Annotated in this window: 39 protein-coding genes and 2 tRNA genes (1 of these 41 running past the window's edge); 17 read left to right on the forward strand and 24 right to left on the reverse strand. The window is 45.2% G+C overall.

Features of this window, described 5'->3' with window-relative positions:
• Positions 1–269 precede the first annotated feature (269 nt).
• Together FHS86_RS14550 and FHS86_RS14555 are read left to right on the forward strand one after the other, a co-directional pair.
• Positions 270–1,739 carry a T9SS type A sorting domain-containing protein gene (locus tag FHS86_RS14550; RefSeq protein WP_429415162.1) on the forward strand — a complete coding sequence of 490 codons (1,470 nt, stop codon included), beginning with the start codon at positions 270–272 and terminating at the stop codon, positions 1,737–1,739.
• Between the two features lie 327 nt (positions 1,740–2,066).
• Complete coding sequence (locus FHS86_RS14555) at positions 2,067–2,972, forward strand: alpha/beta hydrolase (protein WP_429415164.1); 906 nt, start codon at positions 2,067–2,069, stop codon at positions 2,970–2,972.
• Positions 2,973–3,052: 80 nt separating this feature from the next.
• Here FHS86_RS14555 and FHS86_RS14560 read toward each other — a convergent pair whose 3' ends face one another.
• Entirely contained in the window at positions 3,053–3,991 is a 939-nt protein-coding gene (locus FHS86_RS14560) for a LamG-like jellyroll fold domain-containing protein (protein WP_429415167.1), read from the reverse strand.
• Between the two features lie 251 nt (positions 3,992–4,242).
• Here FHS86_RS14560 and FHS86_RS14565 point away from each other — a divergent pair, with 251 nt between their 5' ends.
• Positions 4,243–5,448 (forward strand): outer membrane protein assembly factor BamB family protein, encoded by a 1,206-nt coding sequence (locus FHS86_RS14565; RefSeq protein WP_429415170.1) that lies wholly within the window; start codon positions 4,243–4,245, stop codon positions 5,446–5,448.
• A gap of 52 nt (positions 5,449–5,500) precedes the next feature.
• Here FHS86_RS14565 and FHS86_RS14570 read toward each other — a convergent pair whose 3' ends face one another.
• Positions 5,501–7,657, reverse strand: coding sequence for a glycoside hydrolase family 3 C-terminal domain-containing protein (locus tag FHS86_RS14570; protein WP_429415173.1), 2,157 nt, complete (start codon positions 7,655–7,657; stop codon positions 5,501–5,503).
• A gap of 250 nt (positions 7,658–7,907) precedes the next feature.
• On the opposite strand from FHS86_RS14570, the gene FHS86_RS14575 reads away from it, so the two are divergent.
• Positions 7,908–10,187 (forward strand): glycoside hydrolase family 9 protein, encoded by a 2,280-nt coding sequence (locus tag FHS86_RS14575; protein WP_429415176.1) that lies wholly within the window; start codon positions 7,908–7,910, stop codon positions 10,185–10,187.
• Positions 10,188–10,198: 11 nt separating this feature from the next.
• Positions 10,199–11,155, forward strand: coding sequence for a DUF4380 domain-containing protein (locus tag FHS86_RS14580; RefSeq protein ID WP_429415179.1), 957 nt, complete (start codon positions 10,199–10,201; stop codon positions 11,153–11,155).
• A gap of 43 nt (positions 11,156–11,198) precedes the next feature.
• On the opposite strand, the gene FHS86_RS14585 is transcribed toward FHS86_RS14580, so the two are convergent.
• Complete coding sequence (locus tag FHS86_RS14585; RefSeq protein ID WP_429415182.1) at positions 11,199–15,548, reverse strand: hybrid sensor histidine kinase/response regulator transcription factor; 4,350 nt, start codon at positions 15,546–15,548, stop codon at positions 11,199–11,201.
• 365 nt (positions 15,549–15,913) lie between these two features.
• On the opposite strand from FHS86_RS14585, the gene FHS86_RS14590 reads away from it, so the two are divergent.
• The 3 genes from FHS86_RS14590 to FHS86_RS14600 all read left to right on the forward strand — a co-directional run bounded on the left by FHS86_RS14590 (position 15,914) and on the right by FHS86_RS14600 (position 22,927).
• A complete protein-coding gene (locus tag FHS86_RS14590; protein WP_429415185.1) occupies positions 15,914–17,503 on the forward strand; it encodes an alpha-N-arabinofuranosidase in 1,590 nt (529 codons plus the stop codon).
• Between the two features lie 19 nt (positions 17,504–17,522).
• Positions 17,523–18,521: an arabinan endo-1,5-alpha-L-arabinosidase gene (locus FHS86_RS14595; protein ID WP_429415188.1), complete on the forward strand. Its 999-nt coding sequence runs from the start codon at positions 17,523–17,525 to the stop codon at positions 18,519–18,521.
• A gap of 188 nt (positions 18,522–18,709) precedes the next feature.
• Complete coding sequence (locus tag FHS86_RS14600) at positions 18,710–22,927, forward strand: hybrid sensor histidine kinase/response regulator transcription factor (protein WP_429415191.1); 4,218 nt, start codon at positions 18,710–18,712, stop codon at positions 22,925–22,927.
• A 172-nt stretch (positions 22,928–23,099) separates the two neighbouring features.
• Here FHS86_RS14600 and FHS86_RS14605 read toward each other — a convergent pair whose 3' ends face one another.
• Both FHS86_RS14605 and FHS86_RS14610 read right to left on the reverse strand, forming a co-directional pair.
• The gene (locus tag FHS86_RS14605) at positions 23,100–23,267 is read right to left on the reverse strand and encodes a hypothetical protein (protein WP_429415193.1); all 168 of its coding nucleotides are present in this window, start codon (positions 23,265–23,267) and stop codon (positions 23,100–23,102) included.
• A gap of 256 nt (positions 23,268–23,523) precedes the next feature.
• On the reverse strand, positions 23,524–24,054 hold the full coding sequence (locus tag FHS86_RS14610) for a GtrA family protein (RefSeq protein ID WP_429415196.1): 531 nt from the start codon (positions 24,052–24,054) through the stop codon (positions 23,524–23,526).
• Between the two features lie 172 nt (positions 24,055–24,226).
• Between FHS86_RS14610 and FHS86_RS14615 the strand changes: the two genes are divergently transcribed.
• Positions 24,227–24,847, forward strand: coding sequence for a hypothetical protein (locus FHS86_RS14615; protein WP_429415199.1), 621 nt, complete (start codon positions 24,227–24,229; stop codon positions 24,845–24,847).
• Positions 24,844–26,250 carry a DUF5723 family protein gene (locus tag FHS86_RS14620; RefSeq protein ID WP_429415202.1) on the forward strand — a complete coding sequence of 469 codons (1,407 nt, stop codon included), beginning with the start codon at positions 24,844–24,846 and terminating at the stop codon, positions 26,248–26,250. Before FHS86_RS14615 ends, FHS86_RS14620 begins: the two co-directional genes overlap by 4 nt.
• Positions 26,251–26,259: 9 nt before the next feature.
• Here FHS86_RS14620 and dacB read toward each other — a convergent pair whose 3' ends face one another.
• Both dacB and FHS86_RS14630 read right to left on the reverse strand, forming a co-directional pair.
• Positions 26,260–27,702 (reverse strand): D-alanyl-D-alanine carboxypeptidase/D-alanyl-D-alanine endopeptidase, encoded by a 1,443-nt coding sequence (dacB, locus tag FHS86_RS14625; protein WP_429415204.1) that lies wholly within the window; start codon positions 27,700–27,702, stop codon positions 26,260–26,262.
• Positions 27,703–27,704: 2 nt separating this feature from the next.
• A complete protein-coding gene (locus FHS86_RS14630; protein WP_429415207.1) occupies positions 27,705–28,988 on the reverse strand; it encodes a voltage-gated chloride channel family protein in 1,284 nt (427 codons plus the stop codon).
• Positions 28,989–29,258: 270 nt separating this feature from the next.
• On the opposite strand from FHS86_RS14630, the gene FHS86_RS14635 reads away from it, so the two are divergent.
• Complete coding sequence (locus FHS86_RS14635; RefSeq protein WP_429415209.1) at positions 29,259–31,247, forward strand: cation:proton antiporter domain-containing protein; 1,989 nt, start codon at positions 29,259–29,261, stop codon at positions 31,245–31,247.
• Positions 31,248–31,524: 277 nt separating this feature from the next.
• Here the strand turns inward: FHS86_RS14635 and FHS86_RS14640 are convergent, their stop codons facing one another.
• The 3 genes from FHS86_RS14640 to FHS86_RS14650 all read right to left on the reverse strand — a co-directional run bounded on the left by FHS86_RS14640 (position 31,525) and on the right by FHS86_RS14650 (position 34,786).
• The gene (locus tag FHS86_RS14640; protein ID WP_429415212.1) at positions 31,525–31,923 is read right to left on the reverse strand and encodes a hypothetical protein; all 399 of its coding nucleotides are present in this window, start codon (positions 31,921–31,923) and stop codon (positions 31,525–31,527) included.
• Between the two features lie 235 nt (positions 31,924–32,158).
• Entirely contained in the window at positions 32,159–33,205 is a 1,047-nt protein-coding gene (locus FHS86_RS14645; RefSeq protein WP_429415215.1) for a glycoside hydrolase family 43 protein, read from the reverse strand.
• An 87-nt stretch (positions 33,206–33,292) separates the two neighbouring features.
• Complete coding sequence (locus FHS86_RS14650; protein WP_429415218.1) at positions 33,293–34,786, reverse strand: potassium/proton antiporter; 1,494 nt, start codon at positions 34,784–34,786, stop codon at positions 33,293–33,295.
• Positions 34,787–35,333: 547 nt separating this feature from the next.
• Here FHS86_RS14650 and eno point away from each other — a divergent pair.
• Positions 35,334–36,620 (forward strand): phosphopyruvate hydratase, encoded by a 1,287-nt coding sequence (gene eno / locus FHS86_RS14655; protein WP_429415221.1) that lies wholly within the window; start codon positions 35,334–35,336, stop codon positions 36,618–36,620.
• 165 nt (positions 36,621–36,785) lie between these two features.
• Here the strand turns inward: eno and cysN are convergent, their stop codons facing one another.
• The 7 genes from cysN to FHS86_RS14690 all read right to left on the reverse strand — a co-directional run bounded on the left by cysN (position 36,786) and on the right by FHS86_RS14690 (position 44,889).
• Positions 36,786–38,759: a sulfate adenylyltransferase subunit CysN gene (cysN, locus tag FHS86_RS14660; protein ID WP_429415224.1), complete on the reverse strand. Its 1,974-nt coding sequence runs from the start codon at positions 38,757–38,759 to the stop codon at positions 36,786–36,788.
• A gap of 64 nt (positions 38,760–38,823) precedes the next feature.
• Positions 38,824–39,186: a four helix bundle protein gene (locus FHS86_RS14665; protein ID WP_429415227.1), complete on the reverse strand. Its 363-nt coding sequence runs from the start codon at positions 39,184–39,186 to the stop codon at positions 38,824–38,826.
• 59 nt (positions 39,187–39,245) lie between these two features.
• A complete protein-coding gene (cysD, locus tag FHS86_RS14670; RefSeq protein ID WP_429415230.1) occupies positions 39,246–40,154 on the reverse strand; it encodes a sulfate adenylyltransferase subunit CysD in 909 nt (302 codons plus the stop codon).
• A gap of 563 nt (positions 40,155–40,717) precedes the next feature.
• The gene (gene cysC, locus FHS86_RS14675; protein ID WP_429415233.1) at positions 40,718–41,320 is read right to left on the reverse strand and encodes an adenylyl-sulfate kinase; all 603 of its coding nucleotides are present in this window, start codon (positions 41,318–41,320) and stop codon (positions 40,718–40,720) included.
• Between the two features lie 61 nt (positions 41,321–41,381).
• Complete coding sequence (locus FHS86_RS14680) at positions 41,382–43,190, reverse strand: SLC13 family permease (RefSeq protein ID WP_429415236.1); 1,809 nt, start codon at positions 43,188–43,190, stop codon at positions 41,382–41,384.
• Between the two features lie 226 nt (positions 43,191–43,416).
• Positions 43,417–44,196 carry a 3'(2'),5'-bisphosphate nucleotidase CysQ gene (gene cysQ / locus FHS86_RS14685; RefSeq protein WP_429415239.1) on the reverse strand — a complete coding sequence of 260 codons (780 nt, stop codon included), beginning with the start codon at positions 44,194–44,196 and terminating at the stop codon, positions 43,417–43,419.
• A gap of 345 nt (positions 44,197–44,541) precedes the next feature.
• Positions 44,542–44,889, reverse strand: coding sequence for a PadR family transcriptional regulator (locus FHS86_RS14690; RefSeq protein WP_429415241.1), 348 nt, complete (start codon positions 44,887–44,889; stop codon positions 44,542–44,544).
• Between the two features lie 87 nt (positions 44,890–44,976).
• Here FHS86_RS14690 and FHS86_RS14695 point away from each other — a divergent pair, with 87 nt between their 5' ends.
• A complete protein-coding gene (locus tag FHS86_RS14695) occupies positions 44,977–45,333 on the forward strand; it encodes a hypothetical protein (RefSeq protein WP_429415244.1) in 357 nt (118 codons plus the stop codon).
• On the opposite strand, the gene FHS86_RS14700 is transcribed toward FHS86_RS14695, so the two are convergent.
• Entirely contained in the window at positions 45,330–47,471 is a 2,142-nt protein-coding gene (locus FHS86_RS14700; RefSeq protein WP_429415247.1) for a Tex family protein, read from the reverse strand. The genes FHS86_RS14695 and FHS86_RS14700 overlap by 4 nt on opposite strands.
• Positions 47,472–47,936: 465 nt before the next feature.
• On the opposite strand from FHS86_RS14700, the gene FHS86_RS14705 reads away from it, so the two are divergent.
• The 3 genes from FHS86_RS14705 (at position 47,937) to FHS86_RS14715 (ending at position 51,824) form a co-directional block, all read left to right on the forward strand.
• The gene (locus FHS86_RS14705; RefSeq protein WP_429415249.1) at positions 47,937–48,728 is read left to right on the forward strand and encodes a polysaccharide biosynthesis/export family protein; all 792 of its coding nucleotides are present in this window, start codon (positions 47,937–47,939) and stop codon (positions 48,726–48,728) included.
• Positions 48,729–48,737: 9 nt separating this feature from the next.
• Entirely contained in the window at positions 48,738–51,203 is a 2,466-nt protein-coding gene (locus tag FHS86_RS14710) for a GumC family protein (RefSeq protein WP_429415252.1), read from the forward strand.
• A gap of 102 nt (positions 51,204–51,305) precedes the next feature.
• Positions 51,306–51,824, forward strand: coding sequence for a UpxY family transcription antiterminator (locus FHS86_RS14715; RefSeq protein WP_429415255.1), 519 nt, complete (start codon positions 51,306–51,308; stop codon positions 51,822–51,824).
• A 161-nt stretch (positions 51,825–51,985) separates the two neighbouring features.
• Here FHS86_RS14715 and msrA read toward each other — a convergent pair whose 3' ends face one another.
• The 3 genes from msrA to FHS86_RS14730 form a co-directional block, all read right to left on the reverse strand.
• The gene (gene msrA, locus FHS86_RS14720) at positions 51,986–52,576 is read right to left on the reverse strand and encodes a peptide-methionine (S)-S-oxide reductase MsrA (RefSeq protein ID WP_429415258.1); all 591 of its coding nucleotides are present in this window, start codon (positions 52,574–52,576) and stop codon (positions 51,986–51,988) included.
• A 69-nt stretch (positions 52,577–52,645) separates the two neighbouring features.
• On the reverse strand, positions 52,646–53,197 hold the full coding sequence (amrA, locus tag FHS86_RS14725; RefSeq protein WP_429415261.1) for an AmmeMemoRadiSam system protein A: 552 nt from the start codon (positions 53,195–53,197) through the stop codon (positions 52,646–52,648).
• Positions 53,198–53,246: 49 nt separating this feature from the next.
• Positions 53,247–53,933, reverse strand: a complete 687-nt coding sequence (locus tag FHS86_RS14730) for a cytidylate kinase-like family protein (RefSeq protein ID WP_429415263.1) — start codon at positions 53,931–53,933, stop codon at positions 53,247–53,249.
• 741 nt (positions 53,934–54,674) lie between these two features.
• Between FHS86_RS14730 and FHS86_RS14735 the strand changes: the two genes are divergently transcribed.
• Positions 54,675–56,354 (forward strand): DEAD/DEAH box helicase, encoded by a 1,680-nt coding sequence (locus FHS86_RS14735; RefSeq protein ID WP_429415265.1) that lies wholly within the window; start codon positions 54,675–54,677, stop codon positions 56,352–56,354.
• A 152-nt stretch (positions 56,355–56,506) separates the two neighbouring features.
• Here FHS86_RS14735 and FHS86_RS14740 read toward each other — a convergent pair.
• The 3 genes from FHS86_RS14740 to FHS86_RS14750 form a co-directional block, all read right to left on the reverse strand.
• Positions 56,507–56,580, reverse strand: a tRNA-Pro gene (locus FHS86_RS14740).
• 19 nt (positions 56,581–56,599) lie between these two features.
• Positions 56,600–56,686: transfer RNA gene (locus FHS86_RS14745), tRNA-Ser, on the reverse strand.
• Positions 56,687–57,321: 635 nt separating this feature from the next.
• Positions 57,322–57,671, reverse strand: partial view of a two-component regulator propeller domain-containing protein gene (locus tag FHS86_RS14750; RefSeq protein WP_429415267.1) — the 3' end only. The gene runs 2,911 nt beyond the window's last position; only the last 350 of its 3,261 coding nucleotides appear in the window; the start codon falls outside the window, past its right edge; it ends in the stop codon at positions 57,322–57,324.

The following is a 57,671-nucleotide window of genomic DNA, read 5'->3' on the forward strand; positions in this document are numbered from 1 at the left end:
AGCTTCTCTTCTTTTGTAAAACTTCGCTTTTTCATCGTCATAAAAGTACAGATTTAAATCTATATCTTTGTCCGATGATTTAAGGGGCTAAAACAATATGCTGATGTCATTTTGAAACGCACTTTCGTTTTTAGGCACTTTGTTGTTGTAAGTAGGGAAACGTAGGCTTAACTTTATTGTCAAATAACCGAATATTACAAAATGGGATTCGATAGCATTGAAGCAGCGGAAACATTATTTGTACCCGACCATTAACAAAATATACTGACATGAAAGCTTTAAAACTAACCCTTGTTCTTTTATTTGCCGCAATCACCTGTCTCGTTGGACAAAATTACCAGACGGTTTGTTCAGGAAGAATTTCCTATTTCGAAAATGACAGGAAGGAAATCACTTGCATTAGGATTGATTCTTCAAAATATCAGGCCGATTCAATCTTATACCCGTTTACAGTCTTCCAGGAAACAGATATTGGGTGCTTTTCTCCAAATATCGCCTCATGGATTGGCACTAAGGTCGTACTAAGCAAAACAGGCAATAATTATTTTTTCAACCGGAACAACGATAGCATTCTTATAAAAACCAATGCCCGTCCTGGAGAAGAATGGGTGTTATGGCAAAACGATGCATCGTACCTGGTAAAAGCAAGGGTGACAAAGCACGACACCATGAGTTTTTTAGGTCTGACCGATTCGGTGAAGACCATTAGCCTGGAGGCTTTTAATCAGAACATGGAGCCCGTATCTTTGGGGCTTGAGGGCAAAAGCCTGCAAATTAGCAAGCACTTTGGCTGGGTGAAAACATTTAATTTTTATTTGTTTCCCAATTTACATGGCTATTCATTTGGTGATTTCTTAAATGAACATCGATTGGTGGGGCTTTCGGCTCCTGAAGCAGGACTACAAAACCTCACCTGGATGGAGGTCTTCGATTTTCAGGAGGGCGATGAATTTCATGTGTTGTACGAATCGAGTTGTTGGGATAGCGAATATGGATCGTCGGTCACCGATAAGGCCATCTACCGCTATCTCGAACGAAATACCTATGACGATTCCATCGTCTATCGCTATTCGCGCAAACAACGCATACTTACCGAACAAACTGACAACAGCTGGCTTACACTTTATGACGACACCTTGCAGCTAACAATCAGGCCGAATGCAGCGTTCGATCTGTTGCCAGGCGAACCTTTCCGCGCTCATCCTGATGAATATCTGAATGGTGGTTGCTCCATGAACTGTGGTGAACCCTTTTCGAAAAGAACTCAAGCGGTCTTCGAATTTTATAATGATAATAATGGTTCATGCTGGCAATTATTGCATTTTGATGGTTGTGTGCCTTCAATGCAATACACCAAAGGTCTTGGCGGGCCTTATTATTCCTGTGAAAATGCCTTTTGCTTTGGTGGTGAAAGCAGGAAGCTGGTTTATTACCAAAAAGGTGAGGAAAGTTGGGGTGAGAAACTGGTACTTACAAGTCTCGACGAGCTAAAGAGGAGTTCACTTGTCCTGTATCCGAATCCGGCCCGTGATTACATCGAAATATCTTTCAACGATGCTCCCGCCTCCGCCTGCGATTTGCTTATCTACAACTTGCAGGGTCAGGCACTTCATTCAGAAAGCATGGATGGTACTTTTACCAGAATCGATGTTTCGACCTTGCAGGCAGGAAGCTACTTGTTGAAAATTACGGGAGAAAAGGGAAAGGTACTGGCAACTAAGAGATTTATGATAAAATAATTGTCCCAAAGTTGTTGTCGATTTCACAGCATTACGGGGCATCCTGTTAGTGTCAATTGCCATTATCATTAAAAAGTACCCGTTGTTTTGACGCAACTATTCTGCAGGACAAAGCATCTAAGCGGGTGATAAACAACATAATTATGAAAGCTGTAAACAACATTCTGCTGTTGGATTTTTTATTGCTGCAATCACAAATTCTTTTGACCTTGCTTCGGCCTTTAAGTTCAACGAATCAGATTTCATGATGACATCTCCTATTACATTCCTGTTTTAACTTGCAATAATGCAGCGAAGCATTTATCTTGCCCATAAAACAACTACACAATGCAAAAACAACTAGTAATCAGTCTGGCTTTTCTTTTTACTGCCCTGTATTCCTTGCAGGGACAACCAACCGTGGTGCCTTTGTGGAAGGGTGAAGTTCCCAACAACAAAGCGACCGATATTCCTGAAGGAAGCCGTGAGTCGAATGGTGAAATAACCCATGTTTATGATGTAACTGATCCGAGCCTGACTATTTACAGGGCAAAGGTTGAAGACAATGTAAAAGTGCCGGCGGTCATCATTTGTCCCGGAGGTGGTTACACCAATCTGTCGATTCTGAAAGAAGGGCACCGTGTAGCTGAATACCTTGCAGAGAACGGTATTACCGGCATTGTACTAAAATACCGTCTGCCACGCGACGAAATGCAGATCGATAAAACACTGGCACCCATACAGGATGCACAACAGGCCATATTAACGGTACGCAGCAGAGCTGCAGCATGGAATATTATTCCTGATAAAATTGGTATCATGGGATTTTCAGCCGGTGGTCATCTGGCGGCGACTGCTTCTACAAGGCGTAATTTCTGGCTGGTTGAAGGTGAAAACCTTCGCCCCGATTTCAGCATACTTATTTATCCTGTTATCAGCATGAATCCCGGCATAACCCACATGGGAAGCCACAATAACTTGTTGGGTGAGGATGCAGCCAGGGCACTTGAAATTGAATACTCCAACGAGCTGCAGATAAACAAAAATACACCGCCTGCTTTTCTGGTTCATTCTTTCGACGACAGAGCAGTTCCGGTAGCCAATTCGCTGCGCTATGCACAAAGACTGCAGGAATTTGACATTGAATGTGAGATGCATTTATACAAAAAAGGCGGGCATGGTTATGGCATGAATCCCGGTTATACCGACACCTGGCCGAAACTGATGATTAACTGGATCAACGATCTGGATTAGGATTCAGTAAGGTGAAAGATAAAAAAAAGAGGATGCCAGGCGACATCCTCTTTTTCCAAGCAGTTTTTTTCCTCTTGATCTTATTGCATTTTAACTATTTTACTGCTGTTGACAGCACCGTTGCTGAAGGTACTTTTCTTAATGTAAATACCACGCTGTAGTCGCTTAAAGTCGTTGCCGGCTTTGGCTCCGGTAATGCTGAAGAATTCTTCTTTCACCACTTCGCCTGAGAAATCGAACTGATTGACAGCGGTCCCGCTTTTGGCAGCGATGATGGCTTCAATCTGATCAGCATTGAGCAGACTTGAATAAATGGCAAGGTCGTCGAATTTGTAGGCAGGATCGGGGTCGGCCCAGTCCCAGGCCTGGTTTCCACCAAGACAGATATAGGTCAATGCCGAACCATTGTTAAACAATCCACTCACACTGCTTCCGTTTTCGTCACCACTGAGGGTCCAGGTGTTTTTTACTTCGCCATCGATGTATACTTTTACTTCGCTTTCGGTAAAAGTGGCAGTATAGAAATGCCATGCTTCATCGTCGAGCCATTCCACATCCACCGTGTTGGTTCCGTTGGTATTCTGGGCATCGGTCAGGTCGGTCCAGCCTGAATTGTTCACTTGTCCTACCAGTCGCGACTGAAGTACCATCATTGGCCAGGTATTGGCATTGTTAACCGGAGCAGCACCGTAAGCTGAGAAAATGGGCGTCCAGAGTTGATCAACAGCAGTCCCCTTGTTTACCCAAAAGGCAATGGAAAGTTCCTTGCTTCCCGATTCCTGCAGTTGTGCAAAAATGTTGTCGGGAAGCAGCAAATAGTTGCTGCGGATGGCTTGTCCTCCGGCTGCATTGTGGAATACACTTCCAAAGCCAGCTGTTTCTTCTTCAACTATCGCTCCGTTTCCTACGATGGTCGCATCGCCTGTGTCGTTTTCAAAATCATTGGAATAAAGAATCGTTTGAGCGCTGAGTCCGATGGTGGTCAAAAGTGCAATTGCTAAGATGTAGAGTTGTTTCATGCTGTTCTATTGTTTAGTTATACATTGAATTTTTTCGCTTTATTTCAGTGCTTCCTGCTTATACGCAATGAATCAAAACAAATTTAAGCCTGAAGCTTCGAAGCCTTGCGTACAGATGAATATTTGAAGTGGACAAACCGATCAAATGACCATGGCGTGTCTCTTTCTGTAAATTTGATGCGTGCACGGCATGGTACTCTTAGCAAAATTTAATATGTTTGATACCAATCGAAGCAATTGAACAGTTCACTATGAGAACACTTTTTATTCTGTTTATTTTTATTTGTTCCAATGACTTAAGTTGGGCAGGTGAGCAAAATCGATGGCGTGGTCCGCATGGAAATGGGATCTACGAAGCCGGTAATTTGCTCGAAAAGTGGCCCGATGAAGGCCCCACTGAAGTGATGATGGTGGAAGGCCTGGGAGAAGGTTTTACTTCACCGGCTTTTATAGGAAATAAAATGTACATAACGGGGATGATTGACTCCCTGGGTTATTTGTTTGTAATGACCGACAATGGTGAAATACTTGATAAAATCGCCTATGGACCTGAATACACGCTGAGGTATGTTGGCACCCGCTCGACACCTAAAGTAGTTGGCGATCTGATTTATCTGCTTACCGGCGAGGGGAATATGGTGTGTATCAGTGAGCGCCAAAGAAAAATAGTGTGGTCGAAACACATCAGCGATTTTGGAGGTGAGAACCTTCGTTTTGGCATTGCCGAATCGCTGGTGGTCGATGGAGATGTGCTCTATGCTTCACCGGGCGGACCTGAATACAATGTGCTTGCACTTAACCGCCACAATGGTGACCTTGTTTGGTCTTGCCCGGCCAAAGGAACGACTGCAGCCTATTGCACGCCTTTGTTGTTTGAGCACAAAGGGCGAAAAGTGCTGGCCACCATGATGGCCGACTGGCTTTTGGGCATCGATGCCGAAGATGGCCGCTTGCTGTGGTCACATCCCTACGAAAAGAGGAGGTCGAATTTCCCCAATACTCCCATTTATCACGAAGGGGAAATCTATTATTTCAGCGGATACGACAATGGGGGAGTCAAGCTTTCAATTTCTGAAAATGCTGAAAGTGTTGATTTGCTATGGGAAAGCGATTCGCTGCAGAGCAAGATGGGGGGTGCCGTTTTACTCGATGGCTACCTCTATGGTTCGGGTGATACCCGCCGACAGTGGTATTGCCTCGACTGGAAAACCGGCGAAACAGTGGCTACGTACAATGGTCTGGCCAATGGTGTGGTAATAGCGGCCGATAACAAACTTTTTTTGTACACCGATCGGGGTGAAGTGGTCCTTATGCGGCCTGATCCGAACCATTTTGAAGTAATCAGTCAGTTCAGAATTCAGAAAGGGACTGCTCAACACTGGGCACATCCCGTAATACACGATGGTAAATTGTATGTTCGGCACGGAGACGTGTTGCTGGCCTACCAAATCAAATAAAATCAAAGGGATGACTGAATTCAGAGCGTCCCTTTGATTTTATAAACGGTTATTATTTCGCCTTTAGCTTTCCTTTTAATTGCTCGTCGACAGATGAGCCTCCAATGAAGAAGTCAATTCTTCCTTCTTCGAGCACAAACGAATGTGCTTCGCTGTTCCAGTATTTCAGGTCTTCGGTATCGAGCAGGAGCGAAACATTTTTGCTCTGACCCGCAGGAACATGAATACGTTGAAATGCTTTCAGCGCAAGCCTGGGCCTTTTTACTCCCGAGTCGGGGAAGCGCACATACAGCTGTACTACTTCGTCGCTGCCGAAACTTCCCGTGTTGCTAAGCTGGAAAGTGAGTTCCACCTTGTCGCCGTCGCGAACTGTTTGGTGACTGCTATGCAGATTGGAATATTCGAAAGTGGTATAACTGAGCCCATATCCAAAGGGAAAGAGCGGAGGATGGGTATTGTATTGATACGTGCTTCCCTTGGTGATGTCGTACTCAAGCATGGGCAGCAAATCGCTAATCGATTTGGGCCAGCTTTGAACCAAACGACCGGCGGGGCTTACTTTTCCGAACAATACATCGGCGAGTCCGTTGCCCAGTTCCTGACTCGACTGGGTAATATGTACAATGGCCGGCAGGTGCTCTTTCGACCAGTTGATGGCATAGGGAAAACTCGAAATCAGCACCATTACCGTGTTGGGGTTGGCCTGGTGAACCAGTTTTACAAGGTCTTCCTGTTCGAGTGTGAGCGCCTGCCGGTCGACGTCTTCTTTTCCATCGCTGGGCACATAGCTTACTCCCCAGCCCAGGTTGTATGCCAGCGGATGGTTGCCAACACAAACGATGGCGGCATCGGCCTTAGTAGCGGCAATGGTGGCTGAATCGGCTTTATTGCTGGCAGCAAAAAGCACCGTAACATCATTACCCACCGCATTTCGTATTCCTTCGAGTGCCGAAACAGCGTAGGGAGGAGTTCCTGCATACCAGTCGGAAACCACCAGGTCGGCTACCGGTCCGATAACGGCAATGGTGTCGATCAGGTCGGTTTTTAATGGCAGGGTGTTGTGCTCGTTTTTTAGCAGCACCACCGACTGTGCCGTTGCTTTGCGTGCCAGTTGATGGGCTTCGGGGAGGGTCCACGGGTCGATGGTGTCTTTGATTCCAATTTGTGCGTAGGGATTTTCATCGCTCTCGTCGAACCAGCCCAGACGCAGCAATACCCTGAGCGAGCCCCTGATGGCCTGGTCGATCTCACTTTCGGCAAGCAGGCCCTTTTCCAATGCTTTTTTAAGTGGTTCTTTATAGTCGTCGAGAAACATCGTGATGCCCGAACGGATGCAGGCCACCGCTGCTTCTTCCAGATTAGGATAATACTTGTGGGCACTCACCAGCAGGCGAAAAGCACCACCATCGGTGGCAATGATGCCATTTTGACCCCATTCGTTGACAGTGATCTCCTTAAGCATGGGATGCACGGTGGCGGGTATTCCGTTCACTTTGTTGTAGGCAGCCATGTAAGCCCGTGATCCTCCTTCGCTAATGCCCTTGTAAAAGGGGTAGGAATAGTATTCACGGAACAGGCGCTCGCTGAAATCGGACGAGTTAATGGTGCGGTTGTTTTCGTTGCTGTTGGCCAGAAAATGCTTCATTAGCGAGGCCGTTTTCAGGTAGCGGGGATGATCACCCTGTAGTCCCTTTACGAAAGCCACAGTTAGTTCCCCGGCCAGGTAGGCGTCTTCGCCATAACATTCTTCGGTGCGGCCCCAGCGCACATCGCGTCCGATATCGGCATTGGGAGCCAGTACAATTAAACCACCGCTCAGGTATTTCGGACTTTGGGTCAGGTAGCGGCATTCGTAAGCTTCGTGTGCTGCAATTTGTTCTAGCAGTTCGGGGTTCCACATTTGTGCCAGACCGTAAGCCTGCGGGAAGGTCGTATTGGGGGCTTCACCCTGACCTTTTACAGCCCAGTTGGCAGGCCCGCTCAGCGCCGCGCCGTGCAGTCCTTCAATAATGCGGTGCCGCCTGATCCCCAGGCGCGGAACTTCGGGGCGGGTCGAAAGAAAATTGATTTTCTCATCGAGCGTCAACAGGGAAATCAGTTGATCTATTCGTTCTTCTTCGGGTATTTCGGGATTTTGAAATGCATGTTCCTGGGCAGCCAGTGGGTAGCTTAAAAGAAACAGGACGATTGATATAAAAAAGCATCGCATGGTAAAGAATTTAGTTGTTAGTTAGCTGGTAAAATATCTTAATCGAAAGTAGGAACTTTTATTTTCATTCAAGTGCATTTTTGCATTTCGTTTCAATTTGCATAAAATTTGAAAAGGAAGGAAATAATTTAGGTACTAGTATTCATTTTAGCGCTGCTTGTTATACATTTAAGGACTGTGTCCAAAAACAAAGCACTTATATTCGGCTGTTTTGTATTACTAAAACAGGCCTTGCCTGAAAAAAAAATGAATGATGAAGAATCGAACTTTCCTTTTGGCTCTTTTGAGTTTTATGCTGCTTATTCCTTTTGTATTGCAGTCTCAGGTTGTTTCAGAATTGATCGTTGTCGATCAGTTTGGTTATCTGCCCGATGCCCAAAAAGTAGCGGTACTCAGAGACCCGCAAACGGGTTTCGACAGTGATCAAAGCTATCAGCCGGGAAATAGCTTTCATGTGATCAACGAAGCTGACAGCAGCGTGGTATATAGCGGCACCATTGTTCAGTGGAAAAGCGGGAGAACCGATGACTCATCGGGCGACCGGGTGTGGCATTTCGATTTCAGCAAAGTGAAAGCCAGCGGAAACTACTACCTGCTGGATGAAGAAAACAGCCTGCGTTCATATTCCTTCACCATTTCGCCCACTGTTTATAAGGAAGTTTTGAAACAGGCGGCACGGACTTTTTTTTATCAGCGGGCAGGTTTTGCAAAAGACGAGGAGTATGCAGGCAAAGAATGGGCCGACGGGGCGAGTCATTTAGGACCGCTTCAGGACAAAAACTGTCGCTTGTACAACGAGGTTAACAATGTGGAAACCGAACGCGATGTAAGTGGTGGTTGGTACGATGCAGGTGATTACAATAAATACACCAGTTGGACGGCAGGCTATGTGGTCGAAATGATGCTGGCCTATCTGGAGGCGCCTGTGGCATGGACCGACGATTTCGACCTTCCTGAATCGGGAAACGGTGTACCCGATTTGCTGGATGAAGCAAAATGGGGTACCGACCATTTGTTGCGCTTACAGGAAGCCGATGGAAGTATGATCAGCATCGTGGGACTGGCTCATGCCAGCCCGCCATCGGCAGCCGATGGGATGAGCCGCTACGGTTCTCCCAATACTTCGGCCACACTAAAAGGTGCAGCAGCTTTTGCTATCAGCGCAAAGGTATTTCGTCTGATTGGTTCTGATGACTATGCGTTTACACTCGAAAATGCGGCCATTGCTGCCTGGGATTGGGCCGATTCCAACCCTGACGTGCTTTTTCAAAACAATTCATCTGAATACGCTTCTCAGGGATTGGGTGCCGGACAGATGGAAATGGATGACTATGGTCGTTTAACTGCCAAAATTGAAGCAGCTGTTTTTCTTTTTGAACTCACCGGTGATGAAAAGTACCGTTCTTTTGTCGATCAGAACTACGAACTGGTGCACATGTTGCAATGGAACTATGTTTATCCCTACGAAGGAACCAGCCAAAACATGCTATTGTATTATGCTCAACTTGACGAGGCAAGTCATGCCGTAGCAGAAAAGATCAAACGTGTTTACCGTAATTCGATGGAGCAATCGGAGGCCAATTTGCCTGCTTTGAAAAAACAGCTTGACCCTTACATGGCGTATCTCGACAGTTATGTGTGGGGTAGTAACAACATCAAGGCCATCAAGGGAAATATGCTGATGAACCTGCTGTATTATTCCGACGGCTCCTATTCAAAGAATGAAATCAGAAATCTGGCTGCCAACTATCTTCATTATCTTCATGGTGTAAATCCTTTGAATTTTGTATACCTGTCGAACATGTATCGGTTTGGAGCAGAAAACGGGGTGAATGAATTTTACCACAGCTGGTTTACCAATGGCAGTAAACGCTGGGATCGGGTAGGGCATTCTACCTATGGTCCGCCACCGGGTTTTTTAACCGGAGGCCCTAACCCTGGTTACGACTGGGACGGCTGCTGTCCGGGAGGATGTGGATCATCGTCGAACAATGCTGCTTGCCGCGCCGAAGCCATTGAGCCCCCAAAAAATCAACCCGAGCAAAAGTCGTACAAGGATTTCAACACCAGCTGGCCGTTGAACTCGTGGAGTGTAACCGAAAACAGTTGTGGTTATCAGGTAAGTTACCTGCGTCTGTTATCAAAATTTGTCGGGCTTCATTACGACTGCAATGGCGACCCCGACGGAACGGCCTACATTGATTCATGTGGAAACTGTGCAGGAGGAAATACGGGCATTGAGCCTGTCCTCGATGCAAGCAATTGCGGAGGAGTGGGGCTCATTGAAATGAATTCGGACCAGACAGCTCCGGTACGAATTTATCCCAACCCGGCGGGTGAATCGGTTCGTATTGAAAGCAGTTTGTCAGTCCTGAACCTCGAATTGTACAATGGCCGGGGTGAACGCTTGCTTCAAACCTGCGTCGATCGAAGTGCGAAAATTGACATGTCAATGTATGCTCCCGGTTTGTATTATTTCAGAATTCAAAATGAAAGCAAAGGATTTAGTCAAAAAATTGTAAAAAGATAAATTAGAAATCAATGATCAGGTTCTTCTGTTTTTTTATTCCGCTCACCTTCCTGCTGAACCTTCCTCCTGTGAATGGTCAAACGCTTGAATTGAACAATGGTGAAATGAGGGCCGTTTTTCTTCCCGATGTGGGAGGAAGATTGGTGTTTCTGGGCACTCCTGGCGGCGATAACTTACTCTTTTCTGATTCAACCCTGTGGAATGAAGCCGAAAGTGAAAGAATGCCGGTTGAGCCCCGCCCGGGCTACGATTTCAAAGCATACAATGGTTTCATCAGCTGGCTTGGACCGCAATCGGACTGGTGGAATCAGCAGGACATATTGCCTGAAAAGAAAGGCGATTTATGGCCTCCCGATCCGTATCTTGTTTACGGCCAATTTGAAGTAAACAAACAAAGTACTTCCGAGCTGGTAATGACAGGTCCCGAAAGTGCCATCAGCGGGATCAAAATGATCAAATCGTTTCGTCTCGACGGCAGGCACCTGCACATCAGTACTTCAGCTGTTAATGTGCGGTCAGCGCCTGTTTCGTGGGATGTGTGGTCGAATGCCCGCTTTAATGCCTTTGCCAGGGCACGGGTGCCGGTTAATAAAAACAGTGTGTTGAAAATCGAAACTGTGAATAATCAGGAAAGGGAAATTCTGGAACATGAAATCAGCGACGGGTTTTTTAGCTTTTTACCCGAACTGCCTGAAAACAATAGCAAGCGTCGAATGTCGAAGGTCTATCTGTATCCGGCTGAAGGCAAAATGATGGTAGAATCCATGAATTACAGGCTGTCCATCACCTTCGACCTGATTCCTGCCCGCCTTATTCATCCTGAACAGGCTTTGGTCGAAGTGTACAATTGCGTTTCGGCCGACGGGACTTCCGATTTGCTCGAAATGGAACACCATTCGGCTTACCATACAATGGCACCGGGCGATACAATTACCCTGCGCGAAGTGTGGATGCTGGAAAGTTTTTAGTCCAACAGGATATTCGCTTCTCATCAATTAAACCTGCCTGTTTTTAACTTTCTCCTTTCCGCAGGAATTCTGATGGCGAGCATTTGTAGAATTTTTTGAAGATACGGCTGAAATACTTGGGATCGTTAAAACCGGTGGCATAAGCAATTTCGCTGATCTGCAGGTTGCCCTTCTTTAACAATTCGGTCGATTTTTTAAGCCGGTACACGTTAATGAAGTCGTTGGCCGAAAGGTTGGTGATGGCTTTCAGTTTTTTGTACAACTGGCTTCGGCTCACGTACATGGCCGATGCAAAGTGGTCGACATCGAACGATGAATCGGTGTAGTACTGTTCAACCACTTCATTCACCTTGCTAAAGAACTGATGGTCGAGTTTTGAGCTGGTAATTTCGGTGGCAGGTACCTCGTCGAGCGAGCTGAAACGGCTGCGCATCTTTTTGCGGTTCTCAATAATGGCTTTTGCCTTGGCAATCAGGATGTCGACATTAAACGGTTTGGCTATGTAATCGTCGGCTCCCTGTTCGAGTCCCTCAATAAATTCGTTGGTGCTTCCTTTGGCTGTGAGCAGGATGAGTGGAATGTGACTGGTGTACAGGTTGTTTTTTGTTCTCTTGCATAGTTCCAGACCGTCCATTTCGGGCATCATAATGTCGCTGATTATTAACGCAGGATCTTCATTCTTTGCCAGTTGATAGGCTTCAGCCCCATTGCTTGCCTCGAGTACTTGAAAATAGGGGGCCAGCGCATTGCAAATAAACGAGCGCATGTCGTTGTTGTCTTCAGCAACCAGTATTTTTTCGATGGGGGCATCGCCTGCCAAAAGTTCTGTGTTGGCTGGTGTTTTCAGTTGTTCTGAAAGCACTGCAACTTTGTTTCTTATGTTCGATTCGAATGCCTGGCCGCGTGTGTCAATCTCATGGTCGGCAAAGAATTTTTTATTGGCCGGGAGGGTAACAATAAAGCGGGTTCCTTCGCCGGGAATACTTTTCACCTCGATGCTTCCATACATGAATTCAACCAGGCTTTTGACAAGCGACAGACCAATTCCGGTGCCTCTGTTTACGTGATTACGTGAGTCGGTTACCTGAAAAAAGCGGTCGAAGAGGCGGCTTAGCTGATTGCTGGCAATGCCAATGCCCGTATCAGCTATTTCGATTTGAAGAAACTCATTTTCATTTCTTTTGAATGAGCGGGCTTTAAGCAGTACCTGTTTGCCCGAAGGAGTAAATTTGAAAGCATTGGATAGCAGGTTGTAAAGTACATTCTCGAGTTTTTCCTTGTCGATCCACGAAACATTGTTCACTTCCAGTTCGCATCGGTAATCGATGTTGTTTTTCTGGGCAAGTACCATGAACGAATCATAAATCTCGTTCAAATAGGCTTCGGTATGGGTTAGCTCCACCTGAAGTTCCTGATTGCCCGTTTCCACCTTTCTAATTTCGAGCAACTGATTAATGAGCATCAGTAAGCGCTGTGCATTGCGGTTGATGGTTTTAATCAGTTTACTGCTTTCTTCATCATCGCTGAACTTTTTTATTAGCCGTTCAACGGGCGAAATGATGAGGGTTAGCGGCGTGCGGAATTCATGTGAAATATTGGTGAAGAATTTCATTTGCTGTTGATTAACATCCTTCACTTTCTGATTGAGCAGGATGAGCTCATCCCGTTGTATCGAAATCTCATTGTTTTTGTTTTCCAGCTCTTGCTTCTGATTTTCAATTTGTGTTTGCCTTCTTTCCAGTTGGTGGTTGTATTCTATCAGTTCGCTGGCTTGCTGTTCAAGCTTAATTTTTTGCTCCTCAATTTGTTGGGTTCTGATGCGTACCTTTTCTTCCAGCATGCGTTTTTGCTGAATAATGCGACGCATCTGTAACTGAATCAGAAAGAAAGTAAGGGTTACAACAAAAATTACCAGCAATATTCTGAATAATTGGGTTTTCCAGAAGGGGGGTGTTATAATAATGGTTAAGCTGGAAGGGTCGTTGTTCCATATCCCGTCGCCATTTGAAGCTTTTAATAAGAAAGTGTATGTTCCACCGGCCAGGTTGCTGTAATTGGCAAAGCGACGTTGAGCAGGAACAGTTATCCAGTCTTTGTCGATTCCTTCCATCATGTAAGCAAAGTTGGCTTTTTCGGGCAGGTAATAGTCGAATCCCGAAAAGTCGAATGAAATGTTGTTATCGCGATAACTTAGCAAAATGGTATCGGCAACATACACCGGTTCATTGAGAACGACCTGGTCGTGAAATTTTTCACCCGGTTGTACTTCGTTGTTAAAAATCCTAAGCCGGGTTATTTTAGGATCGGGAAGCTGCCGGTAAGCCAGAATGTTTTCGGGCTTGAAGTAGTTGAGTCCTTCGGTACCACCAAAATAAAGGGTTCCGTCGCTGCTTCGGAATGATGCTGACCAGTAAAACTGGTTGTTGATCAAGCCATCCTGTTTGAAGAAATTACGAAACTGATCAATTTCTACATCGAGCATCGAAAGACCGTAATCGGTACTAAACCAAAGGTTTCCCTTGTGGTCTTCCTGAATGCCATAAATTACATTGTTCGAAAGTCCTTCATCCTGTGAGTAGCGCTTGCTTCGGAGCCGGCCATTTTCATCGATTTCAACGCGGGCCATTCCCTTACCGTAGGTGCCCAGCCATATCGCTCCACGGCTGTCTTCAAGCAATGTAACAATGTAATTTCCGGGTATTGAAAGTGAATCGCTTGCCTGGTGTTGATAGAAATCGATGGGTTGAAGCAGGTATTCGTCATTGTTGACCATTCGGATGGCACTGGCCGGAAAGCGGAAAAGTCCGTTACGCGTCCCTATCCAGTAATATCCTTTGGAGTCGAGTAGCATACAGCCGATTTCTGATAATGGCGGAGTGTCTTTATCAGGGTTCTCAAGGGTGGTAAACCTGCCGGTGCTGTAATTGAGTATTGAAAGTCCGCCTTCGGTACCAATCAGTAAAAAGCCGCGGGAATCGTTCAGCAGCGATGAAATGAATGAATTGACAAGTGTCCCGCGATATGCCGGACTTGCAGCTTCGATGCGTTGAATTTTAACCTTGTTGGAGTTGGTGGTCAGTGCATTGAGTCCAAGCCCCCAGCTTCCTGCATAAAGTTTGTCGTCTTCGCCTCTGACCAGCGAGGTAATGTAATCGCTGCTTAGTGTGCTGTTGTCGAGAGCATTGTAAGTGTAATGGGTAAAGCGTTGGCTTCTAAGGTTCAGGTGATTGATCCCTCCTCCGGCTGTACCTATCCACAAATCATCGCCTTCGCGCAATATCGAGTTAATGGTGTTTTCGTTTAAGCTGTTGGGGTTATTGGGATCGTTGGCGTAAAACTCAAACTGGTTCTGGAATACATTGAATTTATTGATGCCACCTTTTTCGGTACCAATCCATACATTGCCATTGTTATCGCTGAAAAGTGTGCTGATAAACTGATTGTTGAGCTTAAAGTTTTCGGGCCCCTCCTCGGGAAAGGAGAAAAATTTTCCTGAATAACTGTCGAAAATCTGCAATCCGCCTAAGCTGCCAACCAGCAGCTGCCCCGATGCATCCTGGATTATTTTGTTAACGGTATTGTGGGCTACCGAATGCGGGTTGGTGGGTTCGTGTTCAAACCATTGTTCTGTCCGGGTATTATTCCATATTACACCCATTCCGCTGAAACTTCCGAAAAATAAATCGCCCAGCTTAGTTTCATAAATGTCTGTTACATTGTATTGTGCAGGCAGTACCATGCCATCGATGCTGTTGACAAACTGACCGGTTTTGGGAAGGAAAGCCAACGCGCCACCTGAAGTTCCGATCAGCAGTTTATTGGATGGTGAACGGTAAATGGTGTTCACCTGATTGACCGGTAAATTGCCATTTTCAACAGTATAATGCCTGATCAGTTCATAATGTCCTTCGGTATCGGCCTGCAACAGGTAGAGACCACTGTTGCTGGTACTCACCCAGAGATGCTTGTCGTAGGCAAGCAGGGAAGTTACACGCGAAATACTGTTCAATTCGGGCTTGAGGGTAGTATAGGAATAAATATGTCCGCTAATGGGGTCGTAATACGACAGCCCGTTTAACGATCCAATCCAAAGCCGGCCATCTTCTCCCTGTTCAATGGCGCTGATCATGTTGTCGGGAAGCGAGCCTGAAGCACTTTCGTCCGAACGGAACGACTCAAATGAATAGCCGTCGAAACGACTGATCCCGTTATTGGTTCCAAACCACATAAAGCCATAACTGTCTACAGCAATGGCATTGATGGTATTCTGTGGTAAGCCGTCTTCAATTCCCAGGTATTGATAACGGTAATTGAGTGGCTGTTGTGCACTAAGTTGTGTAGCCAGGAATATTCCCAGGCATATTAGGTAAAATAGTATGTTTCTTGTTTTCATGCGTTGTACCCGATTTTTCATCTAAGTTTCAAGGTTAAAAGTATAAAAAAATAATACGTTGAAATCATTCATCGGGCTTTAAAACAGAAGTCCTCTTTATATAAATAATTGTCCACCCGCTGCAATTTTTTGTGCTGTAGCTTTGACTCTGGCAGTCGAATACAGCACGATTGAGTAATTTCTGGTAACGATTTATTCAAAGGGCAATCAATAAAAAACAAAGATTAGTCAGGCAGGACTGCCGGCTTACATTGACCTGTTGACAGCATACTTACCTGTGCTATGGGTATCCTGCCTGACGATCTTCCTTGACAAAACATTTTAGCCGAACAAACAAATTGCATCAAACATATAATCTTAAAGTTATGATTAAAGGTAGAATTACGGTGCTGGCCGTCATGGTATGGACCCTGGTAGGGGCAGGTCAGCTGTTTGCGCAAAATGCAAGAATTAAAATCGATGTGGAGCGCAAGGTAGGTGAAATCGACAAGCTCCTTTACGGAAATTTTGTGGAACATCTTGGACGTTGCGTCTATGGTGGCATTTACGATGAAGGTTCACCCCTCTCTGATGAGCGCGGATTCAGGAAAGATGTACTTGAAGCCGTAAAGGGCCTTAATGTAAGTATAACACGTTATCCCGGTGGAAATTTTGTGTCGAACTATCATTGGAAAGATGGTGTGGGGCCGAAAGATGAACGTCCTCCCCGAATGGAACTGGCCTGGGCAAGGCTCGAGAGCAATCGCTTTGGAACCAATGAATTCATGCAGTTTGCCCGTGAAATAGGGACTGAACCTTATTTTTCCGTAAACATGGGTACCGGAACCATTGAGGAAGCACAGCAGTGGGTTGAATATTGCAATGTGGCCGAAGGTCCTTACTATGCCGAATTACGAAAGCAGCACGGATTCGCCGAACCCTGGAATATAAAGTACTGGAGCCTGGGTAACGAGATGGATGGATTCTGGCAAATGGGCCATCTCAATGCTGAAGACTATGCCAAGAAAGCCCGTGAAGCAGCCAAGCTGATGAAACTTACTTCGCCCGATATTAAGCTGATTGCAGCCGGTTCATCGAATTACCGGCCCGATGCCGATCCCAACGAATGGAATGCCACCATTCTGGCCGAACTGCGCGATGTGGTCGATTATCTGGCCCTTCACATGTATGTTGGCAATCCTTCGGATGATTATTACAACTACCTTTCAACTCCGCTGGTGCTCGAAGAACGCACAAAAGTGGTAAAGGGCCTGATAGCGCGTGAAATGGAAAATGCCGATCGTGGTGACCGTGAACCCATTTACATTGCCTGGGACGAGTACAACTCGTGGTACCGGGCACGCGATGCTGAAACAATGGCCGGCACACGCGCTCTCGAAGAACTCTACAATCTGGAAGACGCCCTGGTGATTGCTGGTTTCCTGAACGCTTTTGTACGCAATGCCGACATTGTTAAAATGGCCAACATGGCTCAGCTGGTCAATGTGATTGCCCCAATCTTCACCAGTGAAGACGATATGTTTCTGCAAACCATTTATTATCCCCTGCAGCTTTTTGCACAGAATGTTTACGGAACCTCACTCGATGTTTTTGTCGACTGTGATACTTATGCTACCGATGAGTTCTTTGTTGGGCTGGGAGAATCAACTACCAAACAGGAGGCGGTTCCTTACCTCGATGTGTCGGCTGCGTATCTCAACGGCGAAGTGATAATTAATGTGGTAAACCGCCACAAGGATGAAGCCATTACTACCGATATTATTTCGCAGGAAGGCGAGTTTGAGGGTTCGGTCGAAATCTACGAAGTGAACGGTCCGAATGTGAAAGCAAGGAACGATTTTGGAAAGACCGAAGTGGAAAGCAAAAAACTTTCCCCGGTGAAAGCCAAAGGTGAAGTATTTACTTATACCTTCCCGGCACACTCGTTTACTCAGCTCAAAGCACGTTTAAAATAGAAAACCGATGATGAATGCTATGGAAAAAATTCTACTGACTTGTGCGCTTTTCCTCCTAACGGTGGGGGCCAATGCTCAGAGTAGGAAAATAACTGTTCACGATCCGGTGGCCATTGAGGCCGATGGTAAGTACTATCTTTTTAACACCGGTCACGGGATTGCCTCCTGGCAGTCGGACGATCTGATTAACTGGGAGTTTCTTAGACCGGTGTTTCCCGAAAGCCCCGAATGGGCAAAGCAAAGAGTTCCTAAGTTCGACGGGAATATTTGGGCACCTGATGTGTACTTCCATAACGACAGGTACTATCTTTATTATTCTATCTCGTCGTTTGCAAGTAACCGCTCTGCCATTGGGGTGGCCACCAATGCAACGCTCGATCCCGATAATGAGAATTACCAGTGGACCGATCATGGGCCGGTCATTGAATCGGTGCCCGGGCGCGACAACTGGAATGCCATTGATCCTAATCTGGTTTTTGACGAAAAGAATCAGCCCTGGCTCTCATTTGGTTCGTTTTGGGGTGGATTGAAAATGTTTCGCTTAAGCGATGATCTGCTTTCAATCGCCGATCCGCAGGAGTGGTCGCACATTGCTTCGCGCGATCGTGATTTTACTTTGCAGGCCGGAGATCCTGGCAACGGAGCCATCGAAGCACCCTTCATCTTTAAAAAGAACAATTATTATTATTTGTTTGTGTCTTTCGATCTTTGCTGTCGGGGGCCACGCAGCACGTATAATGTTAGGGTAGGCCGTTCGGAGTCGGCAACTGGACCCTTTATCGACCGCGACGGCGTAGCCATGAATCAGGGAGGTGGAACCATGGTAATTCAAGGCGATGAAAACTATTATGGTATCGGCCATAACTCGGTTTATACCTTTGGCGATAAGGATTACATGTTTAGTCACGGCTATGCTGTCAGTGAAAAGGGCCGGCCCAGATTGCTGGTCCATCAGGTGAATTGGGATGACGAAGCTTGGCCTGTTTTGGAAGAACTTAAAGATCAGGCAGACAATTAAAGCCACAGAAGCATTTATTGCCTGATATTTTATTACAAGGCAAAAGGCTGAAGCATCCGCTTTGGCCTTTTGCTTTTTACCGTGGTGTTCTGTTTCAACTGGTGGTGCTGAATAGTTCACTGTACTGCTTACCTTGTATAATTAAAGCGGGATCGCTATTTTTAAACGCCTAATCTAAACTTGCTTTCATGTTGAAATGCCGTTTTATCCTGCCGCTGGTACTCGTCCTGTTGTTATTCAGTCAGTTGAGTAGTCAGCTTCGTGCACAAAGTAATCTTAACTTCGATGTTCTTTCAATCGACGATGGCTTTAGCAGTAGCCGGGCCAATGTGATTATGCAGGACAGGGCAGGATTCATATGGGTTGGAACATGGAATGGACTCAACCGTTATGATGGCTATGAATGTGTGGTCTTTCAATCGGATCACCGCGATCCGACAGCACTGAGTAACCGTGAAATTACTGCCCTGCTCGAAGATCACAAAGGAAACATCTGGATAGGGACCACCTTTGGTTTGAATCGTTACAATCCGGTGCTTGATCATCTTCAGAAATATCATTTTGAAACCCGTATTCTATCGCTTTACGAAGATGCAAACAATAAAATATGGGTGGGAACTGCAGGCGACGGGCTCTATCGCCTTGATCCTGAAAGCGGCACCAAACACCACTACCTGGCGGGAGAAAACATCAACGATATTTACGAAGATAAGCGGAATGAGTTTTGGCTGGCCACCAGCAGCGGACCGGTTAATTTCGACCGTGCCAGCAGTTCCTATCGTCGTTATTTGAATCATTGGCCGCTCAGCCCTGCTGAACAGGTTCCTTTCGAAGCCATGAGCATGGCAGGTTCGGCCGATGGCTCACTCTGGATCGGAATGGCTCCCTACGGAATCATGAAAATCATCTCGCACGAAAACCGTGACAGTATTAAGTTAGTGCACTATCAGCCGGGTGAGCAGGCGATAGGTGGCTTATGCCGTTATCCTGTCGATCAGCTTCTTTTCGATCAGCAAAACAATTTGTGGATCGGAACCCGCGGAGGTGGTTTGTTGCTCTTAACTGCCCATGAGCAGGAAAAACAGCCAGCACGGGCTGTTTATGCAGCTTATCATTACGATGTGAACGATCGCTTTAGCTTCGACGGCGACAATACCATTTCTGCCTTGTTCATCGATCGGAATGAAACATTGTGGGTTGGCAGCTCCCACATTAACATAGCCAAAATCGGGAGTCAGAACATTACCCGCTTTAATACCCGGCAAATTAACAGTGGTGAAGTTACCGGTAACTGGGTAATGGACATAGGTGTCGATCATGATGGCTATACCTGGCTGGGAACCAGCGACGGATTGATCAGATACGATGTGGCCCTGAAACCATATCAGCGGATCATCAGTAGTGCTTATCGCCATAAAAACAAAATCAAAAACTGGTCATCCATCCATTCGCTGATTGCCTTGGATGAAGACCAACTACTGGTTGGTACTGCATCCGATGGTTTGGTACTTTGCTCTACCTCGATCGGCAACGATGGCATTGTTCATGCTGAAGCAATATTCGATCGCAACAGTTCGCCAGCCTTGCCCGAAAACGGCATCACGGTATTGGCCCCTTCTGTTAGTGACTCATCAGTGATATGGGTAGGAACGGCCGAAAACGGATTGGTGAAATGTGACTTTAGCAAGGGCAAGCCGAGTTTTGTGAATTATCGGAGCGGATACGGTTTGCGCAGTATGTCAGACAACCATGTGCGATGTATCATTGAAGACCGTTATGGTAAGGTTTGGGTAGGGACACAATATGGTCTTAATTGTTTTAATCCTGAAAATGAAACCTTCGAACGTTATTTCTTCTCAGACAATGACAGCTGTTCGCTTAATGATAATGTGATTAACGTGTTGTATGAGGACCGTAGTGGAATGCTTTGGGTAGGAACCAACTCAGGCCTGAACCGAAAGAGGGAAAGCCCCTCAGGCGGAACTTCATCTAAATGCAGTTTTCAGGCTTTTCCCGATCAGACACTGGTCGACAACCAAATTATTCTTAACATACTTGAAGATGATCATCAAAACCTGTGGGTGGGTATTTACAATGGGATTGTAAAATTCAATACACTGAACCATCAGGTCGACTTTGAATACTTCGATAAGGCATATTCCAGAATAAAAATCGATCAGAACAGCAGTTGGAAAGATGAACAGGGTCGCTTTCTGCTGGGAGGCGGAAACGGTTTTTTACGCTTTCATCCCGACAGCATTCGTCAGCAGTCGAGGCCACCGATGATCCAGTTAACCGACCTGCTTCTTTTTAACAGGAAGGCAAAAGTAGATCAACAAAAGAAGGAACATCGCTTGCTGGATAAAACGATCAGCTATACCGATTCGCTCGTATTCTCGCATCAAATGGGGGTTTTTACCTTCGTTTTTTCAGCCATGGAATATTATTCAAGCAGTGAGCACAAATATGCCTATATGCTCGATGGGTACGATAAGGACTGGAACTATGTGGGAGCACGCAATACAGCCACCTACACCAATATTCCTGCAGGTAAATATACCTTCAGGGTAAAAGCCTGCAACAGTCATGGGGTATGGAGCAGCGAGCCACGAGCTGTCTTTCTGCAAATTAAACCTCCATTTTGGAAAAGTTACTGGGCCTACTTGCTTTATGCTGTAATGATTACCGGTTTGCTTTATTTCTTCAACCAGTTTTCTATCATTCAAATCAGGGAAAAATCGCGCCTTCTGCTCGAAAGGGTACAATATGAAAAAGAGCACGAACTAAATGAGTTGAAGGTACATTTCTTTACCAATATTACCCATGAGTTCCGGACTCCGCTGACCCTCATTCTTGGACCCTTACAGGAAATGCTGGAGCAGAAGGCTAAGTTCGGGGTACACGCCCGTAATCTCGAACTGATACAACGAAACGCCCATCGTTTGCTGCGTTTGATTAATCAGTTGATGGAATTCAGGAAAGTAGAAAAGGGAAAGGTAGAACTATTGCTTCAGGAAGTGGATGTGGTACCGGTACTCATCGAAATGTACGATTCGTTTAAGAGTCTTGCCGATTCGAAAAACATCGATTTTATGTTACATTACGAACAGCCAACCATTCTGGCCTGGCTCGATCGTGATAAGTTCGACAAGGTGCTGTTCAATTTGCTGTCGAATGCTTTTAAATTTACCGACGAGGGAGGACGAATCGACATACGTTCGGGCATTATACACGAAGAACACGGTGTTTCACAGCTTTTTATAGAAGTAGACGACAGTGGAATAGGCATCCCACCTGAAAAAACAGAACTGGTTTTCGAGCGTTTTTATCAGGTGAATCAACGGGATAGTCAGAGTACAGGTGGTATTGGTTTGTATCTGTCAAAGAATTTTATTGAACTGCACCGGGGAAGTATCAGGGTAGTAAGCGAACCCGACAAGGGGAGTTGTTTTAAAATTACCCTTCCTGTAAATCTCAATCAACAGCATGACATGAAGCTGATCAGCACGGTGAGCAAAGGAACACAGGGTAATGAACAGCCTTTTGATGAAAACAGCTTCGAAGCCGGGGCAGATGACAGGGAGCTCACCAGACCACAAGGCAATGAAGAAAACAGCTTTCAGTTATCGGGCACCAGCGACCGGCCCCTGGTGCTTTTGGTCGAAGACGATTTAGATATGAATGAATTCATAAGCAGGGGGCTGGCAGCACAATACCGGATAAAAAGTGCTTTCAACGGGAAGGAAGCCCTTCAACTTGCCCGACGTTTAAATCCCGACCTGATTCTTTCCGACATTATGATGCCTGAAATGGATGGCCTCGAGATGGGGCATAACTTGCAGAACGATATCAATACCTCCCATATTCCCCTGCTATTTCTTACCGCCAAAACCAATCGCGAAAACGAACTCGAAGGCTTGCAGGCCGGGGCAGTCGATTACATTAGTAAGCCCTTTAGCATGGCGTCGCTCATCATGAAAGTTTCGAATATTTTAAAAACACGCGATTTATTGCGAGAGCGGTTTCAAAAAAGCAGTTTGCTTGAACCCGAAGTGGAGCAACTCAGCTCGCTTGACGAAGAATTTCTAAAGAAAGTAATGGAAGTGTTCAATAATAATATCGACAATTCCGAGTTTGATGTTGAAAGAATGAGCCGGGAGTTGGGAATTAGTGCCAATCAGACCTACCGAAAAATCAAAGCACTTACCGGTCAAACGGCCAAAGAGTTTATTCGTACCCAACGCTTGAAATGTGCTGCCAAACTTTTAATACAGAAGAAACGTTCGGTTTCTGAAGTCATCTACATGGTAGGTTTTACCAATCCGTCGTATTTCTCACGTTGTTTTAAAGAGTTTTATCAATGTACACCCACTGAATACATCGAACGATACGGAGAGAATGCTTAATGAATGGTGAATGGTGAATGATGAATGGTGAATTTAAATGAATCAGGAATCATTGCATCGTATTTGACCAAAGTAGTTTTTTTCACTCAGATAATCAGGTGTTCAGGCACTTTTAGTGGCTTGTAATTCAACTCGCTATGGTTCCAGTTTCCGCAAACGCTGGCTAGCTCTGTCAATCAACAACTCCCATATCATCTTTTTTCTCAACCTCAATCTCAACCTCAATCTCAACCTCAATCTCAACCTCAGCCTTATGACGTGTATTCCACTGCTTTGGTGCTAGAAAAATGACAGGAAATTTCAAATTTTGAACAGCCGCTAAAAACACAGGTACAGCCAATTTTAATTAATTATCATCCTTTGGCACACATTGTTTCTACATTTGAGTGATTGACAGGTAAGTGTTATTGAATATACCTGCTGTGTCATCGATTAACCTGACAATTTTTAATCTAATTAATGCAGATGCTGCTTTTTTAAGTTGCATGCCTAAGCAAAATGAGGAGGATGTGCCTCTGATTTATGCCGATTATTATTATGTTGAAGCCCTCACTCGTATGTTGAAGCGAATGGACGATTAAGCTGTTGCCAGGCAATCAGGCCCGTTCTTCCATGGCCTGTTTTTCAAGTGCCTTTTTACCTGTTCTGAAGGTGAAGTGCTTCTGAATCATGTAACTATAGACGATTACCAACAGGGTTGTGAAAATTTTTGAAGGGGTGGCCAGCCAGCCAAAAACTTCAACAAAGAGTTTTAATAAAACATAGTTCAGGATGATCGATCCACCAACCGAAACACCATATCTGAAAAGTTGTATTCTTCCACGTAAAAGCGATTGGGTGAAGGTTACGTATTTTGCAAGAATAAATCCACTGGTAAAAGTAATGGGGAATACAAAAACAAAGGCGGCAATGTGTGGCTTCATGGCTACTATCCCCAAATCGACTACCGATTGATCAAAAATGTAATTGTAAAAAATGAAGTATAGTACAATGTCAAATACGGTGTTCATGCCGCCAGTGGCCGCATAACGGAATGTTTCAAGGGGCATGAAACGTTCAAATGGCTGGTAAAACCAATCGATGATCCTAATTAACAGATCTCTTAATTTTTTGCTTAGTTTCAACATTAAGGCTTGTATTTTGCAGTCGTCGAAGATACAACTTCTTGCCAATATGAACCAAATTGCTTTAATATTGTCATTTCGTTGATATGGTAAATTACACATTGATTTGAGAAAAATCAGCTGGAATGCCATTCATGTGCTGTTTCGTCGTATTTTTGAAAAACAAACGATCTGAATGCTTACCACAAATTTGTTATCAACGAAGTTTCTTAAGTTAACAGTAGCCATCATTTTGTTGTTGCTGACTTCGGCCTGTTTTGAAAAGTACAGCGATGCAGGGATTCATAGCGCTGCTGAATGGATGATTCCCTTTGCAAGTGGCACCTACACCATCGACGAATTGTTCGATCTTCCTGAAGAAGAACAGGTACAGGCTGCAGGACGGGGTTCTTTTTATCAGTTTCGCGATACACTTCTTTTAAAACAATCCATGCCACAACTGCAAAGCGATAGTTTGGGGCTGGTTATAGAGTCGGTCAATTATCTTCCCTTCGAAATTGTATTGTTTATACAGCCCTTTGATACCATCCAACATCAGCTTAGTGGTGATTCCATACAGTTAAAACTGGCCCGGGCGGCAGCAGCCGGCGACGATCTGTGGCAAACTGTTCCGGCAGGCACACGCAACTATTTGCTCCTCGAAGGTGGGCATGAAACCTGGTTCAGCGAGGCAGGTGCTTTATTGCTGACAGCCGATTTTATCTGGCCACACGATGAAGGTTTTGCAATAGCTATAAGCGAATTACCAGATATAGACGTACTGGATTTGCAGCTCTTTTTAAATTTGAAGTTTTGAATTTTAAACAGATAATCATAAAAACAGGTATCGGGGTATTGGTCGTTTTTTTAACATTGCAGGCCTTTGCTCAGCCATTGAGCAGTGAATTGTTAATGACTGGCCGACGATTGGTTGTAAGCGATCCGGCGATGTTGCCCGATAAGGGGCCACAATTTCTTACCCTCTTTCCGACCGGCACTCAGTCGGTCAATTTTTTTATTCCCTTCACCGCCAGACAAACTTTTCGTTTGCATGAAAATGGTGCAAACTACTTGTTTGACCTTGAAAGCATGAACCAGCATGCCGCTGAAAACAATCTTTTATTTTTTAAGCTGAATGCCACGCTTGTTAGTTTTAGCAGTGTTCACCGCCAAATGAGCTGGCGAATTTCGGTCAACGAAGAGGCAATGGGCACGATCAATTTTGAAAGAGGACTGATTGCCTTGCTTTCACAAGGAAATACAGAAGAAAAAGCGGCTGAGTTTGCTTTGCCGGCTGCTGCACATCATTACAGGAGTTATAATTTTTCGGGAGCTAAAACTTTTAACGAAGCACTCCGGGCAGGACTTAATATGAAAGTGCTTTTTGGAAAGTCATGGGTGGATCTTCAAAGTCAGTATAAAATTGAAACGGCCGTTGATTATCAAGCTATTGATGTGGCTGTTTCAGGCGAGGGGAGGGTTTCTGCCCCGCTGAGACTTCAACAACTGATTGATAAGCAGTCGGAACCGTCCAATTGGAGCAACTACCTGTTTAGCACTGCGAATCCTGGAATGGCCATCGATGCTTCGGTTCACTATCAGTTAGGTCCTTTGTCATTCATCACTGCGGGTATAAATAATCTGGGCCTGATTTACTGGAACCGAAATACCACCACTTTTATTGCCAATGGGACGCATCGGTGGGAAGGTATTGAGCTGTCTGGTCCTTTGGGTTTTGAGTCGCTGGGTGATTTTTCCGCACATCCCGATGTTGAGGCTTTCAGAGACAGTTTTTTGAACCGGATTCTGGTTCCCGAAGCCCGTTCGTTTGTCGCCATGCTTCCGCCAGGTTCGAGTACAGCTTTTTGGCATTATTACAAACCAAAACTACTGCTGGGTATTTTTGCCGAATCGATGCTGCTTAATCGTTTTATTCGTTTTAATACCGGTTTTACGGCCATTTACCAAAGCAACGATTACTGGTCGTTTTCAACGGGTATGCATGTTTCAAACCGTGGAGTTACGCAGTTCCCCTTAGGAATAGCTTATCGGGGCGAAGGCCTGAAAGCATCGCTGGTAGTTCAAAACTTACTTCATCCTTTGTTTCCCGGGCGCGTCAGAGGAGCTGGCGGTACATTCAACCTGGCCTTTGTATTCAACAGGGTGAAATTGAAAGGTACTGTTAATTCGAAAACGTATCCTTTTTACCGAAAATTTTAATAAGGCATGCTAGTAGCTGTTGTACAGCAGCTCCATCAGTGCTTCCATTTTTTTCGCCATTCCAAAACTGCTGTCGTCAAAATTATTAATGATAATGGCAAAGGCAATTTCAGTTCCTTTTCGGCTGGTTAAGTAACCTGCAAAACTACGGACGCGTGTCATGGAACCGCTTTTTGCCCGTGCTTTTCCTTTCAGAAACGAATGCTGAAAATAGTATTGCTGGGTACCGTCGAGGCCGGTGAGGGGTACCGAATGGTAGAAATGATCGAAACAAGGGCTGTTGTGATACATGTATTCCAGAACCCGGGTAAGTGTTGACGCCGAAAGTGCATTAACGCGTGAAAGGCCACTGCCGTCGGCAAGGTAGAGTTGGGCAGGATCCATATTTCTTTCTGTCCAGAATTTTTCAATTACTTCCAGTCCGGCCCTTGTACTGCCTTCGCCAGAGAATTGAAGGCCGAGCTGTTTACAAAGGTGTTCGGCATACAAATTCACACTCTCGTGGTTCAGAACGTTCACAATCTCAGACAAGGGCGGCGAGGTCCACTTGAACAGCAGGCTGTCGGGTGCCAAAGAGCCTGTCGGGCCTTGTGCCTTTCCGCTAACGGTAATGCCCATGTGCTCAAGTACCCTTTTTAATTCGCTGGCAAGCAGAAGTGCCGGGTCGGGTACCGAAGCTTTGATGCTGTAGGCCTGTTGTCCGAGAGGCAGTGTTCCTCTGATAATCCGAAAACTGTCGAAAGGACTGCCATACACATAGGCGCGGTCACGCCGATCGGTCGATGCAGTTACTTCGTTACGCAGTTCAAGCTGTGGTATAACCGGATTCGTTTTAATTATTTTAGTGGGGCCGCCACTGCTGTCGGCCGTTTCAAAAACCAATTCAAAGGTATTGTCGTAAATGGCAAGCCCCCGGGCTGCAGCTCCGAAATAATTGCCCAGATCTTCCCAAATCCAGGTTTGGGGAACATCCTGGTCGCTGTAAATTCCCGGATCGGCCACAATGTCTCCGTCGATGGTATCGATTCCGGCCTGACGGATCAAGGCCGCCCACTGGTACAAAAACTGATCTTTTGGTGAGTTGGATGCGAAATAGCCAGAGCCCAAGGTGGGATCACCTCCACCTGTGATGAGCAGATTTCCCTTTAAACGTCCCTTTTCAATACTTCCTTTGTAGCCAACGCTGGTTTCAAAATGGTAATCGCAGCCGAGTAATTCAAGGGCAGTTGCCGAAGTCAAAAGTTTCAATACCGAAGCAGGCGTGAGGTTCTGCCGGGCATTGTAGGCCATCAGTTCCTGTTGGTTTTCCAGATCGATGGCACTGATTGAAACGATGGCATGCTGAAGCGCCTGTTGATTGATGAAACCGACCGGACTGGTGCTTTCAGACACTTGTTGCCCAGGGCCTGAAAGGCTGATAAAAAGTAGTATCGCTAATAAATAATGATGCATGTTTAAATTTCTTTGATTCGTTTTCCTGCGTATTTTCCAAAGGAAACATGTTTGGGTTGTCCAATAAACTGACCGTTGTAAATGCTGGTGTTCCCCGACATGAGATATGCCACCACGCAGGCAATGGCAACATAAATGCCACTTTCGATGCCAAACAATTCGAAAGCCATTACACTGCAGGCAAGCGGTGTATTGGTGGCACCGGCAAAAACAGCAACAAAACCCATGGCAGCCAACAGACTCATGGGGAGTGGGATGATCCATACCAGGGCATTTCCCAGCGTTGCACCGATGAAAAACAGGGGAGTAACCTCGCCACCTTTAAAGCCGGCTCCCAGGGTGAGTGTGGTGAACAGGATCTTGATGGCAAAGTCGTAAAATGGCAATTGCTGATCAAAAGCCTCCACAATTACCGGAACGCCAAGACCGATGTATCGTGTGCTTCCCATTGCAAAAACAGCAATGGCTATCATGAGTCCGCCAATGAAGGGGCGCAGGGGAGGGTATTTAACCTTTCGTTTGAACAGGAAACTCATTGTATGATTAAGTTTGCTGAAAACGGCGGCTACCAAACCGAAAGCAATACCGGCAAGGATGCTGTAAATGATATTCATGGTGTCGATTTCGGGGGCAGCAACCTGTTGAAACAAAGTATGGCCAACTCCCCACACGCGGGTGACATGGTCGGCAATGATGGCTGCCAGAAAAGCCGGGAAAATGGCATCGTATTTCATTTTGCCGATTACAATCACCTCAAGGCTGAAGATCGCTCCTGCGAGCGGAGTGCCGAATACCGAACCAAAACCGGCTGCAATGGCTGCAATGATCAATAGCTTTCGGTCGCTGTGATTAAGCTTAAGCGGGCGGGTAAGCTGGTCCGAAATGGCACCGGCCATTTGCAGTGCGGTGCCTTCTCGTCCGGCCGAACCTCCAAAAAGATGGGTCGCAATGGTTCCAAACAAAACCAATGGAGCCATTCTGAACGGAATGCGTGGGCCAGTGGGGTGCATGGTGGTCTCGATCAGCAGGTTGTTGCCTGCATCCGAATTCTTTCCAAAGTAGTGGTACAACATGCCCACCGCCATCCCGGCAAGGGGCAATAGCCAGATGATCCAGCGATTGCTTTCCCGCAGATTTTCGGCCCAATGCAGCGAGGTAAGAAAGAAGGCCGAGGCCGATCCAACAGCCAGGCCAACGAGCGTGGCTATGATCAGCCATTTCAGGATGAAAAAAATTGAAGGATGTTGTTGATAAAAGCTGCTTTTTTCAATTCGTTGACTGATCATGCCCATGGTTTAAGCCGTAAAAATAGGAAAGTTTTAAAAGCACAGGAAATGAAGCCGCTGTAAATTTGTTGAAGTGAATGTTGAATATTGGTATTTCCGATCGCTCAAAAATGATTATCTTCGGGAATACGCATTCATCAGGCGTTTGCAAGCATTTTTATAAGCCAATTTCGGAACAATTGAAGTAGGATGATGTTCTTGTTTATATTTCATTTTTAGTTCTAACAGTACTTTTTTAACCGAATTTTTTTTGTTTTAATCAGTTCAACTATGGAATTGTCCTTACTTAAAGACATTGTAGTAATTTTTGCACTTTCTACCTTTGTAAATCTGATTTTCACCAAGTTGAAAATCCCTACCATTGTTGGTTATTTGCTTACCGGCGTAATTGCGGGACCGCATTTACTGAAGATGGTTGAGGAACAGCATCAGATTGAAATACTGGCTGAAATTGGGGTGGTCTTGCTGCTTTTTTCAATCGGACTTGAATTTTCGCTGAAACACTTGTTGCGTATCCGTAAGGTCGTTTTTCTGGGTGGATTTATGCAGGTTGCTTTAACGGCGCTCGTATTTTTCGGGATTTCACGGTTTTACGATATGAATTGGAAATCGGGGCTGTTTATAGGTTTTGTGGCTGCCTTAAGCAGTTCGGCGCTGGTGTTGAAAGTATTGCAGGAGCGGTCTGAACTGAGCTCCAATTACGGTCGTACCGTGCTGGGGATACTGATCTTTCAGGACATTATGCTGGTTCCGCTGCTGTTGTTCAGCGATTTTCTCGGACCCGAAGCACTTGATCTTAAAACCGAACTGTTTGAACTTTTATTGAAAACGATTGGCATTATTGCCTTTGTTTATGTTGGCAATAAATGGCTCTTTCCCTGGTTACTTCGTATTATTGCCTTCACCCGGAATCAGGAGCTTTTTATGATGAGCATTTTGTTGTTTTGTCTGGCCATTGCACTAATGACTTCTGAGCTGGGAATGTCGCTGGCCTTCGGAGCCTTTTTGGCCGGATTGATGATTTCAGAGTCGGAATACAGTCACAATGCTTTTGGAAGCCTTATACCATTTAAAGATACCTTCACCAGTTTCTTTTTTGTTTCGGTGGGCATGCTGCTCGATTTGAATTTCGTACTCGATCATGCCTGGATGGTTGCCGGCACGGTGGCACTGATACTGATTATCAAAGCAATATTTGCCGGAGCTACGGGTTTCGTTCTGGGGCATACTTTTAAAGGAACGGTGATGGTTGGCCTGGCACTTAGTCAGGTAGGCGAATTTTCATTTATTCTGGCAAAAATTGGTGTTGAAAAAGCAATTATTTCTTCCTTCTATTATCAGCTTTTTCTTTCGGTGGCGGTCATTACCATGTCGGTTTCACCCTTTATTATTAAACTGGCACCCGGCTTTGCGAATTTTTTGTTGAAGCTTCCTTTGCCAAAAGTATTGGTTGAAGGGCTTTTCCCGCTCGTTGAAGTGGAAGTTCCGGCCATCGAGAACCACACTGTGTTTATCGGAAAAGATCCGGTAGCGCTCAAACTTTCGAAGTTGTCGAAATATGTCAAATTACCGTATGTTTCGATTGTTTTTGACCCAATGAAGGTGAAAGAACTGCAAAAGGCGGGTGAAAGTGTGATTTACGGCGATGCCGTTAATGAGCCCATTTTGCAGAAAGCCTTTGTCGATAAAGCCGAAATTGTAGTGGTCTCGGTAGGTGATATGATTACTTCATTGGCCATCATCGAAAAGGTAAGGACAATGAACAAACGGGCCTACATTTTGGTAAGGGCCAAGAATATCAACGACATTGAACAGCTTTTTGAAGTAGGGGCCGATCAGGTCTTTCCTGAAAACTTCGAAATTGCCATCGATTTGTTTGGTCGCATTATGAACCATCGCCTGATGCCCGATAAGGAAATTAATTTGCTGCTGGGCAAAATCAGAAACGACTTTTACGGCGTATTTCGCGATCGCGATAACAAAAACCAGCCCGGCCTGCTCGATGAACTGCCCAATCTTGAAATTGCAGTGTATAAAATAACCGATGATTCACTGCTTGTGGGAAAAACGCTGGCAGAGCTTTCTTTGCGCAAGAATGTGGGAATCACGCTGGTGGCCATTCAACGTGGAAAAGATTTAATTGAAAACCCCGGCAGCAACAATGCCTTTGAAACCGGCGATGTACTGTACTTCCTGGGTAAACCCGGCCAGATTGCCTATGCCTACGACTACTTTTCGGCAGCCGATGAGAAAGGATGAAAAAGTCAGAAAGTCATTAAGGAAAAAGTCAATGGTCATTAAGGAAAAGGTCAGTAAGTCATTGGTCATTAAGGAAAAGTTTACCCTGTGAAATTGCTTGTATAGCTAGCATATTCTCCAGGGGATAAAAGTTGATATTTGTTAATCGCATCATCAAAGATCTTATTTCACAGGGTCATTGGTCAGAAAGTTGAAAGGAGATATGTGTTTATCAACAGCTTTCAATAAGCTTCAACTGTCTTCAACAGTCTTCAAGTGCCTTCAATGATTTTCAATCTCATTCATCCTTTTTAGTGCAAATCTCATTGGTATTTTCACCTGGTGACTTTACACCAGTTCGAACATCCACACCGGCTGCCTTGTAGGAGATAGGTCCGCTTCCCAGTGCTATTGTCGATTCTTTACCATTCTCATCAGTATAAGTGACCAGGGCCAGATTGGCCTCTTTGCTTTCAAAGTAGTCAATCGCATCGATTTTACTTTCGGGCGAAATGTTTAAAAGCGATCGCAATTCATCGCTGTCGTTGGCCAAAACATAGCCGTTGGGAGATACCAGTTGCCTTGCTTCGGGCGACAGGGCATTTTGTTCACAGGCAAATAAGGTAAATACAAGGATGCCTGACAGGATAAAATGGATGTACCATTTTTCTTTGAATAGAGGATGTTTTGTTTTCATACGATTAAAATTTTAGTTGTGTTTTAAAGGGTTGATTAACAATGCTAAACAAATTTAATTAATGGATTTATTAAAATCAATAAGAAATCAATAAAGTATAATAAACACATTATATACGCTGAAATATGCAACAAGGCAGGCAGAAATTGCTCATTAAATGATGAGTAGCAGGCCGATATAAAACAACAAGGCCGCATCGAAAGATGCAGCCTTGTTGTTTTTGTCGGGTTCGAAATTAGTCACCCATATTTTGTCTGAAATCGGGGAAGCCGTCTTCGGTCCAGTGCAATACCCTTGCATGGGTGTGGCGGTTGGGATCGTTGAGCGGATCACCGTTAATTTCCTTGTAATTGCGCGCGTGGTAAATGATCACGTCGGTTTTGCCATCCTCGGCAACAGTGAATGAGTTGTGGCCGGGGCCAAAACGTTTCAGTGAATCGTTGGTGAAGAAAACCGGCTCCTGTGCCTTGTTCCACGAAGCAGGATCCATCAGGTCAGCTTCTTCGTCGGCCCAAAGCAGACCGATGGCATAATTGTGGTTGGTGGCGCTGGCCGAATAGCTCACAAAGATTTTGCCGTTGCGTTTAATAACAGCAGGCCCTTCGTTTACGTTGAAACCAATGCGTTCCCATGCAAGTTCGGGTTCGGTAATTACAATTTCGGGACCGGTGAGGGTGGTCGGGTTTTCCATTTCGGACATTACCAGGGCGGTGCCATGGGCGCTTTGCCACACGTTTTGTGCCCAGATGAGATAACGTTTTCCTTTGTGTTCAAAGGTGGTGGCATCGAGTGAGAACGATTCGCGCTGGGTCATGATGCGTCCTTCTTCTTTCCATTCGCCGGTGGTAGGATCGTCGGCAGTGTTCGAAAGTGCCCACATGCGGATGTTCCAGATGTTTTCGGCCTCGCCGGCTGCGAAATAAATGTACCAGGTACCATCAATTTTGTGCAGTTCTGGTGCCCATATGTGATGCCCCATAACGCCTGTACTGTGTTTGGTCCATACGGTTACAGCCTCGGCCTCGCTGAGCCCCTGAATGGTAGGCGATTTTCGCAGTTCGATGCGGTCGTATTCAGGTACACTGGCAATGAAGTAATAGCTTCCATCGTCGTCCTTATAGACCCACGGGTCGGCACGCTGCATCACCAGCGGGTTTTTATAAACAGGTTCCAGAGCGCTTTCGGCCTGCTTGTTTTTGTTCGATGTACAGGAGCTAAATCCTGTTGCTACAATCATAAGCCCCAGCAGGGCTTTAGAGAAAAGAAGATCTTTGATGTTCATTCGTATCTATTTTCTGGTTATTTCAAATTTGAGGCCTAAAATAGGAAAATAAGTAAATTTTGAAGTGGATGAATGTTTACTTAAAGACTACAAATCTTCTTTTTTACCTGATGGAACAGCACTTTTGTTAATACAGATAATGGCGTTTTCAAGGCTCTCCTGATCATCGGACAGTATGAGTAATACATCGTTGGCCTCAATTGTAGTCGATCCGGTGGGGGTGAGATATTTTTCGTTTCGTTTGATGAGCGCGATCAATGCATTGCCTGGCAGACCAAGATCAATAATTCTTTTATCAATTGCTTCACAGCCTTGTTTGACTTTTATTTCACGCATGGCTGTTTTAGGAATATTGTTGATGAGTTTATCGGTTTCTGAAACGGGTTTTTCCTTTTCGGGCAATGCCACCTTAAACCATCGGGCAACTACCGAAAGGGTGGTACCCTGAACGATAACCGATGTTACCGAAACAAAAAAGACAATATTGAAAATCATGTCGGCTTTTTCAATCCCGGCCAACAAAGGATAGGTTGCAAATACAATTGGAACTGCTCCCCGAAGACCAACCCAGGAGAGATAGAATTTGCTGTTGAGTTTTGTTCGTATGGCTGCCAGACTCAGGAACACGCCAATCGGGCGGGCAATCAGAATGAGAAAGAAGGAGATCAGCAGACCAATACCAATGTAAGGAACCACTTCAGATGGAAAAACCAATAATCCCAATGTTAAAAAGAGAACTATCTGCATAAGCCAGGCCATCCCATCGTACATCTTCAAGATGGTCTTTTTGTGAATTAATTCGTGATTTCCTAAATAAATGGCACAGATGTAAATTGCTAAAAATCCGTTTCCCCCAATAAAATCGGTAAGCGTGAAGGTAATAAACATAAGGGCAATGACTAAAACCGGATAAAGGCCTTCAAAAACAAGACTGATTTTATTGATTGTGATTTTACTGAGCATGCCAAATAAAAAACCTGCTACTCCGCCCACAATCATTTGTTTTAGAAAGAAGGGGATAATTGTTAACAGACTTTTATCCTGATGCACCACCAGGGTAAGAAAAGCAATGGTTAACACATAGGCCATCGGGTCGTTGCTACCGCTTTCGAGCTCAAGCGTTGGTCTTAGTTTTCGTTTTAATGCCAGGTTTTTGGATCGTAAAATGGAAAAAACAGCAGCGGCATCGGTTGAAGAAACAATCGATCCCAGAAGCATGCTTTCATAAATGGTAAAATCGGTAATCAGCCATACAAACAGGCCCAAGGAAGTCGCTGTTAAAAATACACCTAAGGTTGAAAGCAAGAGTCCTTCGCGTAATACAGGTCGTACCGATTTCCAGTTGGTGTCGAGTCCGCCGGAAAAAAGAATGAAATTAAGCGATACAATACCAATGAATTGTGCAATTTGAGGGTCGTCAAAATGGATGCCGCCCAGCCCTTCCGATCCGGCAAGCATTCCGATGGCCAGAAAGAGCACCAGGGTTGGTATGCCCAGACGATAGCTTGTTTTTCCTGCAATGATGCTCAGCAATAGCAAAAGCGAACCAACCAATAAGATATTTTCGACTGTGATAAGCATTGGAATGTAGTTTGTCCCAAGATAAGTTTTTTATCAGATTCGCTACAAACTTCGATGGTGATTTGAAAGTACAGTAATTTTTTTGGTGGCTGGACATGAAATAGCATTCGTGGGTAATGTAGCTTAGAAGTAGCTTCGGGCAGGGCGGAGGCGGAAAGCGCCGTACGTGCGCGGCCCATGTTGAGCCGGCAGGGCAGGAGCGACCGGAGGGAGCTCCCTGCGCGCCGTGCGAAACAGGGACGTGAGCGTGCGGACTTGCAGCCGCAGACCGTGTGCCCGCCTTATGATTTTTAAGGAATATGATGTGCTTGGGTTGAAGTGGTTAAATCAACGTTAATTCAGCAGGATGCATTGGGGAAGTGTGCAGACTTGTAGCAAATTGGCCGCTTTTTTATCTATTTTTAGGCCGCCAAAAAGCGAAGCATCCGATGCTTAAAAAAATGGAACGATGTTACTTAATTTTGTAACTTTGCGACACTTTTAGAAAAAGCACGGTCAGCTAACCGTTGAAGCTAATTTTAAGTTTAATCATTCAAAAAAAATAACCATGCACATTTACAAAGTAGTTGGCAGAGAAATCATGGACTCGCGCGGTAATCCTACCGTTGAAGTTGAAGTAACCCTCGAAAGCGGAATCAAAGGACTGGCAGCTGTTCCATCAGGAGCATCGACCGGTGAAAACGAAGCGCTTGAGCTGCGCGATGGTGATAAAGGTCGCTTCCTTGGAAAAGGATGTCTGAAAGCTGTTGAAAATGTTAATACCAAAATTGGTCCTGCCATTGAAGGCATGAGTGCCCTCGATCAGGTAGGTATTGACATGAAAATGCTTGAACTCGATGGTACCAAAACCAAAAGTAATCTGGGAGCCAATGCCATTCTGGGTGTTTCGCTGGCAGTAGCCAAAGCAGCTGCCAACTACCTCGACATGCCCTTGTATCGTTACATTGGCGGTGTGAATGCAAAAACGCTTCCCGTACCAATGATGAACATTATCAACGGTGGATCGCACTCGGATGCACCGATCGCTTTCCAGGAATTCATGATTCGCCCGGTAGGTGCACCTTCGTTCCGCGAAGGATTGCGCATGGGTGCTGAAGTTTTCCACAGCCTGAAAAAAGTGTTGCACGACCGTGGTTTGAGTACTGCCGTAGGTGATGAAGGTGGTTTTGCACCTGCGCTGAATGGAACAGAAGATGCCCTCGACAGCATCATTAAAGCCATTGAAAATGCCGGTTACAAACCAGGTGAGGAAGTGACCATTGCACTTGACTGTGCCGCTTCGGAATTTTACAGCGATGGCGTATACGACTATTCGAAATTTGAAGGCGCCAATGGTGCAAAACGTAACTCAGACGAGCAGGCTGCTTTCCTGGCTGACCTGGTTGCAAAATATCCTATCGACTCGATTGAAGATGGTTGCGACGAAGGCGACTGGGACGGTTGGGTTAAATTGAACAAGGCGCTGGGTGACAAAATTCAGCTGGTTGGCGACGACCTGTTTGTGACCAACGTTGAATACCTGAAAAAGGGAATTGAACTGGGTGCTGCCAACTCGATCCTGATTAAAGTGAACCAGATTGGTACACTTACCGAAACCCTCGACGCCATTGAAATGGCTCACCGTGCTGGTTTCACATCAGTAACCTCGCACCGTTCGGGCGAAACCGAAGATGCTACCATTGCTGATATTGCAGTAGCTACCAACAGCGGTCAGATCAAAACCGGTTCGATGAGCCGCTCCGACCGGATGGCCAAATACAACCAGCTGCTCCGCATTGAAGAAGAACTGGGCGAAAAAGCCATTTACGGATACAAAAAAGTTTACAAGAAGTAAGCTAATAGCACGATAAAATTGAAAAGCCGTCTCTGGAAACAGGGACGGCTTTTTTCGTGAGCTGAAACGGGAAAATAGTTATTAATCGATAATGTTGGGGAATGGCTGAGGTCTTATTAGGAGGTTAAGGTTAAGCGTGTTCTTAACCTTAACCTTAAATACCAATTACAGCGGAAAAACCTTTTTCTCGGCCAGGTAGCGGAGGATGGTATCCGGATTGGTGCCATTCTCAGCGGGTTGCAGCGTGAGGGCTGCATTTTCGGGTTGTTCGTAGGTGGCATCTACTCCGGGTAAATGGGTGATTTCGCCCTTGTCGGCCAGCTCGTACAAGTCGGGACGGTTGTTACGACAGTAGTCGAGTGGTGCATCCATGTGCACCAGGTGGAAACGCTCGGCCCCTACAATGTCGGCTACCTGACGGCGGATGTCATCGTCGGGCGAGATGAAGGAGCAGATGGCAATGATGCCCTGATCGTTCAGCATACGGGCAATATGGGCCACGCGGCGCAGGTGTTCGGTACGGTCGGCCAGCGAAAAGTCGAGCTCGCGCGAAAGGCCTGAACGAACAGTGCTTCCGTCGAGCAGTACCACGGTGGCTCCCATGTCGAACAAGTGTTTTTCGAGGTGGTAGGCCAGCTCATTTTTGCCCGATCCGTGCAGACCTGTAATCCACAGCGTGGCACCTTTTTGTCCGTAACGTTTCTGACGTTCTTCGCTGCTGATGAGGCATTCGCCCTTGTCGATGCGGTTGCGGTATTCGTCGAGCGAGATCTTGCTGGTAAGGGCATTGGCGTCGAGCTTGTCAATGATCATTCCCACAGCGCAGGTATTGTGCGTAAGCGGATCGATGAGCACAAAGGCGCCGGTCCCCTTGTTTTTGGTATAGGGATCGAAGAAGATGGGCTTCACCGTGGTGAGCACGGCACGGCCGATTTCATTGAGTTCGAAATGTTCGATCTCCGACTTCTGCAGGGTATTGATGTCGACCTTGTAACGAATGGTGTCGATGCGCGCCTTGGTGGTGTGGGTATTGTGCTTGATGTAAAACTGGGTGGAAAGGTTCATTGGTTTTTCGTCCATCCAAACCAGCATGGCTTCAAAATGGCGCTCAACATGCGGCAGGTTGTCGGGATGCACCAGCATCTCACCGCGCGAGATGTCGATCTCGTCTTCGAGGGTAAGGGTAACCGACTGGGGCGGAAAGGCCTCGTCGAGCTCACCATCGTAACTTACAATTTGTTTCACCTTCGATGTTTTACGCGAAGGAAGCACCATTACGGTATCGCCCTTGCGTACAATGCCCGAAGCCACCCGGGCCGCAAAACCACGGAAGTCGCGGTCGGGACGGTTGACGTACTGCACCGGAAAACGGAAATCCTCGAAGTTGCGGTCGCTGGCCACGTGTACGGTCTCGAGGAATTCGAGCATCGACTTACCATGGTACCAGGGCATTTTACCTGTTCCTTCAACCACATTCTCGCCTTTGAGGGCCGAGAGGGGGATGAATTCGACGTCGGGGACGTTGAGTTGCGATACAAAGGCTTTGTAATCGGCACAAATATCATCGAAGACTTTCTGGCTGTAATCGACCAGGTCCATTTTGTTTACGGCCAGCACCACGTGTTTGATTCCCAGCAGGGAAACCAGGTAAGTGTGGCGGCGGGTCTGGGTGATGACGCCCTTGGTGGCATCGATGAGAATGATGGCCAGGTTGGCCGTTGATGCACCGGTCACCATGTTGCGGGTGTACTGCTCGTGCCCGGGACAGTCGGCAATGATGAACTTGCGTTTGTTGGTACTGAAGTAGCGGTAAGCTACATCGATGGTGATGCCCTGTTCGCGTTCGGCTTTTAGTCCGTCGAGCAGCAGGGCGTAGTCGATTTCCTCGCCTGCATGTCCCACGCGCTTGCTGTCGCGTTCAAGGGCAGCCAGCTGATCTTCATAGAGCATCTTGCTGTCGAACATGAGCCGCCCGATGAGCGTTGATTTGCCATCGTCGACCGATCCTGCAGTGAGGATGCGAAGCAGGTCTTTTTGCTCATCCTGTGCCAGAAAGGACTGGATATCGAGGGTGCCGCGGGTATTGCCGGAGGGGGAGGAATTGTTGTTCTGTCGTTGAGTGTTGTTATTTGTTGCCATTGTTGTTGAGTTGTAAGGGTTGTAAAGGTTGTAAAGGTTGTAGTTGTTGTAATGGTTGTAATTGTTAGGTTTTCCAGTTGGCCTCGACGTAGGTGATGAAATTATTGATTTTTACACCAAGTTTTTTCAATTCTTCTGTAATGTCATCCCATCCATTGTTCGGATGAATTTCATTTAGAAAATCAGCTTGCGATGTGGATTCTAATAGCGAAGCATGACTGTATACCAGAAACTTTACAAAATCAGCCTTGTATCTTTTTCTTCTATATCCTTCAATAATGTTATCCTTTATTGATTGACTTGATCTTCGAATCTGACTTCCGGTTTCAAATTTATCTGGATTAGGTAATTGTAATGTTTTTCTATAAATCCTTACAGCCAGATCCATTGAAAGCTTGTAAATATCAAGGTCAGTATAACTTTTCATAGAATGTTAACAATTACAACCATTATAACAACTACAACTTTTAAAATTGCTCCGCAATTTTAAAAGTATCCTTCCCGTTTCTTCTGTTCCATACTTGCTTCCTGGTCGAAATCAATCACCCTTGTGGTGCGTTCTGAAACGGTGACGGTCATCATTTCTTCGACAATCTCCTCGATGGTTTGTGCATTCGATTCCACAGCGCCGGTGAGGGGATAGCAACCCAGCGTACGAAAACGGACCATTTTCATCTCGGCTTTGTCGCGCAACTCTTTGGGCATGCGCTCGTCGTCGGCCATGATCAGGGCACCGTCGATGTTCACAATGGGGCGTTCCTTTGCATAGTATAGGGGAACAATGGGGATGTTTTCGAGGCGGATGTATTGCCACACGTCGAGTTCGGTCCAGTTGGAGATGGGGAATACGCGGATCGATTCTCCCTTCTGTACTTTGGCATTGTAGATGTCCCACAATTCGGGGCGCTGATTTTTTGGGTCCCACTGGTGAAATTTATCGCGAAAGGAGAAGATGCGCTCTTTGGCGCGCGATTTTTCCTCGTCACGACGGGCACCACCAAAGGCAGCGTCGAACTTGTATTTGCTGAGCCCCTCGAGCAGGGCTTGGGTCTTCATGATGTCGGTGTGCACCTTGCTGCCGTGGGTAAAAGGACCCACTCCGGCCTTGAAGGCTTCCATGTTGGAATGAACGATAAGGTCCCAGTTGTTTTCGCGGGCATAGTTGTCACGGAACTCGATCATCTCTTTGAATTTCCACTTTGAATCGATATGCATCAGAGGGAAAGGCACTTTGCCGGGGTAGAAGGCTTTTTCGGCCAGTCGTACCATTACCGACGAGTCTTTCCCGATGGAATAAAGCATGACGGGGTTCTCAAATTCAGCCGCAACTTCGCGGATGATGTGGATGGCCTCGGCTTCGAGTTCCTTGAGGTGGCTTAGGTTATAATCTTGCATTTGCTGCTTTTGTTAAAATTGAATCTACAAAAATAATGTTTAAGATGATAACGCAAAAAAGATTGCAGGAGGAGGCAGGATGTTAATAATTTGTTGTTGCTGGATGCTGTGAAAAAGTCAGAAAGTCAAAGAGTCATTAAGAAAAAAATGAAAAAAAGGAAAAATGGAATCAAGTATCAGGTAGCAAGACACAAGAGTCAGAAAGTCATTAAGTAAGAAGTGTCTATGTTAGCAGTGAGGAGCAATTGCTTTCAACTGCCTTCTATTGCTTCCAATTTTTTTTATTGAAGTGTATCTAAATATGGTAGCCACTATCCCTCTCCTGAAGGGGAGGTTAGGAGGGGCTTTTGAGCCTCTATTGGATGCTGGATGCTGGTGGTGGTTTGAGGGTTTGTTAGCAGGAAAAGAGTCATTAAGAAAAAAAGTCAATGGTCAATAAGAAAGAGTCATTAATTTGTGATGCAAAGCTGCTAATTTCAGTAGCTGCTGGCTTTTTGTTCAATGACTCAATCTGACCACTGACTTTTCCTCTATAAGCAATGATCACTGACTTTTCTTTAGTTTTATGAAATGAGGGGCAAAATGTTACGAAGCAATTCATCGATACTGGTATCGAGCGACTGTTGCGAAGTGTCGATGCTTAGCTGTGCATCCACGGGATGTTCAAAGGGTGCGCTAATGCCGGTGAAATCGGGGATCTTTCCGGCACGGGCCTTGGCATAAAGTCCTTTGACATCGCGCTGCTCACATACTTCGAGGGGAGTACTGACAAAAACTTCAAAAAAATCATCGTCACCTACAATCTCCTTTACTTGTTGGCGTACTTCTTCTGTGGGACTTACAAAGGCACAGAGGGTGATGATGCCACAGTTAAGGAAGAGCTTGGCTACCTCGGCAATACGACGGATGTTCTCCATCCGGTCTTCGGGACTGAAACGGAGGTTGTTGTTGATGCCGGTGCGAATGTTGTCGCCATCGAGCACCTGGGTGAGAAAACCCTTTTCGAAGAGTTTTCGTTCGAGTGCCTCTGCAAGGGTGGTTTTTCCTGATCCCGACAGGCCGGTAAACCAGATTACCTTGGCCTGCTGTTTTAAAAAGGTTTCCTTTTCCCTGCGGGGGATGATGCGGTGGAATTGGGGGAAGATGTTCTGTTTTTCATCTTTCATTTTATGACTTGTTTCTTTTTATCTTTTATCTAATATCTAATATCTAATTTCTTCTGTCTTTCTAAAACTCCCAAATCATGGGGATGAAAATAACTGAAAGGAGAAATGCCAGCAGGTTAAGAGGTATGCCTACTTTCAGATAATCGCGGAACTTGTAATTTCCGATCGACTGGACAATCATGTTGGTTTGGTATCCTACAGGTGTTGAGAAACTGGCTGAAGCGGCAATGCAAATGGCAATGAAAAAAGGCTTGGGGTCGACTCCCAGCTGATGGGCTGCTGACAATGCGATGGGGAAGGCAATGGCTGCTGCTGCATTGTTGGTAATCACTTCGGTAAAGACCATGGTTAGAAGGTATATGATGGCCAGTACAGCCCATGGGCCCATGTTTTTTACCGAATTGATGGCAAGCTGTGCCATGTGTTCGGCTGCTCCCGAGTTGAGCAGGGCCTTGCTTACGGCAAATGCTGATGCAATGGTGATGAGCACATCCCAACTGATGGCACGGGCATATTTTTTTGGAGGAAAAATGCGGAGAATGGCCATCATTACAGCCGCTATTGTGGCAAAGAAAAACATATCAGGCGGATTGCCCTTTACCGTAGGCATGTACTGACCAAAGGTGGCGCCAAGTACCATGATGAGCACCGTGGTGATGGTCCAGCCAATTTTGTAGGTTTTTACCGGTTTTTCAACTTCTCCTTTAGATGATATCAGGAAAAAAACTTTCGATTCCTTCCATGTGTCGACAAAGCCACTGTCGGCCAGTATAATCAGCGAATCGCCGGCCCTGAGCCGTTCCTGACGCAGGTTGTTGGTAATGCTTGATCCGTTGCGGTGAATGGCTACCACGGTGCCCTGGTAACGGTTGTAAAAATCAAATTCATCAAGTGTTGATCCGATGCCTGGAAAACGAGGGGCCAGCACTGCCTCGATGCGGTGAAGCTCTTCGCTTTTCATTACCTGATCGATGTTTCCATGGGTAAGAAGTTGCAATTCACCCATCGAAAGCAAGTTGTCGATATTTTCTTCAGCGCTGCATACCAGTAGGTTGTCGTTTTCCTGCAACACCACCCGCTGAAGTTGGGTGTCGATCATCTGCCGGTTGCGTTCGACTCCCACCACGTTGATGTTTTTGTGATCGCCCAACACCCCTTTGCGGATGACTTCTCCAATGTATTTGCTTCCTGAACTCACCATCAGATTGAAATAGTATTCCTTATAATCGATGCGATGGGCATTGTTCCCGTTTTTTTTGTGATCGGGCAGGAGGTAGTGCCCAACCAGCGCCAGATAGGCCCAGCCTGCCAGGGCAATGATGAAGCCTATTTGTGCCAGCTCAAACATGTTAATGCCCTCGAAGCCGCGTTCCTGCATCATGCCGTCAACCACGAGGTTGGTGGAAGTACCAATCAGGGTACAAATGCCACCAAAAATGGTTGCATACGAAAGGGGAATCAGTAATTTGGAAGGAGATACCCCTATGCGTTCGGCCCAGCGTTTGACAACCGGAGCAAAAATAATAACAACAGGCGTGTTATTCATAAAAGCCGAAAGTGCCGAAATGGGAAGCATGAGGGTGAGGAGCATGCGGGGCATCGACTTTCTCTCGCGTGGAAGGATGCGGGTTGCCAGTTGGTTGAGGATGCCGGAATAACGAACACCTTCACTTACCAGAAACAAAACACCTACCGTAAGCATGCCCTTGTTGGAAAATCCAGCTACCAGTTCATCGGGCGTAATAATGCCAACTGCCATGAAGAACACGGCGCCCGAAAAAAGAATAAGTCCGGGACGCATGGCATCTTTGGCCAGTGCGAGCATCATTACTACAATGATAAAGAGTACAATGTATGATTCGAGTGTCAAAACGCCTGTGTTTATGTTGGTCGCTGAAAAATAAGCAGAATTTGTTAAACGTGCTATATAAATTTGATTCTTAAAAACGTTGGTGTTCGCTTGTGTGATGTTTAATGTTTGTTTTCAAGAAGTTAACTTGGTTTTAACGCTTGTGTTCGTTTGTTTCTTTTTCAGATTTTTTTCTGCAAGCTTTCATCAAAGGAGCTTAAGCGATGGGGCTTTTCTGCGCTTCTGATCAGCTTACCACAAACCAGGGGTTGAGGAGCTTTTCCTTATTGTATTGCAGCGCCGTACCGCCTGGATAAACAGTGACTTTTTTGCCAGCATGCCGACAAATGGCATCTCCTGCGGCTGTGTCCCATTCCATGGTGGGCCCCATGCGGGGATAACAATGTGCCCGGCCTTCGGCAATCATGCAAAATTTGAGAGAGCTTCCACGACTTATTATTTTTATCGGACGATCGTGGCTTTGGAGTTGGTTGAGATAGTCGCTTGTTTCCTTGTTCAAATGCGAACGCGAACCCACTACCATATACTCTTCGTTCCCTGGTTCATAACAGGGAAGTTGAATGGCCTTCAGTTCTGGATGAGAAGCGTCAAAAGGCGGTTGAACCATAAAGGCACCCTGGTCATCGGCAAAGTAAAGTGTTCCGCTTACTGGTATATAAATCACACCGGTAAGCGGATTTCCATGCTCAATCAATGCAATGTTGACGGTAAAGTCTCCGTTTCTTTTGATAAATTCCTTGGTGCCATCGAGCGGGTCTACCAGCCAGTAACGTTCCCAGTTTTTACGTTCTTCCCATGGAATGTCTTTCCCCTCTTCACTTAACACGGGCCAGGGTGTGTTGGCAAGCATTTGAATGATGTCTTCGTGAGCCGCCTTGTCGGCAAGTGTCAGCGGACTGTTGTCGGCCTTCAGACTTACGCCAAAGTCGGATGTGTTGTATATTTCCAATATGGAAGCACCGGCTTTCAATGCGGCACTGATGGCTATTTTCAAGTGTTTGTTCATCGTTTTTTATAAGCAAAGGAATAAAAAATAATCAGTTGCTCAGCAGACCTTCGATCATTCCATGAGTCAAAGTACCTCGTCATGGATGTTTCACTCATCGCTTCACCCGGTCGGTCACCTTTCCAGGGCCGGCAGCTAATTGCAAACTCAGTGATCAAAAATACAACAATGCTTGAAAGATAAAATGGTTGAATTGTTGTGAATGTTGAAAAGTCAGAAGTTTTGAAGAAAATACAGCATGACAATTACGGGCGAAGAAAATACTCCGCTTCGGGCAAAAAATAAGAGCTTTCAATTTTTTGAAAGCTCCTTTTCATTCATCGCAATTGAATAATTTTACCCTGTTTATTCAATTGGAGATAAGTTAGACCAAAGCTCGGTTAACATAGTGTGAACCAATGACCAGTTGTCAATTTCATCCTGCAGCGCTTTGCGTCCTTTTTTGTTGATGGCATAATACTTGCGATGACGTCCGTTTTCTGCCATTTTCCACAACGACTTAATTAAGCCATTTTTTTCAAGTTTGTGGAGAACAGGATACAAGCTACCCTCTTTCCACTCAATACGGTTTTCAGAAAGTTCTTTAACCTTCTGCATAATTTCATAACCGTAACTTTCATTTTTGTCTAAAATTGAGAGAATAATAGGTACAGCAGAGGCACCTACCAGCTCTTTCGAAATTTTACTACTCATAACTGAAAAATTTAATACATTAAACACATAGATATCTTTCGACGACTTACAAAAGAAAGTTAAATATAGTGATAAAAATTTTACAAAATGAAAAAATTCGAATACTTTCTGTCAAACAATTATCAACCAGGGAATAGTATTATTAAAATGAATGTATTAATTTTACTCAAAATAGCAGAAAAGCCTATGTTGCCTAAATTTTTAATCGCCGACAATTCGCAGGAATTACCCAACACAATTTTTGTAATTCATACCGAAGCTCCCCGCTTTATTGTAGAAAGCGATATTGACGATTTTAGCCGTGATCAGGTCATCCACTGGATAGACGAACAGCCTGAAAGTGAAGCCATCATCGAGCAATTGCTGGAGGAAGCAGAAGATTTCCTCGAAGCAGAGTTTGAAAGTCAGGAAGACCTTTATGACGACGAGTTCGGGCTCAATTAATCAAGCCCCTTCATCGACAGCTGTATTCTTTTTCTGACTGTATCGACCGAGAGGACTCTGACCTGAACGTGCTGATTAAGTTTTACCACCTTGGCCGGATCGTCGATGTAACGATCGGTCAGTTGGGAGACATGAATCAGTCCGTTTTCCTTGATCCCTATATCAACAAAAGCTCCAAAGCGGGTAATGTTGGTTACAATGCCGGGAACGATGCTTCCTTCCTTCAGATCATCGATGGTTTTCAGTTGTTCGTCAAATTCGAATACACGGATCGATTGTCGTGGATCGCGACCGGGTTTGGCCAGCTCGTTCATGATGTCGTTTAGCGTTGGCATGCCCACACGTTCACTTACATAATCTTTTAACTGAATGGCTTTTCGGAGTGTCTCATCTGCGATAAGGTCCGAAACGCTAACCCCCAGCTTTCGTGCCATCATCTCAACTACCGGGTACGACTCGGGATGAACTGCTGAATTATCGAGCGGATTTTCAGCCCCGCGAATTCGTAAAAAACCAGCTGCCTGTTCAAAGGCTTTTTGTCCCATTCGGGGAACCTTTAATAACTGATCGCGCGAAGTGAAATCACCATTTTCACGCCTGTAGTCCACCAGGTTTTGCGCCAGCTGTGGGCCAAGTCCAGAAACATAGGTTAACAGATGCTTGCTGGCCGTATTTACATTGACACCAACACTATTCACACACGAGGCCACAATCGTGTCAAGGTCGGCTTGCAAAAGTTTCTGATCCACATCGTGCTGGTATTGTCCTACACCAATCGATCGCGGTTCAATTTTCACCAATTCTGCCAGCGGATCCATCAGTCGTCGCCCGATGGATACCGAGCCACGCACGGTTACATCGTAGCCAGGAAATTCATCACGGGCAATTTTCGATGCCGAATATACCGATGCCCCGTCTTCATTGACCGAATAAACTGTTACCTTTCGATCGAAGCGCATGTGTTTGAGGAACTGCTCTGTTTCACGTCCTGCGGTTCCGTTCCCAACCGCAATGGCATCGATTTTATAGGCCCCAACCAGGGTGCTTAGTTTTTTAGCCGATTCACGAACTTCCCGTTGAGGGGGATGCGGATAAATGGTTTCGTTGTGCAGCAGGTTGCCCTGCTCGTCGAGACAAACCACTTTGCAGCCGGTACGAAAACCCGGATCGATGGCCAGTACACGCTGCTGTCCCAGTGGTGCTGCCAATAGTAACTGACGAAGGTTTTCACCAAATACCCTGATGGCTTCGGCTTCGGCCCTTTCTCGTGCTTCACGCAGAAACTCTGTCTCAATCGAAGGATGCAGCAGGCGTTTGTAGCTGTCGCCTACTGCCTTTTTAACTTCAGCACAAGAAGCATTCTTTTCGGCAATTCCGCGCACAAAAATATGCTCGAGCTGCTGCATGGCAGCTTCATCATCGATGTTCAGACCGCTTTTCAGGAAGCCCTCTTTTTCAGCCCGCTTAATGGCCAGAAACCGATGTGAAGCGCATTTTCGCAGCGGCTCGCTCCAGTCGAAATAATCGCGGTATTTCTGTGCATCGGCCTCTTTTCCCTTTACAACCCGCGAAGCAATAACGGCTTCCCGACGAAAATATGAACGGATCACATCGCGGGCCCGGGTATTTTCACTCACCCACTCTGCAATAATGTCGCGTGCACCGGCAAGGGCTTCCTCAACACTTTCAACTTCATCGTTTAAATATGGAAGGGCTCTGCTTTCAGGTGCTGTTTCATGCTGTGCCATGACAATTTTTGCCAAAGGCTCAAGTCCCTTTTCTCTGGCAATGGTTGCCCGGGTTCGCTTTTTGGGTTTGTATGGCAAATACAGGTCTTCGAGCTGGTTGGCATCCTGGCAGTCTTCAATCTGCTTTTTTAATTCAGCACTAAGTTTACCCTGTTCACCAATGGTTTTCAGTACTGTTTCGCGACGTTTTTCCAGATCAACATAATAGTGGTACTGCTTTTGGATTTCAGCAATGGCCAGCTCATCCAGGCTGCCTGTCAATTCTTTCCGATAGCGCGATATAAAAGGGATGGTCGCTCCTTCGAGCAAGAGCAGCAGGGTGTTGCTAACTTGTGTGTATTCCAGTCCGGTAGCCACGGCTACCATCTTAAACAGCTTTTCATTTTCCATGGTGAAAGGAGTATAGGCTTCAAAATATTTGTTCCTGCAAAGCTACCTGAATTCATGCAACTATAAAAGAACGAAGGACTACATTCTGTTAAAAACAGCGATAAAGCAAGGTTGTAAAGAGTCAAAGGAAAGCAATTGGATACGATGGAATACGATGGAAAGCATTTGAAGTGATTGGGTAGTATTTGAGTGTTTTAACTTGTTGTGAGTGGTTAGGTATTAAAGTTTTAACTGCAAGCAATAAATATCAAAAGATACAATTTCAATAGGGATTCAACGTTTTGCCTGTAATGACAGAACAAAACGGTCCCGCCAATGTTATTGTTGCTTAGTTAACATTTTGTTATATAGCATGTCAATTCAAAGTGAAATAAAATTTTCTGATTGTGTTGTCAGAACGATTTTTTATATTTGTGAAACAATGCCAAAAACACTACATTACCAACAAAACGTAATCAATTTAACATGAAAAATTTTTTTAAACGCTCCCTCATTTATAGCGTGTTATTATTGCTGTTCGCAAGCTCGTGCATTCCACTTAAGGATTATGTGTACATGCAGGAAGTCGACGACGGTCAGCTCGACATCAACGTGGTTGAACCAGACGCCTACCGTATACAACCCAACGACAATCTTTACATTCAGGTGATTTCGAACGACGAACTGTCGACTTATTTTAATTTGAGCAGCACTGACCGCTACCTCAACAACGACGCCGCCATTGAATTGGGTTCCTACAAGGTGGACAAGGAAGGCATGATTGATTTTCCCTACATGGGAGCTGTCAAGGTATCCGGACTCACTACAACCGAAATTAAAAACATCATCAGCGAAGGTGTTTCCGAAATGCTCATTCAGTATTCCGTTGTAGTAAAGCTGGTTAACAGAAAAGTATCGCTTTTGGGCGAATTCAAAGCACCCGGAACATACAGTTTTTACAACGACCGAATGACTATTTTTGAAGCGCTGGGCATGGGGGGTGATCTGACCGATTTTGGAAACCGACACAATGTTAAAATCATCAGACATGTGGCCGGCGAAAGAGAAGTGGCCACAGTTGACCTTACCAAATCGGAGATTTTTGGCAGCGGCTTTTACTACATCCTCCCCAACGACATAATCTACGTTGAACCCACCAACCGGGTTTATGGAGCGCGTACCTTACCGGTAGCTACCATTCTAAGCACCATCAATGCCGGATTCAACATTTATTATTTTATTACCACTTTAATTTCTGACAATCAACCTGCCGAATAAGTTCACATTATGGAAAATAGCGTACAAAACAATAAGTATAACCAGGACGAGGAAACCATAGACCTGCGTAAATTATTCAATTATTTTATCGGGAACCTGCACTGGTTCATCTTTTCGGTAGTTGTTGCCCTGGGGCTGGCCTATGCCATTAACCGATACACCACCCGTATTTACAGTGTTCACACCACCGTACTGATTGACGACAGCAGTAAAGGTTCTTCCTTTTTAAGCGGGAATACGGGAGGAAGTCTTGACATGCTTTCAGGCTTTGGCATGTATCCCTCGTTGCAAAATTTCGAAAACCAGACCATCATTCTTAAATCGAACAGTCAGGTAAGGCGCACGATCAATAAATTGAATTTCGAAGTTTCTTATTTTAGTCACGGAAGGTTAACCAACAGCGAGATCTATAAAAACTCTCCCTTCGAAGTCATTTTTATTCGTAACCATGTTCAACCACTTGGTGCCCGCTTTAAACTTTCAATTCTTAAGGACGGCGACATGACCATCAGTGTTGAAGATGAAAATGTGGACTTGTTCCGTTACGATACGGAAAGCATTGAAAGCCGTGTTCCTTCGCTTGATTTTTCAGCCAAAGTGAAACCCGGAAAACGTATTCAGACCGAATATTTCGATTTCTACATCAATGTCAACGAAAATTTTGATCCGGAAGCCGATAACGACTACTTTTTCTATTTTAATACACCAGCCCAGCTGACCCGAAGCTATCAGAACAAACTGGTGCTTGAACCCATGGCCAAAGGATCATCGATGTTGAAGATCAGCATGGAAGACAGTAATCCACAAAAGGCCATGGATTTTCTGAACACCCTGACCAGCGAATACCTGCTCCGCAACCTTGAAAAGAAAAACGAACTGGCTGATAATACCATTAACTTTATCAACGACCGGCTCGATACCATTTCGCGCTCGCTGAATATTGCCGAATCGGCCTTACAGAATTTCCGTTCGAAAAACCAGGTGATGGACCTCTCTTTTCAGGCGCAGCAGATTTTTGAACAGCTAAAAGAGCTTGAGAATCAAAAAATGAACATGGAAATGCAGAACAAATACTATCAGTATCTGCTTAATTATATTGAAGAAAACCAGGATGTTGAATCCATTCTTGCTCCTTCGGCCATGGGCGTTCAGGATCCCCTTCTCAACCAATTGATACTCGAAATCAATCAGTTGTCGGTCGAAAAATCGAGTCTTACCAATATCAAAAAGGGAGCCGACCTGATGCCGCTTCAAAGGCTCGATGCACAAATCCGTAACGCCAAGAACAATATTTACGAAAATGCGATGAACCTGGTGCAGAGTTCGGCCATTTCGCTGCGCGAGATCAACAAACGAATCAGTAAGTTGATGACCGAAGTAAACAACCTGCCCGAAACCGAAAGAGAATTGTTTGGTATCCAGCGTGAATTTCAGCTCAACGACAACCTGTATACTTTTCTGCTTGAGCGGCAGGCTGAAGCCCAGATAGCCAAAGCATCGAACTCGCCCGACAACGAGGTGATCGATCAGGCACTTGTTTCGCCAACTCCCATCAAGCCCAAAAGCATGATTAATTTCGCCATTGCCATCATGCTGGGATTGGTATTGCCGGCTGTAGTGATTGCCCTTCGCGAGTATTTCAACATGCGCATCGATTCGCCCGACATGGTGAAACGTATAACCAACAAACCCATTATTGGCTACATCCCTAACTCGGGCGAAGATGCTTCGAGCAATATTTTTGATGATCCCGATTCACCATGGGCCGAAGCTTTTCGAATTGTTCGTACCAAGTTGCAATTCCTTACCCGTAGCAGTAAAAACCCGATTGTAATGATTACCTCGTCGATCCCCGGTGAAGGAAAATCGTTCATTGCCATCAACCTTGCATCGGCCACAGCCATGACGGGCAAGAAAACGGTATTGGTGGGACTTGACCTGCGCAGACCACAGTTGGCGCAGCGTTTTTCGCTCGACAAAAATATGGGGGTAACCAACTACCTGATTGGTGAAGCCGGCCTCGACGACATTATTCAAAAGGGCCCCATCGATAATTTTGACATCATTCCTTCGGGCATCATTCCTCCCAATCCGGCGGAGTTGATTGCTGACGAAAAAACTGCCCTGTTTCTCGAAACACTGAAACAACGCTACGACTACATCATCATCGATACGGCACCGATGTCGCCTGTTTCCGATTCGCATCACCTGGCCAAGCTTGTCGATGCCACCGTTTTTGTTGTTCGCGACAAGTATACTCATAAGCACGCACTGGAGGCTTCGCTCGAAGAAGCTGCCAATATCAATGTTGAAAACCTTTCCATATTAATGAACGACATTGAGCTTAGTCGCAAACGTTCAGGAGCCCGTTACGGATACAGCTATGGCTATCGTTATGGTTACAAATATGGCTACGGCTATGGCTACGGCTATTATCAGGACAAGGGTAAGAAGAAGAAGAAAAAGAAAAAATAAGACCCAAGCTGAGGTTGAGGACACTTTCCTCAACCTCAGCCTTTTTTCTTAATGACTATTTACTTTTTTCTTAATGACCATTGACTTTCTGACTTTTTCAAAATGACTACTTTAATTAAGCACTGGTACGCTGTTTACACCAAGTCGAGGGCCGAAAAAAAGGTATTGCTGGAACTTGAATTCCAGTCCATTGAAGCCTACCTTCCTTTACAAAAGAAGCTACGACAGTGGAGTGATCGAAAGAAGTGGGTGGAAACACCGCTGATACCGGGTTATATTTTTGTTCACATCGATCGCCGTGATTACGACCGGGTTTTACGAACCCAGGGAGTAGTAACTTACGTTCGTTTTGAAGGGCAGGCTGCCATTATTCCGGATGATCAGATTGACGTCATCAAACGAATGATGCGTGAGCACGAACTGAATGTTCTTATTTCGCATGAAGACTTTAGTGAAGGCGATGAAATTGAAATTACCGCCGGGCCGCTTATCGGAATAAAAGCCACATTGGTTACTTTCAAGGGTAAAAAGCGGGTAGCTGTGCAGCTGCATCAGCTCAACCTTTCTCTCACTGTTGATTTGCCGCTAAGCGAAATACGAAAGATAGATAAAGAAGACTGATGCTTCGTGCTATCGTAAGCAATGCTTTCGTCTGCCAAAATTTAGCATGAGCTTTACGTTCTATTTGAACCTTGCTTCGTTTCCTGCCTCAGTGAATCAAAAAGTCATTACTTGTTTCAATTACAAATCCATACAACTGTTCGGTTTTACTTCCCGGCAGCTCATTTATCTTCCTTCAGCAGATCTTCGAAAGCAGCCTTAAACTTTTCCATTTTTGGTTGAATAACAAAGCGACAATAAGCTTCGTTTTTGTTTTTCTCATAGTAGTCGTTGTGATAGTTTTCAGCAGGATAAAAATTACTAAGTGCTTCAACGGTGGTAACGATGGCTTGCGGATAAACTTTCTGTTCGTTTAGTTTTTCAATTAGGTGAAGGGCGGTTTGTTGTTGTTGCGGGGTGGAATAAAAAACGGCCGACCGGTATTGGGTCCCCACATCGGCCCCCTGTCTGTTGAGGCTTGTTGGATCGTGTGTGAGGAAAAACACCTCGAGTAATTTCTCGTAAGCGATTTCTTTGGGATCGAATTCAATTCTGATCACTTCGGCATGTCCTGTACGTCCGGTGCAAACTTCACGGTACGACGGATTGATGATCGTACCACCCGAATAGCCCGGTTGAACACTTTGAACTCCTTTTATCTCCTGAAAAATGGCTTCGGTGCACCAAAAGCAACCTCCGCCAAATACTGCTTCTTCGCTTTTTGCCTGCGTATTGGTCATGATCGTCAGATAGATTAATAATACTAAACGCATGTTTTTGCTTGTGTTAATCTGTGTGGGAATAAACAAAGTGAAAGCGCTTTGGTTTATCCGGGGGTGCATTCACTTTACAATCAGTACTTCGTAACGGAACAATTCGGCATCTCTCCAGCCATTGTAGCCCAGCCCGGCTTTATTTTTACTGCAAAAACCCACAAATTCTTCACGGGTCCAAGCTGTTTTTTGGGCAACCTGAGGCAGAAAGGTTCCCGACTGCTGCCCCTTGCGGATGTAAATGCCGTGTTTTCCGATTTCTATTTGTTCAATGGATGTAATTCTTTCCAGCGGAGAAAGGATGGACAACTCGAGCGACAAATCGTTTATTTCGTCTGCGCTTATCGGATCAAAACGGTAGTCGTTGAGGGCTGCAGCGCGGGCAAGGTCGGATATGTTGACATAGAGGGGTTTTTCAGAAGTAAAATTTCCAATACAAGCCCTTAGCGTTTTGTGATTGTAGATGGATACAAAAGCACCTGTTTTTTGTTTGAGTACTGTACTTATTTCCTTGCTATTGATTGCAAAGCTTTCATCTTTATTAAACAACCTGCACAGGGTATTAAAAGCAAGGCCGAGCAATATACGCCGATCGGATTCACTTAGTTCGAAATGCTGCATCTCCTCGTATTTTTCAGGGAGCTTCAACGTATTGCATGAAGCTTATCTTTTAAATGAGCTTTTTCAGTTTCATTGCCTCAATAATGAGTGCAATAATTTCATCATTGCTGAAACATTCCTGATTGATAATCAGATCGAAATATTCATCCTTGTTTTTATTCCCCCTGATTGATTTTCTAAAATTAGTTCTGTCTTTTTCCGTTTGTACAATACATTGTACCGCTTTTTCGCGGGTGTAGTTTTTATTTTGCATTACCTTCTTGATGCGCCATTCAAGCGGGGCCTCCACCCGAATATGTATGGCCCGGTTGATGTCGGAACAGATTGAATTGGCACCCCGGCCTACAAAAACTTTGTGACCGTCGATAGCAAATTGTCTGATCACCTTTATTACCGTATTGCGCATTTTGCGCTCAAGGTGATAATCTTTCGACAAAAAAGCTTCCAAAACATCTTCAAACACTGAGCGGTCGGGCACCTTGAAAACCGTTTTGATTTTTTTAGGTTGTAATTTTAACTTGCCGGCCGATTCATGAAGCACTTCCTTGCTGATCATACTCCAATGCGTATTCCGGTCGAGTTCACTTAGTTCCTCAGCCAGTTTGCGTGCCATGCGTCGTACCGAACAGCCTGCAGCTCTCGAGATGCTTATTACCGGCCCCGGCTCTGTTTTTACTTCATGAAGATGAAGGTCGTCGAGCCTTTTTGACATGTAATCGTGAAAAATATCCTTCATGTTCTTAGTATCAATGATTAAATGCTTAATTCATACTTGCGATTCAGCAATAATTTACGAAACATTTTGTTAGCTTACACGATAAACAGCTAAATTTTTTACCCGATGCACCAGCCGTAGCTTAGAGGCCTTACTGTTAAGTGAGATTCTTCCAAATTTTAGAAACAAGTGATGAACCTTTTAATGCGTGTCTTGTTTTTTAGTAAGTTCGTTTCAAACGAGTTTCTTACGGATCTATTTCACAATAGATATATAAACCATTTAATTAGGTTTTTGGGGTTAAATGCCGTCTGTTTATTCAGGCGGCTTTTTTTGTGTCTTTGTCTGATAAAAGCTAAAGGTGACAGCCAAGATTCGTCCCATGGAATTTTTTCAAATTTTTTTTAAGTCCTGCACCCTGCACTTGGAGGCAGACAGTAGCTGATTTTGATGGAATAAATCTACCGGAATGACTTCATCAAATGTAATAAAGCAGGCCAATTGCCTTTCCATTTACTTAACATTGACAGGTTTATTGCTTAAAGTGCAGCATCGTGTTATTTTTATCTTACTTTTGCGCCCGCTATTCAAATTGTCGGATAGCAATTTTTTTTCAGTCACTGTTGATCAACACCTTTTTAGGTTGAATTGCAAGTAGTTTACCGGAAGCGTCCGGTTTGGGGACAGTGGCAGGAGTTTATTAACCGGGTTGACCTGTATTGATGGTGAAGATTGAACGGGAAGGCCTAAAAAAGAAAGAACATGTTATTTTCAGAAATGGGCCTTTCGTCGGCGATCCTTAAAGGGATTACCGATCTTGGCTTTGTATCACCCACTCCGATTCAGGAGAAAGTAATTCCCCTTTTACAAAAGGAAAAACGAGATGTAATCGGACTGGCACAAACCGGTACCGGAAAAACAGCGGCTTTTGGGTTGCCCGCATTGGGTACCATCGATTTGCAGCAACAACATCCCCAGTTATTGATTTTAAGTCCAACCCGTGAACTTTGTCTTCAAATTACCCGCGATCTTGAGAATTTCAGCAAGTACATCGATGGATTGAAAATAGTTGCTGTTTATGGTGGTGCTCCCATCGATAAACAAATTGGTGCCTTAAAACGTGGTGCCCATGTGGTGGTTGCCACCCCGGGACGTATTCACGACCTGGTGCGGCGCAAACGGGTTGATCTGGCTCAGGTCGAAACCCTGGTGCTCGACGAAGCCGACGAGATGCTTAAAATGGGTTTCCGCGAAGATGTTGATGCTATTCTGGCACAAACTCCTTCAGAGAAAACCACCTTGCTTTTTTCAGCAACCATGAGTCCCGAAATTGCAACCATCGGTAGAACCTACATGAACAAACCGGTCGAAATTACCATTGGTGAGAAAAACGCAAGTGCCGAAAATGTAAAGCACATTTATCACATGGTGCATGCACGCGATCGTTATATTGCATTGAAGCGGGTGGTCGATTATTACCCCAACATATATGGAATTATTTTCTGTCGTACCCGGATTGAGACAAAGGATGTAGCTGCCAAGCTGATGAGCGATGGCTACAATGCCGAGGCATTGCATGGCGACCTGACGCAAAGTCAGCGCGATTATGTGATGCAGAAATTCAGAGAGCGAAATTTGAGTCTTTTGGTTGCAACCGATGTGGCTGCCCGCGGACTTGATGTAACCGACCTGACCCACGTCATCAATTATAACCTTCCGGATGATACCGAAAACTATACCCACCGCTCGGGACGCACAGGCAGGGCAGGAAAAGAAGGTATGGCCGTTTCGATCATCAACATGAAGGAGCAGGGAAAACTACGTCAGATTGAAAAGGTAATCCGTAAAAAGTTCGATCGCAAACCAGTGCCTGCAGGTGCCGAAATTTGTGAACGCCAGCTTTTTAGAATGGTCGAAAAGGTGCATCAGTCAGAGGTTAATCACCAGCAAATTGATCCCTACATGGATAAGGTGTATGAAATGCTGGGTGACCTTTCACGGGAAGAAGTGATCAAGCGTTTTGTATCGATCGAGTTCAACCGTTTTCTCGATTATTATAAAAATGCTCCCGATTTGAACATCGATGTGAAAAAGGAAAAGGAAGCATCGGGAGATAAAGGAACCCGGAGATCAACCAGGGGCAAAAGCATGTCGCGCATCATTTTTAACGTTGGTAAAGGCAAAGGTTTAAGCAAGAAAGACGTGATTGAGCTCATGGTACAATCGTCGGGCCGCAAGGACATTGAAATCGGTCAGATTGAAATTTTCAAGCGGGCCTCATCTGTCGAGGTCGACAGCCAGTTTTCGCGCAAGCTGATTGCCGAGCTGAACCGTCGTAACTTCAAAGGAGTTAACATTGAAGCGGAAGAAAACTATGAATTTGCCGGAAACGACATGCGCGACCGGAACAAAGGCCCGAGAGGCAAAAGAAGAAGATCATAAGCCGGCGAAACTTTTTCGCAGCACAATAAAAGCAAACCAGGCAATGCAGTCGATGAAAATTGGCTGGCATTGCCTGGTTTCACTTTGAAAGGTACTAAACTAAAAAAAGTCTAAACTACTTATTAATATAAGCAATTTAGACTTTTTACTTGTCGGGGCACCAGGATTCGAACCTGGGACCCCCTGGTCCCAAACCAGGTACACTACCGGACTGTGCTATACCCCGAAAATTATTTTGAAAAAAGCGGAGAGAGGGGGATTCGAACCCCCGGTACAGTTTCCCGTACGTCAGTTTAGCAAACTGGTGGTTTCAGCCACTCACCCACCTCTCCATGATGGCGTGTTTACCAAAATTATTCTCCTTTCAAAAAATTTTGAACGCCTTCAACAGGGTCTGTAGCCCTTTTGAATGTGCGTGCAAATATAAATCGTTTCCCCTCTTTTGCAAAAGAAAATCTTAAAAAAAACAGAAAAAATAAACAATGCCACCTAACTTATTGATAAACAAAACTTAATACTATTTTTATCAAGTCTTCAAAATAGCTGCAATTGAATAAATATTAACAAGCGTCTTAACCTTTTGAAAATGGAAGGGTTACCGTCATCCATCTGAAATTGATTGCTGAAAGCCGCGATATTCCTTGCATTTGTGCTTAGTCAAGTGTAAATTTGATCCATAATTATTGAACGTTCATTGCATAAAAGATAAAGCTTAAACCGCATTATTTTCCTGAACTTGGTAAACTCAACATACGATTCGCACCGAGTAAGCTTTTGGATGTAATGACAGGCCTTGTATTCCACAGTTGTGGAAGAGTAGTTCGCTACCATTGGAAGTCAGAGCATCCAGGCACTCAAATCCTGAATTTTCGGGGTTTTACACAATCAGGGTAATGCGGTTCTTTTTTTGCATTATTTTCCAGGTGTCTGGTAAAAGACGACGCTTTGCACTTTTCCTGAAAGTCGCTTATGTTTGCTTGAATTTTGGAACCGTGAAATAAAAGCAGCTTCCCCGATTGAGCCGGCTGCTGACACCTATGGAACCTCCGTTTTTTTCGACAAATTCCTTACAAATAATTAAACCCAAACCTGTTCCTTTTTCACCTTCGGTTCCCGGTCGGGAAGTACTTTGATCGATGCGAAACAGCGAATTCATCAGATCGGGTGGAATCCCGGTGCCGGTATCACTGACTTCAACTTTCAGCATTTGCTTTTCTTCCTTCACCGAAATACTGATTTTACCCCCTTTAGGAGTGAATTTGATGGCATTGTTGATCAGGTTTCTGAGTACTGTTGCGATCATGTTGGAATCAGCAA

It is taken from the genome of Roseimarinus sediminis, from assembly GCF_050433125.1.
Taxonomy (GTDB): domain Bacteria; phylum Bacteroidota; class Bacteroidia; order Bacteroidales; family Prolixibacteraceae; genus Roseimarinus; species Roseimarinus sediminis.

Coding starts and splice junctions, on each gene's coding strand:
- FHS86_RS14690 (WP_429415241.1), bottom strand. CDS start 44,889: ATGAGTAGTAAAATTTCGAAAGAGCTGGTAGGTGCCTCTGCTGTACCT.
- FHS86_RS14580 (WP_429415179.1), top strand. CDS start 10,199: ATGATCAGGTTCTTCTGTTTTTTTATTCCGCTCACCTTCCTGCTGAAC.
- FHS86_RS14560 (WP_429415167.1), bottom strand. CDS start 3,991: ATGAAACAACTCTACATCTTAGCAATTGCACTTTTGACCACCATCGGA.
- FHS86_RS14615 (WP_429415199.1), top strand. CDS start 24,227: ATGCTTACCACAAATTTGTTATCAACGAAGTTTCTTAAGTTAACAGTA.
- eno (WP_429415221.1), top strand. CDS start 35,334: ATGCACATTTACAAAGTAGTTGGCAGAGAAATCATGGACTCGCGCGGT.
- FHS86_RS14730 (WP_429415263.1), bottom strand. CDS start 53,933: ATGAAGGATATTTTTCACGATTACATGTCAAAAAGGCTCGACGACCTT.
- FHS86_RS14575 (WP_429415176.1), top strand. CDS start 7,908: ATGATGAAGAATCGAACTTTCCTTTTGGCTCTTTTGAGTTTTATGCTG.
- FHS86_RS14590 (WP_429415185.1), top strand. CDS start 15,914: ATGATTAAAGGTAGAATTACGGTGCTGGCCGTCATGGTATGGACCCTG.
- cysN (WP_429415224.1), bottom strand. CDS start 38,759: ATGGCAACAAATAACAACACTCAACGACAGAACAACAATTCCTCCCCC.
- FHS86_RS14585 (WP_429415182.1), bottom strand. CDS start 15,548: ATGAAAACAAGAAACATACTATTTTACCTAATATGCCTGGGAATATTC.
- FHS86_RS14695 (WP_429415244.1), top strand. CDS start 44,977: ATGAAAAAATTCGAATACTTTCTGTCAAACAATTATCAACCAGGGAAT.
- FHS86_RS14555 (WP_429415164.1), top strand. CDS start 2,067: ATGCAAAAACAACTAGTAATCAGTCTGGCTTTTCTTTTTACTGCCCTG.
- cysD (WP_429415230.1), bottom strand. CDS start 40,154: ATGCAAGATTATAACCTAAGCCACCTCAAGGAACTCGAAGCCGAGGCC.
- FHS86_RS14565 (WP_429415170.1), top strand. CDS start 4,243: ATGAGAACACTTTTTATTCTGTTTATTTTTATTTGTTCCAATGACTTA.
- FHS86_RS14650 (WP_429415218.1), bottom strand. CDS start 34,786: ATGCTTATCACAGTCGAAAATATCTTATTGGTTGGTTCGCTTTTGCTA.
- FHS86_RS14600 (WP_429415191.1), top strand. CDS start 18,710: ATGTTGAAATGCCGTTTTATCCTGCCGCTGGTACTCGTCCTGTTGTTA.
- FHS86_RS14715 (WP_429415255.1), top strand. CDS start 51,306: ATGACTACTTTAATTAAGCACTGGTACGCTGTTTACACCAAGTCGAGG.
- FHS86_RS14705 (WP_429415249.1), top strand. CDS start 47,937: ATGAAAAATTTTTTTAAACGCTCCCTCATTTATAGCGTGTTATTATTG.
- FHS86_RS14640 (WP_429415212.1), bottom strand. CDS start 31,923: ATGAAAACAAAACATCCTCTATTCAAAGAAAAATGGTACATCCATTTT.
- FHS86_RS14645 (WP_429415215.1), bottom strand. CDS start 33,205: ATGAACATCAAAGATCTTCTTTTCTCTAAAGCCCTGCTGGGGCTTATG.
- FHS86_RS14735 (WP_429415265.1), top strand. CDS start 54,675: ATGTTATTTTCAGAAATGGGCCTTTCGTCGGCGATCCTTAAAGGGATT.
- FHS86_RS14710 (WP_429415252.1), top strand. CDS start 48,738: ATGGAAAATAGCGTACAAAACAATAAGTATAACCAGGACGAGGAAACC.
- FHS86_RS14700 (WP_429415247.1), bottom strand. CDS start 47,471: ATGGAAAATGAAAAGCTGTTTAAGATGGTAGCCGTGGCTACCGGACTG.
- cysC (WP_429415233.1), bottom strand. CDS start 41,320: ATGAAAGATGAAAAACAGAACATCTTCCCCCAATTCCACCGCATCATC.
- dacB (WP_429415204.1), bottom strand. CDS start 27,702: ATGCATCATTATTTATTAGCGATACTACTTTTTATCAGCCTTTCAGGC.
- cysQ (WP_429415239.1), bottom strand. CDS start 44,196: ATGAACAAACACTTGAAAATAGCCATCAGTGCCGCATTGAAAGCCGGT.
- FHS86_RS14635 (WP_429415209.1), top strand. CDS start 29,259: ATGGAATTGTCCTTACTTAAAGACATTGTAGTAATTTTTGCACTTTCT.
- FHS86_RS14550 (WP_429415162.1), top strand. CDS start 270: ATGAAAGCTTTAAAACTAACCCTTGTTCTTTTATTTGCCGCAATCACC.
- msrA (WP_429415258.1), bottom strand. CDS start 52,576: ATGCGTTTAGTATTATTAATCTATCTGACGATCATGACCAATACGCAG.
- FHS86_RS14570 (WP_429415173.1), bottom strand. CDS start 7,657: ATGCGATGCTTTTTTATATCAATCGTCCTGTTTCTTTTAAGCTACCCA.
- FHS86_RS14610 (WP_429415196.1), bottom strand. CDS start 24,054: ATGTTGAAACTAAGCAAAAAATTAAGAGATCTGTTAATTAGGATCATC.
- FHS86_RS14665 (WP_429415227.1), bottom strand. CDS start 39,186: ATGAAAAGTTATACTGACCTTGATATTTACAAGCTTTCAATGGATCTG.
- FHS86_RS14630 (WP_429415207.1), bottom strand. CDS start 28,988: ATGATCAGTCAACGAATTGAAAAAAGCAGCTTTTATCAACAACATCCT.
- amrA (WP_429415261.1), bottom strand. CDS start 53,197: ATGCAGCATTTCGAACTAAGTGAATCCGATCGGCGTATATTGCTCGGC.
- FHS86_RS14595 (WP_429415188.1), top strand. CDS start 17,523: ATGGAAAAAATTCTACTGACTTGTGCGCTTTTCCTCCTAACGGTGGGG.